The organism is Virgibacillus tibetensis (assembly GCF_036026595.1).
Taxonomy (GTDB): domain Bacteria; phylum Bacillota; class Bacilli; order Bacillales; family Amphibacillaceae; genus Virgibacillus_P; species Virgibacillus_P tibetensis.
In genome coordinates this window covers 1-57,088 of record NZ_JARZFX010000007.1, presented here as the reverse complement: position 1 = coordinate 57,088, position 57,088 = coordinate 1, and the positions used below count along the sequence as shown (strand labels likewise).

General features: G+C 37.4%; 65 protein-coding genes, 2 pseudogenes, 1 riboswitch and 2 other annotated features (1 of these 70 cut by a window edge). Of the genes and pseudogenes, 33 read left to right on the top strand and 34 right to left on the bottom strand.

Translation table 11 applies throughout. The annotated features are described in order from the left end of the window. On the bottom strand, positions 1-902 hold the 5' portion of the coding sequence (locus QGM71_RS13910; protein WP_327608174.1) for a DMT family transporter. It extends 70 nt beyond the left edge of the window; only the first 902 of its 972 coding nucleotides appear in the window; the start codon lies at positions 900-902; its stop codon lies off the left edge, out of view. Positions 903-1,094: 192 nt separating this feature from the next. On the opposite strand from QGM71_RS13910, the gene QGM71_RS13905 reads away from it, so the two are divergent. Beyond that, on the top strand, positions 1,095-1,634 hold the full coding sequence (locus tag QGM71_RS13905; protein ID WP_327608173.1) for an HD domain-containing protein: 540 nt from the start codon (positions 1,095-1,097) through the stop codon (positions 1,632-1,634). A 238-nt stretch (positions 1,635-1,872) separates the two neighbouring features. Here QGM71_RS13905 and QGM71_RS13900 read toward each other — a convergent pair whose 3' ends face one another. From QGM71_RS13900 to QGM71_RS13875, 6 genes and pseudogenes are all read right to left on the bottom strand, one after another. Next, positions 1,873-2,736 carry an aminoglycoside phosphotransferase family protein gene (locus tag QGM71_RS13900; RefSeq protein ID WP_327608172.1) on the bottom strand — a complete coding sequence of 288 codons (864 nt, stop codon included), beginning with the start codon at positions 2,734-2,736 and terminating at the stop codon, positions 1,873-1,875. Between the two features lie 181 nt (positions 2,737-2,917). After that, positions 2,918-3,361, bottom strand: a complete 444-nt coding sequence (locus QGM71_RS13895) for a class I SAM-dependent methyltransferase (protein ID WP_327608171.1) — start codon at positions 3,359-3,361, stop codon at positions 2,918-2,920. Continuing rightward, on the bottom strand, positions 3,340-3,555 hold the full coding sequence (locus QGM71_RS13890; RefSeq protein WP_327608170.1) for a methyltransferase domain-containing protein: 216 nt from the start codon (positions 3,553-3,555) through the stop codon (positions 3,340-3,342). Before QGM71_RS13890 ends, QGM71_RS13895 begins: the two co-directional genes overlap by 22 nt. A gap of 194 nt (positions 3,556-3,749) precedes the next feature. Further along, complete coding sequence (locus QGM71_RS13885; protein WP_327608169.1) at positions 3,750-4,565, bottom strand: hypothetical protein; 816 nt, start codon at positions 4,563-4,565, stop codon at positions 3,750-3,752. 396 nt (positions 4,566-4,961) lie between these two features. Further along, positions 4,962-5,969: a ribosome small subunit-dependent GTPase A gene (gene rsgA / locus QGM71_RS13880; protein ID WP_407703035.1), complete on the bottom strand. Its 1,008-nt coding sequence runs from the start codon at positions 5,967-5,969 to the stop codon at positions 4,962-4,964. A 396-nt stretch (positions 5,970-6,365) separates the two neighbouring features. Continuing rightward, positions 6,366-6,482: pseudogene (locus QGM71_RS13875) on the bottom strand (aldo/keto reductase); the annotation flags it as partial. 136 nt (positions 6,483-6,618) lie between these two features. Here QGM71_RS13875 and QGM71_RS13870 point away from each other — a divergent pair. After that, complete coding sequence (locus tag QGM71_RS13870; RefSeq protein ID WP_327608167.1) at positions 6,619-8,055, top strand: amidase family protein; 1,437 nt, start codon at positions 6,619-6,621, stop codon at positions 8,053-8,055. A gap of 756 nt (positions 8,056-8,811) precedes the next feature. Here QGM71_RS13870 and QGM71_RS13865 read toward each other — a convergent pair. Further along, positions 8,812-9,324 carry a GNAT family protein gene (locus tag QGM71_RS13865; protein WP_327608166.1) on the bottom strand — a complete coding sequence of 171 codons (513 nt, stop codon included), beginning with the start codon at positions 9,322-9,324 and terminating at the stop codon, positions 8,812-8,814. Between the two features lie 186 nt (positions 9,325-9,510). On the opposite strand from QGM71_RS13865, the gene QGM71_RS13860 reads away from it, so the two are divergent. After that, on the top strand, positions 9,511-11,289 hold the full coding sequence (locus QGM71_RS13860; RefSeq protein WP_327608165.1) for a methyl-accepting chemotaxis protein: 1,779 nt from the start codon (positions 9,511-9,513) through the stop codon (positions 11,287-11,289). A gap of 42 nt (positions 11,290-11,331) precedes the next feature. Here the strand turns inward: QGM71_RS13860 and QGM71_RS13855 are convergent, their stop codons facing one another. The 3 genes from QGM71_RS13855 to QGM71_RS13845 are packed head-to-tail and all read right to left on the bottom strand — an operon-like array spanning position 11,332 to position 13,246. After that, positions 11,332-11,898, bottom strand: coding sequence for a DNA-3-methyladenine glycosylase I (locus tag QGM71_RS13855; protein ID WP_327608164.1), 567 nt, complete (start codon positions 11,896-11,898; stop codon positions 11,332-11,334). Between the two features lie 3 nt (positions 11,899-11,901). Beyond that, positions 11,902-12,744: a sulfurtransferase gene (locus tag QGM71_RS13850; protein WP_327608163.1), complete on the bottom strand. Its 843-nt coding sequence runs from the start codon at positions 12,742-12,744 to the stop codon at positions 11,902-11,904. A 1-nt stretch (position 12,745) separates the two neighbouring features. Next, positions 12,746-13,246 carry a GNAT family N-acetyltransferase gene (locus QGM71_RS13845; protein WP_327608162.1) on the bottom strand — a complete coding sequence of 167 codons (501 nt, stop codon included), beginning with the start codon at positions 13,244-13,246 and terminating at the stop codon, positions 12,746-12,748. Positions 13,247-13,670: 424 nt separating this feature from the next. Here QGM71_RS13845 and pepT point away from each other — a divergent pair, with 424 nt between their 5' ends. Beyond that, positions 13,671-14,900, top strand: coding sequence for a peptidase T (pepT, locus tag QGM71_RS13840; RefSeq protein ID WP_327608161.1), 1,230 nt, complete (start codon positions 13,671-13,673; stop codon positions 14,898-14,900). Positions 14,901-14,938: 38 nt separating this feature from the next. Here pepT and QGM71_RS13835 read toward each other — a convergent pair whose 3' ends face one another. Continuing rightward, positions 14,939-16,120 carry an MFS transporter gene (locus QGM71_RS13835; protein WP_327608160.1) on the bottom strand — a complete coding sequence of 394 codons (1,182 nt, stop codon included), beginning with the start codon at positions 16,118-16,120 and terminating at the stop codon, positions 14,939-14,941. Positions 16,121-16,329: 209 nt separating this feature from the next. Between QGM71_RS13835 and QGM71_RS13830 the strand changes: the two genes are divergently transcribed. Both QGM71_RS13830 and QGM71_RS13825 read left to right on the top strand, forming a co-directional pair. Next, positions 16,330-17,376: a D-alanyl-D-alanine carboxypeptidase family protein gene (locus tag QGM71_RS13830; RefSeq protein ID WP_327608159.1), complete on the top strand. Its 1,047-nt coding sequence runs from the start codon at positions 16,330-16,332 to the stop codon at positions 17,374-17,376. A gap of 118 nt (positions 17,377-17,494) precedes the next feature. Then, positions 17,495-18,031 carry a hypothetical protein gene (locus tag QGM71_RS13825; RefSeq protein ID WP_327608158.1) on the top strand — a complete coding sequence of 179 codons (537 nt, stop codon included), beginning with the start codon at positions 17,495-17,497 and terminating at the stop codon, positions 18,029-18,031. Between the two features lie 65 nt (positions 18,032-18,096). Here the strand turns inward: QGM71_RS13825 and QGM71_RS13820 are convergent, their stop codons facing one another. The 6 genes from QGM71_RS13820 to QGM71_RS13795 form a co-directional block, all read right to left on the bottom strand. After that, entirely contained in the window at positions 18,097-18,552 is a 456-nt protein-coding gene (locus QGM71_RS13820) for an SRPBCC family protein (protein WP_327608157.1), read from the bottom strand. 130 nt (positions 18,553-18,682) lie between these two features. Continuing rightward, positions 18,683-19,222: an HD domain-containing protein gene (locus QGM71_RS13815; RefSeq protein WP_327608156.1), complete on the bottom strand. Its 540-nt coding sequence runs from the start codon at positions 19,220-19,222 to the stop codon at positions 18,683-18,685. Between the two features lie 180 nt (positions 19,223-19,402). Then, complete coding sequence (locus tag QGM71_RS13810; protein WP_327608155.1) at positions 19,403-19,855, bottom strand: DUF2269 family protein; 453 nt, start codon at positions 19,853-19,855, stop codon at positions 19,403-19,405. Positions 19,856-19,995: 140 nt separating this feature from the next. Next, on the bottom strand, positions 19,996-20,406 hold the full coding sequence (locus tag QGM71_RS13805) for a hypothetical protein (protein ID WP_327608154.1): 411 nt from the start codon (positions 20,404-20,406) through the stop codon (positions 19,996-19,998). Between the two features lie 181 nt (positions 20,407-20,587). After that, positions 20,588-21,040 (bottom strand): nucleoside deaminase, encoded by a 453-nt coding sequence (locus QGM71_RS13800; RefSeq protein ID WP_327608153.1) that lies wholly within the window; start codon positions 21,038-21,040, stop codon positions 20,588-20,590. Between the two features lie 440 nt (positions 21,041-21,480). After that, the gene (locus QGM71_RS13795; protein WP_327608152.1) at positions 21,481-22,524 is read right to left on the bottom strand and encodes a PTS transporter subunit IIC; all 1,044 of its coding nucleotides are present in this window, start codon (positions 22,522-22,524) and stop codon (positions 21,481-21,483) included. Positions 22,525-22,767: 243 nt separating this feature from the next. On the opposite strand from QGM71_RS13795, the gene QGM71_RS13790 reads away from it, so the two are divergent. Beyond that, a complete protein-coding gene (locus QGM71_RS13790; protein ID WP_327608151.1) occupies positions 22,768-23,328 on the top strand; it encodes a nitroreductase family protein in 561 nt (186 codons plus the stop codon). Positions 23,329-23,381: 53 nt separating this feature from the next. Here the strand turns inward: QGM71_RS13790 and ddlA are convergent, their stop codons facing one another. Further along, positions 23,382-24,476 carry a D-alanine--D-alanine ligase gene (gene ddlA, locus QGM71_RS13785; protein ID WP_327608150.1) on the bottom strand — a complete coding sequence of 365 codons (1,095 nt, stop codon included), beginning with the start codon at positions 24,474-24,476 and terminating at the stop codon, positions 23,382-23,384. 139 nt (positions 24,477-24,615) lie between these two features. After that, positions 24,616-24,862: a binding site (T-box leader), on the top strand. A gap of 39 nt (positions 24,863-24,901) precedes the next feature. After that, positions 24,902-25,323 (top strand) — a binding site (T-box leader). Positions 25,324-25,539: 216 nt separating this feature from the next. Between ddlA and trpE the strand changes: the two genes are divergently transcribed. From trpE to trpA, 7 genes are read left to right on the top strand one after another with little or no spacing between them, the layout of a single operon-like run. Beyond that, on the top strand, positions 25,540-26,940 hold the full coding sequence (gene trpE, locus QGM71_RS13780; protein ID WP_327608149.1) for an anthranilate synthase component I: 1,401 nt from the start codon (positions 25,540-25,542) through the stop codon (positions 26,938-26,940). Beyond that, on the top strand, positions 26,924-27,523 hold the full coding sequence (locus QGM71_RS13775) for an anthranilate synthase component II (protein ID WP_327608148.1): 600 nt from the start codon (positions 26,924-26,926) through the stop codon (positions 27,521-27,523). The genes trpE and QGM71_RS13775 overlap by 17 nt, the downstream gene beginning before the upstream one ends. Next, positions 27,507-28,532 (top strand): anthranilate phosphoribosyltransferase, encoded by a 1,026-nt coding sequence (trpD, locus tag QGM71_RS13770; protein WP_327608147.1) that lies wholly within the window; start codon positions 27,507-27,509, stop codon positions 28,530-28,532. Before QGM71_RS13775 ends, trpD begins: the two co-directional genes overlap by 17 nt. Further along, positions 28,533-29,318: an indole-3-glycerol phosphate synthase TrpC gene (gene trpC / locus QGM71_RS13765; RefSeq protein ID WP_327608146.1), complete on the top strand. Its 786-nt coding sequence runs from the start codon at positions 28,533-28,535 to the stop codon at positions 29,316-29,318. It abuts the gene before it with no gap. A 1-nt stretch (position 29,319) separates the two neighbouring features. Further along, positions 29,320-29,958, top strand: a complete 639-nt coding sequence (locus QGM71_RS13760) for a phosphoribosylanthranilate isomerase (RefSeq protein ID WP_327608145.1) — start codon at positions 29,320-29,322, stop codon at positions 29,956-29,958. Further along, positions 29,936-31,138 carry a tryptophan synthase subunit beta gene (gene trpB, locus QGM71_RS13755; protein ID WP_327608144.1) on the top strand — a complete coding sequence of 401 codons (1,203 nt, stop codon included), beginning with the start codon at positions 29,936-29,938 and terminating at the stop codon, positions 31,136-31,138. Before QGM71_RS13760 ends, trpB begins: the two co-directional genes overlap by 23 nt. Beyond that, on the top strand, positions 31,135-31,908 hold the full coding sequence (gene trpA / locus QGM71_RS13750) for a tryptophan synthase subunit alpha (protein ID WP_327608143.1): 774 nt from the start codon (positions 31,135-31,137) through the stop codon (positions 31,906-31,908). The genes trpB and trpA overlap by 4 nt, the downstream gene beginning before the upstream one ends. 92 nt (positions 31,909-32,000) lie before the next feature. Here the strand turns inward: trpA and QGM71_RS13745 are convergent, their stop codons facing one another. Further along, complete coding sequence (locus tag QGM71_RS13745; protein WP_327608142.1) at positions 32,001-32,192, bottom strand: SHOCT domain-containing protein; 192 nt, start codon at positions 32,190-32,192, stop codon at positions 32,001-32,003. Positions 32,193-32,302: 110 nt separating this feature from the next. Between QGM71_RS13745 and QGM71_RS13740 the strand changes: the two genes are divergently transcribed. Next, on the top strand, positions 32,303-32,896 hold the full coding sequence (locus QGM71_RS13740; protein WP_327608141.1) for a hypothetical protein: 594 nt from the start codon (positions 32,303-32,305) through the stop codon (positions 32,894-32,896). 134 nt (positions 32,897-33,030) lie between these two features. Then, the gene (locus tag QGM71_RS13735) at positions 33,031-33,480 is read left to right on the top strand and encodes an Hsp20/alpha crystallin family protein (RefSeq protein WP_327608140.1); all 450 of its coding nucleotides are present in this window, start codon (positions 33,031-33,033) and stop codon (positions 33,478-33,480) included. A 119-nt stretch (positions 33,481-33,599) separates the two neighbouring features. On the opposite strand, the gene QGM71_RS13730 is transcribed toward QGM71_RS13735, so the two are convergent. The 3 genes from QGM71_RS13730 to QGM71_RS13720 all read right to left on the bottom strand — a co-directional run bounded on the left by QGM71_RS13730 (position 33,600) and on the right by QGM71_RS13720 (position 35,230). Beyond that, complete coding sequence (locus QGM71_RS13730) at positions 33,600-34,046, bottom strand: GNAT family N-acetyltransferase (protein ID WP_327608139.1); 447 nt, start codon at positions 34,044-34,046, stop codon at positions 33,600-33,602. A 59-nt stretch (positions 34,047-34,105) separates the two neighbouring features. Beyond that, a complete protein-coding gene (locus QGM71_RS13725) occupies positions 34,106-34,816 on the bottom strand; it encodes a class I SAM-dependent methyltransferase (RefSeq protein WP_327608138.1) in 711 nt (236 codons plus the stop codon). A gap of 168 nt (positions 34,817-34,984) precedes the next feature. Continuing rightward, positions 34,985-35,230 carry a YppG family protein gene (locus tag QGM71_RS13720; RefSeq protein ID WP_327608137.1) on the bottom strand — a complete coding sequence of 82 codons (246 nt, stop codon included), beginning with the start codon at positions 35,228-35,230 and terminating at the stop codon, positions 34,985-34,987. A gap of 177 nt (positions 35,231-35,407) precedes the next feature. On the opposite strand from QGM71_RS13720, the gene QGM71_RS13715 reads away from it, so the two are divergent. After that, a complete protein-coding gene (locus QGM71_RS13715) occupies positions 35,408-36,190 on the top strand; it encodes a DUF2268 domain-containing protein (RefSeq protein ID WP_327608136.1) in 783 nt (260 codons plus the stop codon). 76 nt (positions 36,191-36,266) lie between these two features. On the opposite strand, the gene QGM71_RS13710 is transcribed toward QGM71_RS13715, so the two are convergent. After that, positions 36,267-36,539 (bottom strand): hypothetical protein, encoded by a 273-nt coding sequence (locus QGM71_RS13710; protein WP_327608135.1) that lies wholly within the window; start codon positions 36,537-36,539, stop codon positions 36,267-36,269. Between the two features lie 247 nt (positions 36,540-36,786). On the opposite strand from QGM71_RS13710, the gene QGM71_RS13705 reads away from it, so the two are divergent. After that, on the top strand, positions 36,787-36,903 hold the full coding sequence (locus QGM71_RS13705; RefSeq protein ID WP_327608134.1) for a YjcZ family sporulation protein: 117 nt from the start codon (positions 36,787-36,789) through the stop codon (positions 36,901-36,903). An 88-nt stretch (positions 36,904-36,991) separates the two neighbouring features. Then, positions 36,992-37,066, top strand: a pseudogene (locus tag QGM71_RS21845) (YjcZ family sporulation protein); the annotation flags it as partial. Between the two features lie 483 nt (positions 37,067-37,549). Here the strand turns inward: QGM71_RS21845 and QGM71_RS13695 are convergent. Together QGM71_RS13695 and QGM71_RS13690 are read right to left on the bottom strand one after the other, a co-directional pair. After that, positions 37,550-37,684, bottom strand: coding sequence for a hypothetical protein (locus QGM71_RS13695; RefSeq protein WP_327608132.1), 135 nt, complete (start codon positions 37,682-37,684; stop codon positions 37,550-37,552). A gap of 106 nt (positions 37,685-37,790) precedes the next feature. Further along, the gene (locus QGM71_RS13690; protein WP_327608131.1) at positions 37,791-38,393 is read right to left on the bottom strand and encodes a TetR/AcrR family transcriptional regulator; all 603 of its coding nucleotides are present in this window, start codon (positions 38,391-38,393) and stop codon (positions 37,791-37,793) included. A 506-nt stretch (positions 38,394-38,899) separates the two neighbouring features. Next, positions 38,900-39,006: riboswitch (TPP riboswitch) on the top strand. A gap of 101 nt (positions 39,007-39,107) precedes the next feature. On the opposite strand from QGM71_RS13690, the gene QGM71_RS13685 reads away from it, so the two are divergent. The 7 genes from QGM71_RS13685 to QGM71_RS13655 all read left to right on the top strand — a co-directional run bounded on the left by QGM71_RS13685 (position 39,108) and on the right by QGM71_RS13655 (position 45,112). Further along, the gene (locus QGM71_RS13685) at positions 39,108-39,707 is read left to right on the top strand and encodes a YkoF family thiamine/hydroxymethylpyrimidine-binding protein (protein ID WP_327608130.1); all 600 of its coding nucleotides are present in this window, start codon (positions 39,108-39,110) and stop codon (positions 39,705-39,707) included. Between the two features lies 1 nt (position 39,708). Next, positions 39,709-40,287, top strand: coding sequence for an ECF transporter S component (locus QGM71_RS13680; protein ID WP_327608129.1), 579 nt, complete (start codon positions 39,709-39,711; stop codon positions 40,285-40,287). Continuing rightward, positions 40,284-41,948, top strand: a complete 1,665-nt coding sequence (locus tag QGM71_RS13675) for an ABC transporter ATP-binding protein (protein ID WP_327608128.1) — start codon at positions 40,284-40,286, stop codon at positions 41,946-41,948. Before QGM71_RS13680 ends, QGM71_RS13675 begins: the two co-directional genes overlap by 4 nt. After that, positions 41,935-42,714: an energy-coupling factor transporter transmembrane component T family protein gene (locus QGM71_RS13670; protein ID WP_327608127.1), complete on the top strand. Its 780-nt coding sequence runs from the start codon at positions 41,935-41,937 to the stop codon at positions 42,712-42,714. The genes QGM71_RS13675 and QGM71_RS13670 overlap by 14 nt, the downstream gene beginning before the upstream one ends. A 57-nt stretch (positions 42,715-42,771) precedes the next feature. Further along, positions 42,772-43,608, top strand: coding sequence for a lipoate--protein ligase family protein (locus tag QGM71_RS13665; RefSeq protein ID WP_327608126.1), 837 nt, complete (start codon positions 42,772-42,774; stop codon positions 43,606-43,608). After that, the gene (lipA, locus tag QGM71_RS13660) at positions 43,608-44,552 is read left to right on the top strand and encodes a lipoyl synthase (protein WP_327608125.1); all 945 of its coding nucleotides are present in this window, start codon (positions 43,608-43,610) and stop codon (positions 44,550-44,552) included. Before QGM71_RS13665 ends, lipA begins: the two co-directional genes overlap by 1 nt. Before the next feature lie 134 nt (positions 44,553-44,686). Next, on the top strand, positions 44,687-45,112 hold the full coding sequence (locus tag QGM71_RS13655; RefSeq protein WP_327608124.1) for a cupredoxin domain-containing protein: 426 nt from the start codon (positions 44,687-44,689) through the stop codon (positions 45,110-45,112). 48 nt (positions 45,113-45,160) lie between these two features. Here the strand turns inward: QGM71_RS13655 and QGM71_RS13650 are convergent, their stop codons facing one another. From QGM71_RS13650 to QGM71_RS13640, 3 genes are read right to left on the bottom strand one after another with little or no spacing between them, the layout of a single operon-like run. Next, positions 45,161-45,829: a response regulator transcription factor gene (locus QGM71_RS13650; RefSeq protein WP_327608123.1), complete on the bottom strand. Its 669-nt coding sequence runs from the start codon at positions 45,827-45,829 to the stop codon at positions 45,161-45,163. A 24-nt stretch (positions 45,830-45,853) separates the two neighbouring features. After that, positions 45,854-47,752 (bottom strand): heavy metal translocating P-type ATPase, encoded by a 1,899-nt coding sequence (locus QGM71_RS13645; RefSeq protein WP_407703033.1) that lies wholly within the window; start codon positions 47,750-47,752, stop codon positions 45,854-45,856. A 50-nt stretch (positions 47,753-47,802) separates the two neighbouring features. Continuing rightward, on the bottom strand, positions 47,803-48,009 hold the full coding sequence (locus tag QGM71_RS13640; protein ID WP_327608121.1) for a heavy-metal-associated domain-containing protein: 207 nt from the start codon (positions 48,007-48,009) through the stop codon (positions 47,803-47,805). A 398-nt stretch (positions 48,010-48,407) separates the two neighbouring features. Between QGM71_RS13640 and QGM71_RS13635 the strand changes: the two genes are divergently transcribed. Then, positions 48,408-48,977, top strand: coding sequence for a CotY/CotZ family spore coat protein (locus QGM71_RS13635; protein ID WP_327608120.1), 570 nt, complete (start codon positions 48,408-48,410; stop codon positions 48,975-48,977). Positions 48,978-49,066: 89 nt separating this feature from the next. Here QGM71_RS13635 and QGM71_RS13630 read toward each other — a convergent pair whose 3' ends face one another. Continuing rightward, positions 49,067-49,282 carry a hypothetical protein gene (locus QGM71_RS13630; RefSeq protein ID WP_327608119.1) on the bottom strand — a complete coding sequence of 72 codons (216 nt, stop codon included), beginning with the start codon at positions 49,280-49,282 and terminating at the stop codon, positions 49,067-49,069. A gap of 130 nt (positions 49,283-49,412) precedes the next feature. Between QGM71_RS13630 and QGM71_RS13625 the strand changes: the two genes are divergently transcribed. After that, a complete protein-coding gene (locus tag QGM71_RS13625) occupies positions 49,413-49,751 on the top strand; it encodes a thioredoxin family protein (RefSeq protein WP_327608118.1) in 339 nt (112 codons plus the stop codon). A gap of 74 nt (positions 49,752-49,825) precedes the next feature. Here the strand turns inward: QGM71_RS13625 and QGM71_RS13620 are convergent, their stop codons facing one another. Genes QGM71_RS13620 through QGM71_RS13605 form a run of 4 tightly spaced genes read right to left on the bottom strand, consistent with a single transcriptional unit; the run spans position 49,826 to position 52,970 of the window. Next, the gene (locus QGM71_RS13620; RefSeq protein WP_327608117.1) at positions 49,826-51,052 is read right to left on the bottom strand and encodes a hypothetical protein; all 1,227 of its coding nucleotides are present in this window, start codon (positions 51,050-51,052) and stop codon (positions 49,826-49,828) included. Positions 51,053-51,067: 15 nt separating this feature from the next. After that, positions 51,068-51,898 (bottom strand): hypothetical protein, encoded by an 831-nt coding sequence (locus tag QGM71_RS13615; protein WP_327608116.1) that lies wholly within the window; start codon positions 51,896-51,898, stop codon positions 51,068-51,070. Further along, positions 51,895-52,584 carry an ABC transporter ATP-binding protein gene (locus QGM71_RS13610; protein ID WP_327608115.1) on the bottom strand — a complete coding sequence of 230 codons (690 nt, stop codon included), beginning with the start codon at positions 52,582-52,584 and terminating at the stop codon, positions 51,895-51,897. Before QGM71_RS13610 ends, QGM71_RS13615 begins: the two co-directional genes overlap by 4 nt. 11 nt (positions 52,585-52,595) lie before the next feature. Beyond that, positions 52,596-52,970 carry a GntR family transcriptional regulator gene (locus QGM71_RS13605; protein WP_327608114.1) on the bottom strand — a complete coding sequence of 125 codons (375 nt, stop codon included), beginning with the start codon at positions 52,968-52,970 and terminating at the stop codon, positions 52,596-52,598. Between the two features lie 220 nt (positions 52,971-53,190). Between QGM71_RS13605 and QGM71_RS13600 the strand changes: the two genes are divergently transcribed. From QGM71_RS13600 to QGM71_RS13580, 5 genes are all read left to right on the top strand, one after another. Further along, positions 53,191-53,961 (top strand): exodeoxyribonuclease III, encoded by a 771-nt coding sequence (locus tag QGM71_RS13600; protein ID WP_327608113.1) that lies wholly within the window; start codon positions 53,191-53,193, stop codon positions 53,959-53,961. Positions 53,962-54,037: 76 nt separating this feature from the next. Continuing rightward, on the top strand, positions 54,038-54,430 hold the full coding sequence (locus tag QGM71_RS13595; RefSeq protein WP_327608112.1) for a hypothetical protein: 393 nt from the start codon (positions 54,038-54,040) through the stop codon (positions 54,428-54,430). Between the two features lie 123 nt (positions 54,431-54,553). Continuing rightward, complete coding sequence (locus QGM71_RS13590) at positions 54,554-55,897, top strand: sodium-dependent transporter (RefSeq protein ID WP_327608111.1); 1,344 nt, start codon at positions 54,554-54,556, stop codon at positions 55,895-55,897. A gap of 234 nt (positions 55,898-56,131) precedes the next feature. Beyond that, positions 56,132-56,371, top strand: coding sequence for a hypothetical protein (locus QGM71_RS13585; protein WP_327608110.1), 240 nt, complete (start codon positions 56,132-56,134; stop codon positions 56,369-56,371). Further along, the gene (locus tag QGM71_RS13580; protein WP_327608109.1) at positions 56,355-56,939 is read left to right on the top strand and encodes a hypothetical protein; all 585 of its coding nucleotides are present in this window, start codon (positions 56,355-56,357) and stop codon (positions 56,937-56,939) included. The genes QGM71_RS13585 and QGM71_RS13580 overlap by 17 nt, the downstream gene beginning before the upstream one ends. Positions 56,940-57,088 lie beyond the last annotated feature (149 nt).

Below are 57,088 nucleotides of genomic sequence, written 5' to 3'. Positions count from 1 at the left end.
TGCTTTAAGTATTGATGAAACGTTACAAAATATACCCCTGTTATAACCATTATCATACCAATAATTTGCGTAAAAGTAATGGATGAACCGTAAAAGACCACAGCCAACAATGCAGTATTAATTGGCACTAAGTTCATGTAAATACCTGATTTGCTCGCACCGATCTGCTTAATACCATGGTTCCACAATATAAAACCTATTACAGAAGAGCAAATAATCATGAATAACATCTCTGCCCATGCCTGAGTTGACATGTACGGAATATTTCCCCAGCCTTTTTCAAAAAACAGGGATGCTATGACGAGAAAGAAACCTCCAAACAAGCTCGTAAATGTAGTAGTCACCAGAGGAGATACATCACGCATGGCTATTTTCCCAAGCAGACCATGTATAACCCAGCAAATCAGCCCACCAAGGAATAATAAGTCACCTTTATTAAATTCCATTCGCATGATCGTTTCAAGTGAACCTTCGGAAATTACGATGATAACACCAAGTAGGGATAGCACAAGACCTAAACCTAATTGCTTATTCCACACCTCACCTAAAAATAAAACTGCACCACAGGTTAGAAGCACAGGAGTTGTTGCTACAATTAAGGAGCCATTAATTGCAGATGTTATATCCAATGCAATAAAAAAGAACGCATTATAGCCGAGAATACCTGTTATAGCCATTAAAAGTATAGGAATCCATTGTTTTTTAATTGCTTTAACATCCAGATTCCCTTTTAATAAAACAAAAATTAAAAGAAGAAGACCTGCTGTTCCAAAGCGAAATGCAGCTGCAGTAATAGGCGGTACCTCAGTAATAACATGTTCTGCAGCTACGAACGCCCCTCCCCAAAATAGTGGCACAAGTAACAGCCAGAAGTAAATTGCACTCGATTGTTCACTTTTCATCTATACCCTTCTTTCAAATCAGCTATGTTAAGTAATACAACTAGAATAGATTTACTTATTAGTTTACTTGTTTGATTATTAAAATGAAAGGATTGCAAATTGCTATGTACAATTTTAGTGGGAATCCACCCGTGTTATAATTAAAATATAGTTTGAAAAGTGACTGATTTACATCACAAAGGAGGCTAAAATTTGAAAGAAAGAGCGAAAGACTTTGCAGAAAAGGCTCATGCCGGTCAAAAAAGGAAAAATTCGGATGCTCCCTATATAACTCATCCCATTCGAGTCGCCGAGCGATTAGAAAGAGCTGGCTTTAGTGATGGATTAGTTTGTGCAGGCTACTTGCATGATGTAGTTGAGGACACACCATATGACATCGAGGATATTGAAGCGGAGTTCGGCATAAGAGTCGGAACATTAGTTGCTGCCCACACGGAAGATAAATCGAAGTCCTGGCTAGAACGGAAACAGCATACAATTAATATGATAAAACATGCAGAGAACGATATTAAATATTTGATCGTAGCAGATAAATTAGATAACTTGCTTGGTATGGAGAAGGATATCGCAGATCAGGGAGATAAAGTCTGGGAAAACTTTAATGCCGGCATTGAAAAGCAGAAATGGTACAACAAGTCGATTGCAGAGAATATGTACATTGGAATGGATCGAGCAAAAATACCGGCCTATTTCCAGGAATTTGAGGATGCAGTGAAAAGAGTTTTCGGTTGATATTAACCTTTCAGAATATGGTTCATTTTATTGTAGCTTATCAAAATTACAAAAATAAATAACGTTTCAAGATTAATTTACCATTTATTTTTTCACATTTTTCTCTTAAATGGCTTATGGGAATTATGGAAAAAGGAGATTTAAAATTTTTCGGAACTATTTAAAATTGCATAACCCTAAGTAGAGATAATATAATTGTTTATTTTCGAAAGCGCATAGTTCAAAATCGCTCCCTATTTTAAAGTAACAGCTTTTTTAGTATTGCTAAATTTTCTTCAAGAAATAAAGCATTTTTTTCAATCCCACGACGTTTACACCACCCGATACTATTAAATGCATCTGTAAAACGATAAAAAGGCAATACAACATCTAAATCAATTAGAGGTCTGATACTGCTATAGCCTTCTTTATAGGCCTGATACAAGGTGAAATCGAAGCATAAAAAATCGCGATGCAGTTTGGTGAAATCGATTTCTGTTGAACCAAATCGTACGGATTCAAAATCTATTATTCCTGAAACTTTATTGCCATCAATAATGATATTTGCTGGACGAAAATCCATATGTATAAAGCTTGGTCCGTCTGGAGAAGGGAGTTGTTGTTTCATCTTTTCAAATTTCTCAATAGCTTGTATGTATAAACCCACATCCAAAACATCTCTTACATCCTCAGCAAAACTATAAAATTGATGTTCAATAAACTTAGACCAGTTCGGAAATTCATTTTGTATGCTAGTTAACGCTTTCACAACTGGCGGCTGAATTGAATGTATCGATGCGTGAATAACCCCAACTTGATACGCTACTGTTGGTGAAACCTCAGTTGTTAACGGTTGTCCCTTTAATTCGGATAATAAAAAAGCACCAGGACAATCCTCATCACCAGTCCAATAATCTAATATCTCGGGAATGGCAACGCTTCCTTTTAAAAGTTCATAGGCTTCTAACTCCCGCTGAAACTTCAATTTTGTATAAGGGATCTTCAAAAAATTATTATCACCATTAAGCAAATTACATTTATAGACTGTTGAACTATGGGAATCTTCAACCTCATTAATTGATAATAGCTGTAACCCAAATTGTTCTATAACACGATTTAACATCAAATTTACCTCCCCTTTTATAATAATGCTCCCTGGTTTAAATACGCTTTTTGACAATATCAAATTACAGATTTTCTTGTTCTACTAACCTGCCCCCTATAGTTTAATAACTCTCGCTTTAATTAATACCTTACTCTTACCCCAGCCCCGGTCAACTAAGAGTGTTCCCTAGCAGAAATATTTAGATTTGATTTACTATCTTTGTAAATGCAACAACTTTATATTCAAGTCTCGTTTTATTGACATTATTACCTTGTTCTCCAAAATAGAAGCTTAGAAGTTTTTTTGCTTCTTCAACAGTATTAAAAATAAATTCTGTATTTATTATATCGTATTTAAATCCTCGCTCTTCCCATTGAGACACAGAGCTCGAAATCTTATGTGGTGAGAAAGAACAAAATTCATCTTCCCCATAATTATCTACTATAATAATACGCCCTTTATCTTTAACAACTCTTTCAACTTCATTTAAACCATCATCAATATCAGTAATACCATCAAAAAAGAATGCCCAAGTGGAATACATCGCATCAAAAGTATTTGAATGAAAAGGTATCGACTGAGCAACACCATTAGACCAAATCAAATCTTTACTTAGGTCAATCATCTTTTCATCTGGTTCCATAGGACACGCATCAGCTTTTCTGCTGTATACCCATTTCCTGCCCCAACGTCTAAGACAGCACCATTAGGTAAAAACGAATCCAGGTATTTAATGACCTTGCCGTCTCTATCCATACATCTTCTTTCAATTTCAAACAAATCAGGTTTTAGCCCACCATAAAAAGGAATTATTTTTGAAGATTTATCAATTTTCATTGTTAGCCTCCTAATAGCTATTTATATTTTAGAGACCAAATTACGTAGCTTAACCAATATGATTCACCCCAAATCCCTTCAAATACATTACATTTTATTATTTTTTCAAAATATTGAGTTGGATTAAATCGTTTTTCATAATTTCCCCGTTAATTGAACAAGGATGTAATCTTTTAAGAAACGCACTATGTAGCTTAATTAGATATCCAAATCCAATCTGACCAATGTTTGCCTAGTACATTACTTTTAATCAATTGATGATGCGTATATTCCGCATAAAGAGAAAGGTCAACTTGACTTTTCAAAATATACATTCCTGAAATTCCTGATAAATAAAACATATCTCCATTCCTCTTTTTTCTCACTTCGAATTCTAACGGCTCATTTCCATAACTTGTTTCTTCATTAGATACAAACTCTTCATATACTTCTCCTTTTGTTGAAATGTAACGAAGTTTAGCATATCCAAAAAAGGGATACCAGTTATTGTATTTTAAATTAAATTGGTCTTGTGATTGGAGAAGCATTGGTTTTTCTATATCCACCGTATAATGAAGTTTGGTGTAAAAAGTTTTACCTCCGCCATTTTCTTCATCTTTATAAATGGTTTCAACTGGATTTACATTGATATTAACAATATCTCCTTCATTATCTTCACTATGGGAATTTATTTCACTTAATACTAAATCATCTGGGTTTATTGAATTATTATCATACATTTCTAATTGAAAAATCCAATCGCTTAAAGTTAAAGATTCCAGATCTATTTCCTGAATCGTTTTAATTTCCCTCTCACTGAATCCGAGTTGTTCAAGTAAGTTTATATCTTTACTTTTCAAACTCTCAAAGTCTTTTTTTTCTGTAACTTCAATAGACTCCCTATTATTATCAAGTATTTTGCCGTAAGACACATAGTGAAAGGCTATAAAAAAGGAAAATATAATAATGATTGATAATATTAGCACACTAATTATTTTTTTATAATTAAATGTCTTTAAGATAAAAGCCACCACTTTCTAATCGATATTTATTTGTTAACTTTTTTAAAAATCCTGCGAATAAACGAGCATTTACGAGTGAATTGAAACTATCTAAGGGAGTTTAGTACCTTTCACAGAGTCACTTTTACTATAATTTTAACATGTGTAATCATATACCTTTATTACCAACTACAAATCCACATACTAAATCACAGAAAATCACGCACTGGAAATAATTATTTCAACTATTGTGAATCACCTTGTTGTTTAATCTATAATTTACATAATGAAATGTACTAATGCCTGATTAAGACAACAAAAAGTCTCATGGTATTTCAATATTGAAATACCATGAGATTTAACTTGCGACTTGTATGATTGCACCTCTAAATATACTCTTTAAACCAATAAAGAGGCTTTTGTCACTTATCTTATATTACGTTTCTTATATTTGCTTTTCTGGTCTTTAAAAACCCGCTTCCACCTGTTCTTTTCTACTAATTGTGCCTTTTGATCCTGCTTTCTTTTCTCATAAGCGAGCTCCCGTTGAAGTTTTATATAACTATGGAAACGATCTTCTGATAGCTTACCGGCTTCAATAGCCTCTTTTATGCTACACCCTGGTTCAGTGTCATGCTGGCAATCGATAAAACGACATCCCTCTACTAATAATCCAACATCTTGGAAAGTCGATTCAATTGCAGATTCACCTTCCCACAGTTGCAATTCTCTCATACCAGGTGTATCAATTAATAAAGCACCATTTGGCAACAAAAACATTTCACGATATGTGGTGGTATGACGACCCTTGCTATCATCCTCCCTGACATCTTTGGTATGTTGCACATCTTTTCCAAGCAATACGTTTACTAACGTAGATTTTCCAACGCCAGATGAGCCAAGTAGTGCTCCTGTTCTTTTTGGAGGTAAGAATTCCAGAAGGTCACGAATACCATCTCTCGTTACGCTACTAATGGCAACGATAGGAACACCTATCGCAACTTTTTCTACCTGTGAAATAATCTCAGTCACTTTATCTAGTGAGCATTCATCTTTTTTTGTTAACACAACAACAGGCGTTGCACCACTTTCATAAGTGGATAAGATATATCGCTCAATACGTCTGATACTTAGGTCATTATTCATTGAATTAACGATGAAAACAGTATCTATATTAGCAGCCACTAGTTGGGCCTCTGTTTTCACTCCTGCGGCTTGACGTACGAACTGACTTTTACGTGGCAATACACGTTTAATAACTGCTTTTCGCTCACCTGATAACTTCTGGACTTCTACCCAATCACCAACTGCCGGAAAATCGAATGAATCAATTGCTTCATTTAAAAATTTCCCACTTAGATGAGCTATGAATTCCAAGTTTCCATCAGAAATTCGAAAACTATTTTTCTGCACCGTTATTACACGTGCAATCATTTGTTTTTCAATATCCTGGACAGAATAATCCCATCCCAGTTCTTCAAGCTTATTCAATAATATTTTCCTCCTTAATAGTGGAGGAAAGGTCAAACTACGCCGACAGTCCCTCCATTTTGTTCCTAATGTTTTTTTGGTTAACTAGAATTTGTTTAGTTACAGTCATAAAACATCACTCCTTTCAAAATGGTTGAACAAGATTATTATTATTCTACTAGAGAACACAAAATATTGCTACTCTTTTTCGAAAGGCTATGCAATCAAGCTTTAATTACTATTTGAAGTGTGAATGAATTTGCTCGAACTTATATTTTCAAAAAGGAATAAATCTCTTGTCTAATATTAACTTTTGGAAGATAATAATTTCATAATTCTTAATTTTAAGGAGGCCTCACGGTAACCTACCTCAAGTGCTTTTTCTACTGCGAGAGTTACTTCTTCATCTGATACCTGCCATACGCCAAAGACCAGCTGCGGCATACGAAGGCAATTATTTAGTGTGATATATTGCATTGACCACTCTCTTTCTTGTTAATGTCAATTTAGTTTAGAATAGGTATTCACCCATAATAAAATATACCGCTACAGGAATAACCGTTTCATAGTAGAATATATAAAAGACAACCCTAAAAAAGAGTGGAGGTTTACCATGCTAAATAAAGCATTTAATCTAAGCGAAGCTACAATCACTGAAATGCAGCACGCACTAGAAACAGGTGAAATAACATCCAGAAAACTTACTATCATGTATTTGGATCAAATAGCCAAATACAACAGCAGCGGTCCAAACATCAATGCAATTTTAGAAATAAATCCAGATGCACTGCACATTGCTGAAGCCAGAGATGTTGAACGAAATCAAACAGGGATTCGCGGTCCTCTACATGGGATTCCAGTTTTAATCAAAGATAACATTAATACAGCTGATAAAATGCATACTACTGCCGGCTCTTCAGCACTAGCAAGTCATTATGCGCAGGAAGATGCTTTTGTTACAAAAAAGCTTCGTGAAGCCGGCGCTATCATATTAGGAAAGACTAATTTAACCGAGTGGGCAAATTTCATGACAAAGAATATGCCGAATGGTTACAGTTCGCATGGCGGGCAAGTGTTAAACCCTTATGGACCTGGAAGATTTGATGTAGGGGGCTCCAGTGCGGGATCAGGCGCGGGTATTGCTGCAAACTTTGCTGCTATTGCGCTGGGCACCGAAACAAGTGGATCTATCCTTAGCCCTGCCAGCAGAAATTCTCTTGTCGGAATTAAACCGACAGTTGGGCTGATCAGCCGAACAGGAATTATACCAATAGCAAACAGTCAGGATACGGCGGGGCCAATGGCTAAAACTATAGAAGATGCTGTACTGGCACTAGGAGTCCTTACAGGAACGGATGAAGAGGATCCAGCTACTGCATTAACTGGAGAGATAACTACTAATTACACACCATACTTAAATAAGGAAGGGCTTAAAAATGCCAGAATAGGCGTAGTCCAAAATTATTTATCCGCATTTGATAAAAATGAATTACTTCTATTTAACCAAGCTTTAACGGACATGGAAAATTCAGGTGCATTATTGTTTGACATAGAAGAGTTGCCATCTGAACTCCCAAAATCCAGTGTAATGTTTCATGAATTTAAAAGTGGATTAAATGCATATTTAGGAAAATCAAATAGTTCAATACGCTCACTTTTAGATGTGATTACCTACAATCAAACTCACCCTAAGGAAACATTAAAGTATGGTCAAACAGTTTTACTAGAATCAGAGGCTAAAAGTGGAGCTTTAACTGAACCTGAATACATTACAGACAGGTTAGCTGACCTTAGAACCTCCCAGATTTCAGGAATCGATTCGGTAATAGAAAAGTATAATGTAGATGCATTATTATTTATAAATTATGCTGGATGTGACATAGCCGCGAGAGCCGGATATCCATCAATTACGGTACCTGCGGGGTACACAAAGGACGGTATGCCAGTTAGTGTAACATTCACCGGAACTGCGTTTACGGAACCCAAACTGATTGAACTCGCTTATGCATACGAGCAAGTTACTTTGCACCGTAAACCACCACGATTGTAATAATTATTTCTCAACTATCCAGTTTTCATGAACACCCATGAAAACTGGATAAAAAAGCTTTTTTTAAAGCTGGAGCGGTACCTGAACCTCCGATTACTCGTTACCGACTTACAACTTTTCTATATAAGAAGAAGTAACTTGTTACTGGAATAGCTAACCGCTCCGGAAATACACTTCGCTTTCCGCGGGCTTGCGCTGGAGTCTTCGTATATTTCCTGCGCTGGCCATTGTGCAATGTTATAAAAAATTCATATAATGCTTATATTTTTTTGACTTTCGCTACGGTCAGTCCACTCCTGCGGGCACCAAAGCCTTGTGTAGGGACGAGTAATTACAGATAGTTTTCGATGCGGCGAGTAATCGCAGTCCCAGTCCCTGATAAAGACCCTGCAGTAAAGCTTCGGCAATATTAAATCTCACGAAGAAAATGCGGATGTTTTTCGAGGAGTCTTACATTTTCTGCCGCTGGAAAATCAAGAAATCTTTATCAGCGTAGGCAGAATACGCAGACTCCTATGGGAACAGCACGTGTCCGAAGACCCCGGAAGAAGCGTTCTTTGCTTCTGAGGAGGCTGAGGCCGTGCCCATGGAAAGCGAAGTGTTCTGCCGGAGCGAATCGAGGCGCTCAACCATCATCAGAAAGATAAAAAATGTCATGAATTTAAATTTTCATTACGTCGTCTTTTATATCAATAGCGACAAACTATACGAATAGAACCTAAAAAAATGACCATTTCAAATTAAGAAACAGCCTCATTATCCTTCATTCCAAATTATCTCTCCACATTGCTCCTGATGATCAACTTTCACATCAAAATTATGCTTACTGTAAAAATGCTTTAGTCGATTTACATGATCAAAGTCTCTTTCCACAATATCGCCAGTAATATATTGAACGTTTTCTTCCCGTGCAATCTCTTTTAAATGCTTCATTAAAACAGATCCATACCCCTTATTTTCCTTACCTTTAATATCTGCGATGTGAATTGTATGATCATTTTTATATTCCGCTTGAATTGCAGAATCCCAATCTCCCCGAAAAGGTTTTGTGCATTCATGAAGCATTATCTGACACGTCGCGCTGTCTTTGTTTGCATATATAACAACCCACTGATCGTCTCCAGCTTGGTCAATGCTGATAACCTCGGATTTTTTTGCTATTTCTTTTATATTATTTTGCAAACGAAAAAGCTGGATCTCTAATGTATCCAATTCTTCCTTCAATTCGCTTTTTCCTTTTGTCGTTTCTAAAAAAGCTGAATATACCATTTAATTCACCTACCAGATTTTAAATTGTGTCGTTTCCCACACACAATTTGCTATTTTACAAGATATAACTACTCTTTTGCAAGTGTTAGAAAATTCTATTTCGAAAAGTCCAAATAGTACTTTATGTTTAGTTACCATTGGCCGATATAATAAGAAATGAATTTTTTTACTGGTTGGGGGATAAGGATGAGTAAATCAAAAATGAGGTTAAAACCTAAAATGGAAAGAAATAAATTTTCCAGTAATCATCTATTCAAAGGTAAGCTGTTTAATTTGAAAAATGTCAGAATTGGCCGTAAATATATGTCTGTATTTTTCCTTACAGCGCTGTTATTTTTGATAGCAGGCTCAATGGTTTTCATGGTGTTACAAGAGGGCAAAGAGGATATCGAAGCAATTGATGAAAATAGCTCACTTGTTAATGAAATGGCAAAGTTAGCAACGATCATTCAAGCAAAGGATGTTCAGTCTGCTGATTTTCTTCTTACTAGAAATAAGAAATTCATTGATCTGTTTGTCGATTTTCAGAATGAATTCGATGCGATATCCGAAAAACTGGATCCAATGATGAGAACGGAAGAGCAAACCGAGCTCTTTAATCAGATTCAAAGAAACAACAAAATAATTGATGATGCATTTTTAGATAGAATGGTAGCTGCTGTGGAAGATCGGCAGGATGTTATGGCCAACTCATTACGCGACTACTCATCCCGTCTCAGGAATGAAACAATTGAGCAGGTTGATGAATTAATGGGATTAATAAGCAGTGAACAGGCTGCTTCCGTTCAAGCTGCCAAGAACAGCCTGGATACAAGCATTCTGATCCTGTCTATTACTAATGTTCTAGCCGTATTATTTGGCTTTACACTGATGTTTATTATAAGCAGGAGTATCACCTCCAACTTAAAGAAGGTTGTTGGTATAACCGCTGAAGTTGCTAATGGAAATCTTAATGTAGAGTCTATGGACTACAAAGGAAAAGATGAGATTGGTCAATTAGCCGGATCCGTTAATCAAATGAAAAACAATATCCAAAACATCTTGTTAAAAGTCGCTTCAGCCTCCAGCTCAGTCTCTACAAGAAGTGAAGAATTAACACAATCAGCTAATGAGGTTAAAGAAGGAAATGAGCAAATTGCAGTAACGATGGAGGAGCTTTCTACAGGTGCTGAAACACAAGCAAACAGCGCCTCCGACTTATCTGAAAAAATGAATGATTTTGTTCATAAGGTTCGTTTATCAGAACAAAATGGTCAAGAAATTACTGCGACATCCAATAACGTGCTTTCCCTGACAACTGAGGGAGCCTCCCTAATGGAAAAATCTGTGGCCCAAATGAAACAGATCGATTCAATTGTCGCTGATGCGGTAAATAAAGTTCAAGGACTGGATAAGCAATCTGATGAAATATCTAAACTAGTTCTAGTCATTAAGAACATTGCTGATCAAACAAATCTATTATCATTAAATGCAGCAATTGAAGCTGCAAGAGCAGGTGAACATGGAAAAGGCTTTGCAGTCGTAGCAGATGAGGTAAGGAAGCTTTCTGAACAGGTATCATCCTCAGTTGGTGAAATTACTACCATTGTCCGTAATATCCAGTCAGAAACCGATCAGGTAGTCGACTCACTAAATACAGGTTATAACGAAGTAAAGGAAGGAACGACTCAAATAGAGGAAACAGGTCAAAACTTTTCATCTATAAATACATCTGTTAATGATATGGTAACTAAATTTTCATCTATTTCTACAAACCTACAAGACATTGCCGGAAATAGCATAGATATGAACAACTTAATTGAAGATGTAGCCTCAGTTTCGGAGGAATCTGCTGCAGGCGTTGAACAAGCTGCCGCTTCAGCACAACAAACATCAAGCTCTATGGAAGAAGTCTCTTACAGTGCAGAGGAACTGGCAAAACTCGCCGAACAACTTAATGAAGAGCTGAAAGTATTTAAGTTATAGGAATGAAAATGGTGTTCCACTAAATGTGGAACACCATTTATTTTAACGCTTCTCTTTATGCAAGAAACAGTTCCTTGTGTGATCATTCACCATACCAGTCGCCTGCATAAATGCATAACAGATCGTAGGGCCAATAAACTTAAATCCTCTTTTTTTCAAATCCTTACTCATCTTCTCCGACTCTTTAGTGGTCGCGGGAACCTCATCATGACTTTTCCAGTCATTATCAATTGTTTCCCCACCAACAAATTGCCAAATGTAATTATCGAAGCTACCAAACTCCTCTTGAACCTTTAAAAAGGCTTGCGCGTTTGTCACAACTGAACGCACTTTAAGTTTATTGCGTATAATTCCTTCATTTTGTAAAAGGCTTTCAATTTTATTATCACTATACTGACTGATAACCTTGGCATTAAAGAAATCAAAGGCTTCACGATAATTCTCTCTGCGCTTTAAAATCGTAATCCAGCTCAACCCTGCTTGAGCTCCTTCCAAACAAAGCATTTCAAATAGCTCCCGGTCGTTATGTGTCGGTTTTCCCCATTCTTGATCATGATATTCTATATAGAGTGGGTCATTTGTTACCCATTCACAACGCTGCTCATCCATCTCTTATTCTTCCTTTTTCTCTATTTCATTATCATCATAGGAAATCCAGTCACTGAAACTACCAGGATACAGCTTCACATTTTTATAGCCCGCAGATTTTAATGCAAGTACATTTGGGCATGCCGATACACCGGAACCGCATGATACAATAATTTCTTGGTCTTTAGAGAGTGAGGCAAAATGTTCTTCAAGCGCTTCTTTCTTTTTCCAATTCCCTTTTTCATTTAAAACGTCTTTCCAAAAATAGTTTTTCGCGCCAGGTATATGGCCGGCCTTACCATACAGAGGCTCCACCATACCTAAGTACCGGTCTATGCCACGGGAATCAATTAATACCGTCGATTTATCCTTAAGCTTTTCCTTTAATTCCTCTATATCTACTGTTTGGTTTTCGCGAAATACCGGTTGAAATTTTCTTGCTTTCAGTCCAGGGATTTCATCTGTTACTTCATTTCCTTCAGCCACCCACCGTTCATAGCCACCTTCTAACAAGTAAACCTTTTCATGCCCCATAGAATCAAGCAGCCACCATAATCTTGCAGCAAACATGTCATTTGCCTGATCATAAATAACAACTGTAGTCTCATGATCAATACCAATCTTTCCTATTTTCGCTGCAAACTGGCGAGTATCCGGCAATGGATGGTTTCCGCCATGCTTTTCGGGTTTACCTGATAGATCTTTATTTAAATCCATATACACTGCACCCGGAAGATGATTATGTAAATACGCTTTTCTTCCTGCATCTGGATCATTTAATTGAAATCGGACATCTACTATAACCGTATTACCCTGATTGTTCTCCAATCTGCTTTTTAATCGATTAACACTGATTAAATAAGACATTTTATCCCTCCAGTAATTTACTCATATAATACTCGTTTACATACCTGCCGTTTGTGTACAGCGAGTTTTCTTTCATACCTTCTTTTTTAAAACCCATTTTTTCGTATAATCTTATTCCCGGCAAGTTTTCTGTAATTACTGTTAATTCTAACCGATGTATTCCATGATTCATAGCCCAATGTTCGAGTTTACCAAACATAGATGTGCCAATTCCCTTCCCATGATATTCCGATATTATACCGATTACGATGTATGCTGAATGCTTATTTTTCCTTGCTTGGCCACCGACCGCAATAAGATAACCGATGAGTTGATTACTTTCCTCTGCCACAAAAACAACTGAATTATTCTGCTTCGATAAGGTATCTATCATGTTCTGCTGTCTATCAGGATTAAATTCCCGTTCACCGGCTTCATAAAGCATATATGCACTTTCGCTTTCCACTCTTTGTATTAATGAAGCCAGGTTTTCTGCATCATCTAGTTTAGCTTGCCTAATCACTCACGCACACTTCCTTTTTTTCTTATTTACTATTCGATTAATTAAAGCTCAATTCGTGCACCTAGAAAACTTGTAGCTGGCCCTGCGATAACAGTATTTCAATGAGGCATTGTTGCTTTCCGCTCCGGGTACAAGTGAGTCTGAGTAGATGTCGCACTTGTACCCGGAGTGGTGAAAGCGTAGTGTATTTTCCGTAGCGGCCATTCTCAATAGTTTAAAATTCTAATTTCATTGTGTCGTCTTTTATTTCAAATACGATGATGAAGAGCAGTATATCTCCATCCTTACTAAGTCAATCAAGGCTGATTTCTCAATTTCACTCTCCGAAAGTTGAGTTAATAGTAATTCCTCTTATCAAATAACTTATCGATACGATATAATTATAAATATATACCAATTATTACACATAGGAGATGAATATAAAATGAAAGAAGAACTTATTCAGCGTTTTACTACCTACGCAAAAATCGACACACAATCAAATGAAAAGAGCGAAACAACCCCTTCTACACCAGGACAGTTTGAACTGGCAAACCTGTTAGTCGAGGAATTGAAAAGTATCGGAATGGAAGATGTAACTGTTGATGATCAGGCATATGTAATGGCCACATTACCTGCAAATACAGATAAAGACATACCAACCATTGGCTTTTTGGCACATTTAGATACTGCTACTGATTTTACCGGGAAAAATGTGAATCCACAAATTGTAGAAAATTTTGACGGTGGAGACATTATTCTTAACGAAAAATTAAATGTGGTCCTATCTTCAAAAGAGTTCCCAGAGCTGCAAAGCTATAAAGGCCATACCCTACTAACCACAGACGGAACTACATTGCTGGGTGCTGACAATAAAGCTGGAATCACCGAAATTATGACAGCAATGGCTCACCTCATTAAAAATCCTGACATTAAACATGGAAGAATTCGGGTAGCTTTTACACCTGACGAAGAAATTGGACGCGGACCACATAAATTTGATGTGAAAAGATTCGATGCTTCCTATGCCTACACAGTAGATGGTGGCCCTTTAGGTGAATTACAGTATGAAAGCTTTAATGCTGCTGCAGCGCAGGTTATTTTTAAAGGTAATAGTGTTCACCCCGGCACAGCTAAAAACAAAATGATTAATTCTGGAAAGATGGCTGCTGAATTTATTAGTAAGTTTCCGGAATCAGAGGCCCCTGAACACACTGAGAAATATGAAGGATTTTATCATTTGATTGCAGTGAACGGGGATGTTGAGCAAACGGAAGCAACATATATTATTCGAGACTTTGACATAGATAATTTTAACCATCGAAAAGAAACCATCAAGAACTTTGCAAACGAAATGAAGGAAAAATATGGAGACAATAAAATAGAGCTAAAGATAGAAGACCAATATTACAATATGAGGGAAAAGATCGAGCCAGTTAAAAAAATAGTGGACATAGCACATCAAGCGATGAAAAACCTGGACATCGAACCAATCGTACAGCCTGTCCGTGGTGGAACAGATGGATCCCAACTTTCCTATATGGGATTACCTACACCGAATATTTTTACTGGAGGAGAGAATTTCCACGGTAAGTTTGAATATATCTCAGTAGATAATATGGAAAAAGCAACGAATGTAATTGTAGAAATTTGCAAGTTGTACGGTGATAATTAATAAGCTAAAACCAGATTCATTCGTATATGAATCTGGTTTTAGCTTATTTTAATAAAAAATGCTGCAACTAATGCTATGCCCAATAACGAAGCCAGCGCTGTGAATGTCACAAAGTAACTTCCAAAACTCATTAAAGAAATACCAATTACAGGTCCCAGGGTAGCTCCGATAAATAGAATAAATGCATAGAAAGATGCTGCTACTCCTCGTTGCTTTCCGCCCAACTCGCCAACTAGCATCATAATTACAGGAAAGGTCAAGGAAATACCTGCAACGAATACGACACTGACTAAAACGATAATACTAAATTGAGCAGTGGTTCCCATAAAGAATAACCCACCGACAGCCAGGCTAAGACTTATTTTCAGAACAAAAAGCAATCCGAATCGCTTAACAAACACACCTGCAAATGGTGAAAGCAGCATACCAATTATACCTGCAGATCGTACAAGAAGAATTTTCTCCTCTGATAAATAAAATGGGGAACTTCCTAAATAATCTCCCAGCACGGTATACATTCCAATAAAGGTTAGAAGAAGCATAATGGTAATAAGGTAACATAAGACGAAATTCCTTTGATTGAAAATAACTCCTACAGCATCTAGGTAATTTTTTATTCCAAAAGTGTTCTCTCTGTTATTACTTTTAGAAGGTAAGATTATACTCACTGCAATCATGGTAATAAGATAAATGCTTCCAAAAAACAAAAACACCACTTGCCAATCAAACGTTTGATTTATAATTCCAGCAATCAGTTGTCCAAAGATACCCGCGACTACAAAACCAAAGCTAATAAAGCCTATCACCGTAACCAATTTCTGTTTCGGAAACACATCGAATACATACGCTAAGGCTGTTGGAGCAAAAGTTGCTGCAACGAATCCCTGAACTCCTCGAAGTGTGACCAACAGGAGAAAGTTATCCGTAAATCCAATTAAGACAGTTACTACTGTAAGCAATCCTAATCCAACTACAATAATCTGTTTCCGTCCATACCGTTCGGCAAGAGGGCCGAACATAAGGAATCCAACTGCATAAAAAAAAGAAAATATACTACTGGTCCATGCACCCATCGCTTGTGTAATATGAAAATAATTAGAAAAAGTGTCAACCAAAGGTGTAGTCACATAAACACTCGAAACAACAATTAATGCACACCAAAAAAGCAACAATGTAATCAGAGCATACTTTTCACTCTGTGCAGCAATTGCGTTACCCATCTGAATTCTCCTTCCCAGTCACTCATACTATGAATATGGAAAATTAGGCTCAGACGTGCAAGTGAATATTTTTCAAAGAAAACTAAAGAAAACTATTGCTCTCCTGAGCCACACTATGAGAAAATGGGAATTACTTTGCAAAATAATAAATAAGAATGCCAGGCATTTGTGATATAATTTGTACGATATTCCTACAGGGAGCGATCACCATGATTAAAAATAGCTTACTTATTGTCATAGCGGTTTTATCTGTATTATTTTTTGTTACAGCCTGCACCACAGATAATCAACAAGAAATAGAGCCAGAGGAAAAATCAGACAATAATGAGTCAGGGAAACAATCAGATGTAATTAAGCAAGAACCTGAGGAAGAAAAATTACAATTGCCTAAGGCCAGTTTACAAAAAAAGGACCATGGCGAACAGGTTCAATTGCTTCAAAAAGCTTTAAATGAAATTGGTTATGAATTAACTGTAAATGGAGATTATGACGAAACAACAACCTGGGCAATAACAGATTTCCAATTACAGGATGAAAATTTACTTGCAACCGGGGTTTATAATGAAGAGACAAACGTAGCAGTAGAGAAATTCTTTTCTGATGGTGAAAATGAATTCAAACCAGGTAAAGGACTTCCCTATACAGTTGAAAATACTACAACAGATAGTGGAACCGAAGTTTTAGTAAACCCATATGATCAACTAGCTTTAGTAAATAAAAAATACGGCCTTCCCAAAGACTATATTCCAGATGATCTGGTTATTCCAAATGTACGGTTTTCATTTACAGAAGACCTGCCCAAAAAACAACTTCGCAAAATAGCTGCTGACGCTTTAGAGGAGATGTTTAATGCAGCTGATAAAAAAGGATTGAATTTATTTGCTCAATCTGGTTATCGTTCTTATGAACGACAAGACGCCATTTTTGCTTCGAATGCTAGTCAGCATGGTGAGGATGCAGCCAATCAGTTTAGTGCGAGGCCTGGTGAGAGTGAACATCAGACCGGTCTATCGATGGATGTAACTAGTCCTGAAGTAAATAATAAATTGATCACTGCATTCGGGGATACCGCTGAAGGAAAATGGGTTAAAGAGAACGCTGCTGAATTTGGATTTATTATACGTTATCCAGAAGGAAAAGAAGAAATTACAAAATATCAATATGAACCTTGGCATTTACGCTATGTCGGTAAAAAAGCTGCCACAACTATTATGAATGAAGGTTTAACATTAGAAGAATATCTGGAAACTGATTGAACATTGCAGAAGCTGTTAATTGTAAAGCAACTCTGCAATGTTTTAACTTGTTATTGTTGTGGGTATCTTTTACTTATATGAAATGGATTATTTTATAGTAAGTGTTGAGGTGTGTAGATTGTTTGGATTAAATGATTTCTTTTCATTAGTTATATCAGTATTTATCATTCTTCCGGTCGTATCTATAATAAGGGAATTAGGATATTACTTAACCAGCAAGGCTTTTGGGGCAAAAGATGCAAGCATAACAATTGGGTCAGGTCCTCATCTCTTTCAATTTTCTATATTTCAAATAAGAAGATTTTATTTTATGTACAGCTGGTGTACCTATGATTCACTCAAAAGAGATACTAAATGGGCACATGTCATTATTTATTCTTCGCCTATGCTTGCTAACATACTCGTTGCATTATTTATTAATGCGTTGTTAGCTAACGATTTACTTGGGATGGAAACTTTCTGGAACCGTTTTGTCTTTTATGCATTTTATTTTGTATTATTTGATGCGATTCCGATGTATTATCCTGATGGACAGCCGAGCAATGGAAGAGTAGTCTATGATTTAATCCGATATGGAAGAAGAAGCGGCTTCGATCGAAGTGATCCGCAAATGGAGACATATGATGAGAATTCATACAATGCCGAAGATAGATGAAATAGATTAAGAGGCTTTGCCAACACTTCCTCTCATACAAAAAAAATAACTGAGGCATGCCAGCCTTAGTTATTTTTTTGGTTTTCGGCAACATTCTTAACACGTTCAACAAACTGAACCACTATTTTATTACTCGCCAGTAACATAAATAATTTCAAGAAAATTTTTAATGGTTTATTTGTCGTAGTATAGCGAAAATACGTCTCATCTTCATTAATCCTGTCTAGTTCATACAAGGCAGTAATCTCAAACATATTCCCAAGAGTGAAGCCCACTTTTAATTCTTTATGGTCTGGCTTGTCCATATGAATAAGTGTTTCTACATCATATTCACTTATCCGCTTTCCCTCCTGGTACTTCTGTCGGTAAATACTGCCAATACCGTCGTCAGTTACTTTAATTGGCTTGTTTTCAATCACATTTGGCATAATCTTTTGCATATCTTCCAAAGAGCCATTGAGTAAATTCCAAACTTGCTCGATTGATGCATTAATTTCTGTATCGTGGGACCATTTTTTCATTATACATACCCGCCTAACATAATAGTTAGTACTAGTTTAACATAACAGGCACACCATTTAATTACGTTCGTTTATAGGAGATTTAATTATAGTGGTTGGGGAGAAAAATTAGGGTAGAGAGGGGGTAAAACTAGACATGCTCTTTTGAACTCTTTTCCCCCTTTTCTTCTCTGTCAATTTGTATATCTAATGCGCGGATGCGCTCTAAGGCTATATGTTGGTCTATCTTCTTGTAATGATGATTCCCATCAGCTTCTTCATCTGCTTCATCAGCAAGATGGACCACCTGTTGTAATGGCTTTAAATGAAGTTCACCTTCTGGTAAATAAGAGTCTGTATGAAGTAGAATTGCCACTGCTATTTCTTTTGCTGCGTGACGATCCTCTCCTATTCGTATCAGCAATTTATGAGCACGACTTGCACCTTTAATCGCGTGAATGTCGTTTTCTCTATAAAGCTCATAATCCCATTCACCATCGCGATACCATGTATAATGCCCGACATCATGCAGAAGAGCTGCTTTTGTAGCATGATCGGTATTGACATTGTATTTTTTGGCAAAGATATATGCATATTCTGCAACAGCGATTGCATGGGCGATTCCCGAGCGCTGAAGGTACTTTTGGGTAATCGGATGTTCAAATACCTGTTCTAATGTTATTTTCCTCACTACGCTACTCTCCTTTCTTAAATGAGTTAACTGAATATATCACTATTCCTTATCCTTTGCAATATATAGTTACCTGTTTAGCCCCCTGTTAAACAAAAAGTTGCAATGGTTGTTTATGATTGATTTTGATTTAAAGAGTAAAAACGAACACATCACTGTTGATGTGCTCGTTTCTTATAGTTAAAAGGGTTTTAGTATCATTAACGCGATAACAATCAAGAATATACTATTTTCGATACGCTCATAAAAAAACAATTTCTTTGATAGGAGTAAGTACTCTGCTGGTATTTCATCCCCTTTATGGTTATGCAAAATGGCCTTAATCGGTTTGGATCTGGGCGAGAGCACGATTGGACCAAATGCCAATGCGATTAGAAATAGAGCCAAACTTGTGATATACCATCCTTCAGTAAAAAGATATGTATGTATAAATCCCATCCATAATCCTGTAATCAGTAATAAAGTCCCTCCTACCATTACAAAAATATGAAGTCGGTTTCGTATAGCGAAAGCATGTTTCAGTTCCGCCATCGTGGACGCTTTTGTGACTATGTAGATCATTATAAAGCCTGGTCCCATACCCAATATGGCTGAAAAAATATGAATAAAAACGAGTAATTCGTAAAACGTCACGGTTGTAACCTCCAGCTGGTAAAATTCATTGCAACTCTATCATACAATACTCCTCTAGTCTGCTGGCTGTGACCTTGCACACTTCAATTATAAAGTTTTCAACAAAATTGTGACCTCATTCACCCAACTGTATACCGCGGTTATGCCTTTGCCTTCTTGACAGGCTTTTTCATACAAAAGAAAACGATTGCTATACTCGTTGCAGCAAAGAAACCAAGATTATTTGCTACCACTTCAAACAGAGTAAGAGAAGTGTCAGCATATACCCCTGCCAGCAACACTGCATTCGCATTTATTAGAATGATAATTGTGGTCAGACTCCTGCTGAACTTCCCTATCAAAAAATCATAAAACAAATTAATCAGAAAGAAAAATGCTACAAAGTAAACAATCAAATAGATAACTGAAAGAATAATGCCTTGTATTAAAATACTTGTTACTTCATTGTCGGTTATAATGATTCCTTCTACTAAGGAAAGCAAAAAAATTACTGCTGCACCGGCAAAAGAAGCAATCATTATTTCCGGCGTATAATATAATTTTCGAAACATTATTGATCCCCCATAATCTCTTTTTCTTATTTTTCGTATTCTGTACAGAATTTATCGCAGCATTTCAATTCTTATACTTTCTGCCTGAGATACGTATGCCAGCTTAGTAAACAAAGAAGGAGAATAGTATGACTAGTCCCTAGTGCCGGGATTAAAACCCAGCCTGCCTTTAAAGCAAAAGCTAGTTACGTTCTCCCCATATTTTCATTGGGTTGGGCTGCCCCTCTTGTAAAGGCATCCGAACCATCTGCAATTTCCTCTCCTGCTTAACTTTTCTTAAATCTTCATAGATTTCTCGGGATTTACCTAATCCCGCTTCAGCAGTCTCCTCAATGGTTGCACAATAATACACTTCTTTTAATCCGGCAAAATACATTGCAGTCAAACACATCGGGCATGGCTCGCCACTGGCATACATGGAAAATTCCGACAGATCATTAGTCTGATAATCTTTTTGTGCCTTACGCATTGCTAATAATTCTGCATGTCCACTTATGTCATATTCCAAGTGCAGCTCATTAACACCTTCAGATACAGCCACATTCCCTTTAACCAGCACAGCCCCAAAAGGCTGGCCGCCCTGCTTCACATTATCAACAGCTAATTCTACTGCACGACTCATAAATTCATTCATTTTATAACCTCCTATGACCTCATACTCTGCCGATTGTAACTGCAATCCGTAAAAACAGTGTTTTATTCCACCCCTATAATTTTCTGCGTCGAAATCTTCTCCTCTTTTATAGTACATTTAAAGTTGCGATTTTTATTTACTTCTATTAAAGCTAAGGAGCACGCACTTTCTGAGCCATGCCTAATTATATCCTCACCAGTAATAATTTTATCTGTTACAGGGCTAAACTCTACATGTTTTGAATGCACTAAGTTGGCGCAACTATCGCTTGTGGAAAAATTTCGCATTTCTACACCCATTTACTGAATAATCTTACTATGATTCTACTACTATAGTCTACCATCCAGCAGGATGACAGTAAATATTCCCGAATGGCAAAAGAGCTGTCTATTTTGATTTAACTAACTAAGTTTACACAGGATGATTCAATTCCCCATCTGTTACTCGTAGGTAATTTTCATATCACCAGGCTTTATCCAACCTTTTTTTCTAAACCATTCAGACAGTATCAACGTTATTAATGCGGGTGCAATAAAATGCAGTATTAAAATACTCCAAAAAACATCCATAGAAAAACCCATTGATTCGAAAGTCATAATTTGACCAACAAACCCACTGGTTCCCATACCTGCGCCCGATGGATTACTGGTTAACCCTAACCAGACCGTGGCGAAGGGAGCGAGTATAGCACCTGCGATTGTGGGTGGCAAAATAATAATTGGTTTCTTTATAACATTGGCGATCTGTAGCATGGATGTACCTAAACCTTGAGCTATAAATCCACCAAAGCCATTTTCTCTGTAACTTGCTGTTGCGAAACCTATCATTTGTGCTGCACAGCCAATTGTTGCAGCACCCGCAGCTAGTCCGTCCAGTGAAAGCATGATTGCAATTGCCGCACTGGAAAGTGGTGCAGTTAGTGCAAGCCCCATTAGAACTGCTACTAAAATACCCATAATAAAGGGTTGCTGTGCGGTCGACCAATTAATCACTTCACCGAATCCTATCATAAATTGATTAATTGGAGGACCAACAAAAGTTCCTGTCAAAAATCCTGCTAGTATCGTTACAAATGGCGTCACAATAATATCTACCCTTGTTTCTTTATATACTAACTTACCAAATTCTGTTGCAAGCAATGCTGTTACATAACTCCCGGCCGGTCCCCCTAAATCTGCCCCAAAGGCTCCAGCAAATAAGGCTGAGAACAATACTAATGGGGGTGCTTTTAATCCGTATGCAATTGCAACACCTATCGCACCACCCATAATCTTAGGATCCATTGCAAAGCTGCCCATTTCAACCAGGGCTAAAACTGCTCCAGCATTTTCCCCTATTAATTTCCCTAATTGCTCCCCAGCCGTTTTAATAATAAGTCCAATGATTAAGGATGAAAACAAACCCAGTGCCATGTAGCTTAATGCCGTAATCAAGTACGATTTGATTGAAATTGAAACTCCCTTTTTTTCTAAGAACGCTTTCACTTTTTCCCCCTTCTGTGAATTAATTCACATAAATGGATATGATTTCCCATACATTTAATACCCTATCTATTATTACGTTAAATAATTCATATGGCAAGAGATTTATCCATCTTATATTTATGTGTATTTATCGGCAGCTAATACCGCTATAGTTGATTTTCCTTATCTTATCAGCTACAATTTAATTGAAAACAATTATCAATTATATACATATTCGCAATGGTGAACTGGGAGGCTTATTAAATGAGAGAAACACAGAACCAATCACAGCTAGCAGAGATAATCCGCGAAAGGCGTGCTGTTAAAAAAGGCTATAATGATAGAGAAGTAACAGAGGAAGCTGTTATTGAATTGTTAAATGACGCAATCTGGGCACCAACTCACGGCATGCGCCAGCCATGGCGTTTTATTTTTGTCAGTGCCGACAAGAAAGCAGACTTTGCTAAAAAAGTAGCTTCCACATATCCTGAAGAAAAACAGGAAAACCGTGAAGCATTTCTTAATGAAGCAAATGCTTATCTAATCGTACTTATGGCAGAGCCTGATACACAAAAATTATGGGATGAAAACTTCGGTGCTACTGCGGCAATGATTCAAAATTTCTGGCTTTTGGCTTGGGAAAAGCAGCTAGGTGTCGTTTGGAGAACAAACCCACATGTTTATGACCCAAAAGTAAAAGAAATTTTAGGTGTTGGGGAAAACGAAAAGCTCGTTGGGTTCCTTCATTTAGGCTATTTCGATGAAAAGCCAATTAAAAAAGATCGAATACCTGTATTGGAGAAATTCAGCAGATTTAATGGCTAAGCAAATAACACTAGCGGCTTGCAGCAGCTAGTGTTATTTTTTTCTTTTTAATTTTATACTGAACTTTTCAGTGAAAGGTCAGCCTGATGACGTTCTATTGCGAGTTCCAACAGCCTATTAATTAATTCTGAGTAAGAAATTCCACTTATTTCCCACAGCTTTGGATACATGCTTATCTTTGTAAATCCAGGAAGGGTGTTTACTTCGTTTACATAAATATCTCCGTTTTTGGTTAAGAAAAAGTCCACTCTGGCCAAACCTTCACATTGCAAGGTTTCAAAGGCGTCTATTGCCACCTGCTGCATCTTTTTTGTAACTTCATCGGATACATCTGCTGGAATAGACAGTTCTGCTCCCTTTTCATCAATATACTTTGACTCATAGGAATAAAATTCTGTTCGCGGTAAAATTTCTCCGAGCTTTGAAGCAATAGGATCCGCATTTCCCAGGACAGAACATTCTATCTCGCGACCAACAATAGTTTCTTCAATAACGACTTTATGGTCATAGTGAAACGCCGATTCAATCGCTTCATGAAATTCGTCTTCTGTTGAAACCTTACTTACTCCTACAGAAGATCCTTGATTAGCCGGCTTGATAAACATAGGAGTACCCAGCAACTCTACAGCTTCCTGAAAGTTTATTTTACTTTTCTTTGCTCTAGTATATGTTAAGCCCTTGGCTACTTTTATACCCGCTCCTTTTAAGAGGCGTTTAGCAATATCCTTATCCATACAAACAGCAGAACCAAGCACACTTGGACCTACAAAAGGAAGATTCACCAAGCGCATCATCCCTTGAAGACTCCCGTCCTCTCCTAATGTCCCATGTACAATTGGAAAAACTACGTCCAGCTGATCCAGCCCAAGAGCGTCCGTTGCATGAATAAGCTGATTATTAACTTCTCCCGGAACAATTGCTATTGCATCATCGGATTTATTTAATTGAATGAGTTTGGGATCTTCTGCATGAAGCAGATAAGATGATTGATCATTTAAATGCCATTTTCCTTCTTTGTCGATTCCAATTAAAACTACGTCATAATTATTTTTATCTATTGCATCCACAATATTTTTAGCTGATTGAAGTGAAACTTCGTGCTCAGCTGATTTCCCACCAAATATAATTCCAACCTTTTTCTTAGCCATCGTTATACATCCCTTCTACAAACCTATATTATATAAAATAACATAAAACAGCTCGTAGCAAACAGAATTTAAAATAATCAATAAATAACCATTGACTTTTGCATTAAAATCTTTTAGTATTAATTTCAATAACTTAATCGACTTAGCAATGAAGAAGAAGAGTAATCTATTTGGATCGCTTCAGAGAGCTGGTGGTTGCTGCAAACCAGTGTGAGACTTTAGATGAATGGGCTTCCGAGCTTCCAAACCGAACCATTTATGCAGTAGGCTTTGGCGAACATGTCTCATCGTTATACGAGACGAATATTAAGCAGAAATGCTTGATATTGCTAAAGTGAGCTGTTTTTCAGCTAATAAAGGTGGTACCACGGTCCCTCGTCCTTTTCGGATGAGGGGCCTTTTTGTATTCTCAAAAAACTTCATATATAAAATCGTTGAGTAAGAAGAGTAGGCATGTTTGCAGCGTAACAGAGAGCTGGTGTTGGTGGGATTCCAGTACGTGAATAAATGCTGAATGGACTTACAAGAGATTTCCTGAAAAAGCAAAAGCATAAACGACCGATAGGGTAAGGCCGGCTAAAAACGGCACGCCCTATCAGTTGAGCGCAAAGCTCGCCTTAAGTCGTCCTTCCTTTAGAATCGTAAGGAGGAGAAGGAAGACTGTTAGTCGGTGGTCGCTGTAGCTGGATGTTAGTAGGGAAAAACGGGTTCCGCCGTTATACGGATAGGATATCGAGTGTGATGAAAGTGCAAAGCTTTTCTGCAGCCTCCGTATCTGAAGAAGATGAAAAGAAATGGCCTGTTTCTTTTCAAAAGAGGTGGCACCGCGGTCACAATCGTCCTCTATAAACACATGTTTTATGTGTTTATAGAGGACTTTTTTTATTTTCAAAGTTCATTACTATCAACTGTGTCTCAATTTATATCATGCAAAGAAGAAAATGCTTTCGATGGAGTGAGTTAATCGCAAAACGCTTCTCTGAAATACGACTTGCTTTTGTACCGAGTAATCGCAGGTAAAGGTAGATAAAGGTACAGTCCCAAATTAGAAAGGGGAATATTTATGAAAGAAAAATTATCGTATAAATCGATTAAATTAAACGCCGATACGCTAACGCCGGTAGGTATTTTCCACCGGCTTACCGGAACCAAAAAATTTCTACTGGAAAGCTCCTTTCAACATGAAAGAAAAGGTAAGTACTCTTTTATTGGTTCAAATCCTTATCAGGAAATTATTGGACATGGACACACTACAACCGTCAAAGATCCTATTAATGAGACAGTAGAAACATATCATCAAGAAGCATTAGCTTATCTTAAGGAAAACTTACCCAGAATTAATACAGACCTTCCCCTTCCTTTTTATGGAGGAGCCATAGGATATATCGGCTATGACGCTATCCGTCAATTTGAAGATATTGGGGAAACACTGCCGGATGAAATAAACATGCCGGATATCCACTTTATGGTCTACAACGAAGTAATTGTTTATGACCACAAAAACGAGGTAGTTACTATTATTGTATTGAACCCCGCACAGGTAGCGGAAGAGGTAATAGATGAACGGTTACAGCAGTTGCAGAATGCTTTAACAGCACAGGCAGCAGATCATACAGTAAGTGAACTTAAGAACGTTAACTTTGAACCTGAAATGACGGAGGAGGTATTTAAACAAAAAGTAGAAACAGCAAAAAAACACATTCAACAAGGGGATATCTTTCAAGTAGTTTTATCACAAAGAATGAAAGCAAAAATGGATGGAGATCCATTCTCATTCTATCGTAAGCTCAGAAAGGCAAATTCTTCGCCCTACATGTTTTACATTGACTTTGAGGACTATCTTGTATTAGGAGCATCACCTGAAAGTCTGGTCCAAACTACAGGCCGTGAAATTGTAACAAACCCAATTGCAGGTACACGGGCTCGAGGTAAAACACTGGAGGAAGACAGATTACTAATGAAGGAGCTCCTAGCAGATGAAAAAGAAATTGCAGAACACCGGATGTTGGTAGACCTCAGCAGAAATGATCTTGGCCGTGTTTGCGAAATTGGCAGCATAACTATTCCAACCTATATGAAAGTAGAGAAGTACCAGCATGTGATGCATATTGTTTCTGAAGTGCACGGAAAATTAAGATCGGATTTCACAAGCTTAGATGCACTTATAGCATGTCTCCCAGCTGGCACAGTTTCTGGGGCACCAAAAATACGTGCCATGCAGATTATTAATGACTTAGAGGAAAAGAAACGCGGTGTTTATGCTGGTGGCATAGGTTATATCAATTTTAATCACGATTTAAATATAGCATTGACGATCAGGTCACTTGTTATTAAAGAATCAGTAGCCTACTTACAGGCTGGGGCAGGAATCGTCCATGATTCGGTTCCTGAAAAGGAATTTGCAGAGACATTGCATAAAGCTAAATCGTTAACGGAGGTGAATTATTTTGATTTTATTAATTGATAACTACGATTCGTTTACCTATAACATCTACCAGTATATCTCAGAGGAAAATATACAAGTGGAAGTTGTAAGAAATAACCAAATAAGCCTAGAGGCAATTAAATTGAAGAAACCCGAGGCCATTATTATCTCGCCGGGACCGGGAATACCTGATCAGGCAGGAATCTGTCTGGAGGTCGTTAAAACGTTTTATAAAAAAATACCAATCTTGGGAATATGTTTAGGACAGCAAGTTATTGCTGCTGCATTGGGCGCCAAAATAGTGGCTGCAGATACTATAAAACATGGTAAAACATCATTAATTACTCATAATGGATCCAGTCCTTTTGACTACATGACGCAACCGCTTGAGGTCATGCGCTACCATTCATTAGTTATTGATAAGGAAACCTTGCCTGAGCAGCTGGAAATTACTGCAACATCATTAGATGACAATGAAATTATGGCAATTAAGCATCATTATTACCCATTGTATGGCATGCAATTCCATCCTGAATCAATCGGAACGGCAAGCGGAAAACAGCTCATTCAAAACTTTTTACAGGAAATAAGAAAGGAGTCTACTTATGAAACAATATCTTGAAAAACTGATCAATCATGAAAATCTGACTGTACCAGAAATGAAAGAAGCTACAAGGTGCTGTTTTACTGAAACTATTACAGAAACTGAAATAGCAGCATTCCTAACCGCTCTTCGTACAAAAGGAGAAACTCCAGATGAGGTTGCTGGAATTGTGGAAGTGATTCGGTCCCAGTCAGCTTTTAGCACTAGTCATATGCCGAACGTAATGGATAATTGCGGTACAGGAGGCGATAAATCTTATAGTTTTAACATTAGTACTACTGCAGCCTTTGTCATTGCTGGTGCAGGAATACCAGTCGCGAAACATGGTAACCGCAGTATTTCAAGTAAAACAGGCAGTGCTGATGTGTTAGAACATTTAGGTGTTTCCCTGGCATTTTCCAAAGAGCAGATAGAAGAGATGCTACATGAAAATGAAATAGCTTTTCTATTCGCACCACATGTTCACGCAGCGCTGAAACCTTTTACAAAGGTCCGAAAAGATTTAGGTCTGCCGACTATCTTTAATGCCATCGGGCCGTTAACAAATCCAATTTCATTAGATACCCAGTTAATCGGTGTTTATCGCCGGGATATGCTACAAATGATGGCTGAATCACTGCACAAATTAGGCAGGCGCCGTGCTGTCGTTGTTAATGGTGCAGGATCTATGGATGAGGCGTCTCTTGCAGGCAAAAATCACCTCATAATCCTTGAAGAAGGAAAGCTCACCCCGTTCACGTTTTTACCAGAAGAGGTAGGCTTACCGACTTATTCAAATGAAAAGATCCGAGGCGGGGATGCAAAAGCCAATGCAAAAATCACGAGAGATGTGCTAAGCGGAAAGACAGGCCCTTATCTCGACACCGTTCTTTTAAACGCAGGGTTAGGTTTATTTGCAAGTGGTACAGCAAAATCCATTGAGGCAGGAATCGATATGGCAAGAGAAAGTATTATTTCCGGAGCAGCAAAAGAGAGATTACAGCGGCTAATTGAATTCAGTAAAAACATTCCGAGCGAGGTGATTTAAGTGTCCATATTAGATAAGATTTTAGTCCAAAAGAAAAAAGAGGTAACAAACTTATTAAATCAAACGTTTGAACAACCGGATGATAGAGAGTACAGATCTTTTAAAAAAAGAGTTGCAGCTTCAAATAAGATGAGTGTAATTTCAGAAATTAAGCGCTCCTCCCCATCAAAGGGAGCAATTGATATGGATGTTGATCCTGTTAAGCAAGCAAAACAGTACGAGGCTCTTGGAGCTGCTGCTATCTCTGTTTTAACAGATGAAGTTTTTTTTAACGGTTCTATGGAAGATCTTAAGGCTGTACGCGCTGCAGTAGATTTACCTATTTTGTGCAAGGATTTTATAATTGACCCTGTTCAAATTGATCAAGCAAAGGAAGCTGGTGCCACTATAATTTTATTAATCGTAGCTGCTTTAACACAGGAGCAGTTACGGAGTCTATATAACTATGCTATTGAAGCAGATTTGGAAGTCCTTTGTGAGGTTCATAATGCACAAGAAATGACGGCAGCTGTTAATCTCGACGCTGAACTGATAGGAATTAATAACCGAAACTTAAAAACATTTGATGTCGACCTTCAAACAACTGAAGATCTCACATCTATGGTTACAAATCCACAAGCAATTATTATCAGTGAAAGTGGCATTAAAACACAGTCTGACGTCGTGCGTGTTCGAAATGCAGGGTCGAACGCTATCTTAGTTGGGGAAACATTAATGCGTTCTGAAGATCTGGCAGCCACTTTTCGTGAACTGCAAATTCCAATACCAGTGAAAGGAGTGGAATAGTATGCTTGTTAAGATTTGTGGAATAAAAACAAAACAAGCAGCACAGACAGCTGCAAATGCTGGGGCTGATCTTATCGGCTTCGTCTTTGCGCCAAGCAAACGTCGAATTTCCCCAAGTGATGCAGCGATTATAGCCAAGTCGCTACCTGCATCGTCAAAGACCGTTGGCGTTTTCGTAAATGAATCTGTCGAAAGAATGATGGAGATCGCCAATCTGGTTGGCCTGGATTACATCCAATTACATGGCGATGAACCTGCTGCTATTGCGCAACAGCTTGATTATAAAATTATTAAAGCATTCCCTGTTCAACAAGATAATTTATCAGAAATTAAAGCATACCCTTGTGATTTTTACTTACTGGACAGTCCAGCCGGAGTTAACCGTGGTGGAAATGGTACGACATTTGATTGGCATTTAACTCGTAATCTGTCACTTGACCCAGCAAAAATTATCTTGGCTGGTGGACTCACAGTAGAAAACGTAAACCAGGCCAGTAAATTGGTTAACCCTGCCGGAGTTGACGTTTCAAGTGGTGTAGAGGTTAACGGTGAAAAAGACCTTGTAAAGATCAAAGAATTTATTGAATCTGCCAAGAAATCAAGAAAGGATGAGACAATTGAAAACCTACACAATGCCTGATGTACATGGGAGATACGGAACATTTGGTGGGAGATTTGTACCCGAGTTACTCATGCCAGCTTTACTGGAATTAGAAGAAGTATATGAAGAAGCTATGAAGGATCCAAGTTTTACTAAAGAACTAAATTATTACCTAAAACAGTATGTTGGTCGAAAAACGCCGCTTTACTACGCTGAAAATCTTACCAAGGAAGTCGGCGGTCCTCAGATTTATTTGAAACGGGAGGATTTAAATCATACAGGGGCACACAAGATTAATAATACCATTGGCCAAGCACTGTTAACACTTCGAATGGGCAAGAAGAAAGTAGTTGCTGAAACAGGAGCTGGTCAGCATGGCGTTGCTACTGCAACTGTGTGCGCATTACTAGGGCTCGATTGTGTTGTATTTATGGGTGAAGAGGATATTCGCCGCCAAAAACTTAATGTTTTTCGTATGGAACTCTTAGGCGCTGAAGTGCGCAGTGTTTCTCAAGGCAGTGGAACATTAAAAGATGCTGTAAATGAAGCATTGCGTTACTGGGTTAGCCATGTAAAAGATACCCATTATATATTAGGGTCTGTTGTTGGACCACATCCTTTCCCGAAAATTGTTCGTGATTTACAGTCTGTTATAGGGGAGGAAACAAAAGAGCAACTAGTTGATCAGACCGGTCAATTACCCGATGCAATTATTGCCTGTGTTGGTGGTGGCAGTAATGCAATGGGAATGTTTTACCCTTTTATTCAGGACGAAAGTGTACAGTTGTTTGGTGTAGAAGCTGGAGGTGCGGGTTTGGACACCAATAAGCATGCAGCTACATTAACGAGTGGAAGTGTCGGTGTTCTACATGGTACGATGACCCACTTATTACAGGACACACACGGTCAGGTTGAAGAAGCCTTTTCTATCTCAGCTGGCTTGGATTACCCGGGAGTAGGACCCGAACACAGTCATTTGCACGAAACTTCTCGAGTCAAATACACATCAATAACAGACCAGGAGGCACTTGAGGCGTTTCAATTCTTATCAAAATCTGAAGGAATCATACCAGCACTTGAGAGTGCACATGCAGTAGCGTATGCTCTAAAACTCGGAAAAGAAATGAGTAAAGATCAATCATTGGTGATTTGCCTGTCTGGACGGGGAGACAAAGACGTCGAGCAAGTAAAGGACGCATTGGGGGGAACAACGACATGAGTAAAGAAAAATTAGAGATGAGGCTCAGGGAAAAATCAGCCGCAAATGAGAAGCTATTTATTCCATATATTATGGCAGGCGACGGTGGATTGGACATATTGGAAGAACGCATTAATTTTCTGGAGGAATGCGGTGCTTCAGCAATCGAGCTTGGTATCCCCTTTTCTGATCCAGTAGCAGATGGCCCAACTATTCAAGAAGCAGGACTGCGAGCACTAGGAAGTGGAACGACGCTAACTGCCGTACTCAACACACTACAAGATTTTAGAGAAAAGCGTTCTGTTCCTATAATATTGATGACCTATTTAAATCCAATATTCGTGTATGGAATAGAGAAGTTTGCTATAGATTGCAAGAAATCCGGTGTTGATGGTGTAATTATTCCTGACTTACCATTAGAAGAGGAAAACATCGTTGTAGATTTCCTGAAAGAAAATGCTATTGCATTTATTCGCCTTGCAGCAATGACAAGTCCAAAAAGCCGTTTAATTGAACTGGCTGCTAAATCAGAAGGCTTTTTATATGCGGTTTCAGTCACAGGAACTACCGGTGTCCGTGCCGTTCATGACAAAGAGGTGAAGGCCTATTTAGAGATGCTGAGGGATAATAGTCCCGTTCCCGTATTAGCAGGATTCGGTGTTTCAACTATCGAACAAGCTCAGGAGCTGGGCAGCCACAGTGATGGGGTTATCGTCGGAAGTAAGATCGTTGATTTACTTCATAATGGGGACTTAGCTCAGATCAGGGCTCTGATTCAGGGAAGTATATAAATACGAGGAAAATCATGCCACTGCGATTTGCAGTGGCATGTATAATAATAAGAAAATTTCAGTTTCATTTGAACCTACCTACGCATAATAATTTATTCTCCTTGTTGATTCTTTCGTGCTTCCTCGAACTCTTTTTGTGTAATTTCTCCTTTGTCCCGTCGCTCACGCAAAATATCGAGTGAACTTTTTTGGGGATTGCTTTTTGCTCGAAAACGAATGAGTATCCAAACGAGTGCGATTACAATAACAAGAGTTACGCCCAACCTGATGTACCATTCTGTCAACACTGCATCCACCACCCTTCTACTGTTACAATCTCCTAATTTGAATTTCTTAAACCATTGTATATGCATGTTCAACCGGTCTTCTTAAACCCTGCAGGGGTATATCATATTTGCAAATAAAAGCGAATACTATACTAGTGGACAAACTAAAAGCGAACGGAGTTGAGACGATGACACTTTCTATGATCCTCATTGTTAGTATAGGCCTTGTTCAGATGATAACTATCATTTTCTTCATTACCTATTATCGAAAATGGGTACCCAGGATGAATGGGATGATGGTATCTATGGCGCTTGGGATGACGGCAGGGATCCTCTTTGGTACGATCCTTGGTGCAATCCTACATGGCGATTTAGTAACATCAACAATATATTCTATTCTGATTGGCGTAGTAATAGGTTTTATTGCAGGCCTCCCACTGGGATTACTGGCCATACTTGATGGAGTGCTTGCTGGATTAATGGGTGGAATGATGGGGGCAATGCTTGGAGATATGGTGGCAATGGCCAGTCCCGATGTGATGATTAAGCTATTGTCCTTTTTTGTAACAATGATTTTACTGCTTGTTCTATATGCCACCGAGAGCTCTATTCGTAAGCTTTCGAATGATTCCATGATATCTTTTTTCAACTATCCATATTTAACTATTTTCCTTATTGCCCTTGTTTTTATTGGTTTAAAGCAGTTGGGACCAGTAGTATGAATTAGAACCCACCTACCTGAAAGACAGTAAATATCATGTAATAAAGGGCAAAAGCCTATTTTAAATCTTTCTCTGGCACTCTTTCACCGATTAGCATACTTTATTAGTACTACGAAAATCGAGGTGAAGGCAAAGTGAGTTCAAACAAAGATAAATTACCAAAACAGTCAGATGAGACTCCCTTTAATGACATTATGAAAAATCTTGATTCTTTCTTTAATGAATCAGTTAAAAATTTCAATTCTTTATTCAATCAAAGTACTTTTGATGTAGATGTCTATGAAACCAAGTCTAATGTCATCATTGAGGCAAAATTACCAGGATACAAAAGAGATCAGATTAAATTAGAGATCATTGGCAATCAAATAAAAATTTATGTAGAGAATACTAAACTTGAGGAATTCAGAAATGACCAAAGGAAATACCGTAGCAATGGCAGATCTTTTCAGAGTATGGAACGTTCTATCCCGCTTTCTTTTACCATTTCTGAAAAGGATACAAGAGCTTCCTATAAAAATGGAATTTTAAAAATTACCACCCCTAAAATGCATGCAGATAGAAGGTTCATCGATATTGAAGATTAATTTACTACTATACATTGCAATAAACCGTTTCCCTGAACAGGAAACGGTTATTTTCGTTATTCTATTTACTATTAATATGCGTTTCTTTTTATTAAAGGCCTGTCTGCAGTCTATAGTAATTAGTTACACCACAACTTTTTTTCCATCAATGTAGAAACATCCTCAAACCCTAATTTATGATAAAGAGATTTCACTTTGTTTCCTGCAAATACATTTAGTTGAACTTTGTTATAGCCTTCCTTTTTCAATCGTTTGAAAACCTCTTCACATAATTTCTCTGCCAATCCTTTTCGTCGATATCTTTCAAAAATATAAATTTCTGGAATAAAACCAACTATTTCATCAATATAATAATCAAACCTGCTTCCTACACCAATCCATCCCTGTATACTATTTTTTTCTGTAATAACAAGGTAATATCCGCCAGCTGCCAAAAACGGCGTAATAATTTCATGTGCTTTTTCTTCTTTTGGTTCCACATGCCCCATCGTTGCTTCCTCTAATACTATCAAGGCATGGTTAACTATTTGTTGTGTCTCCCCTGCAGTTGCTTTTCTAATGATCACCTAGTTAGCCTCTCCTTTAAAATCAAAAATAGTAAACAAAAGAGCATCTAAAGCTAGCTCTAACAACATCTAAAGACACGGAAACCCAGGATATCTTTGTTCGCCTTTGTTAAGTATTCATGTTTTTCGAGTAGTTCAAAATACATCTCATCTATATCTTCAGAGAGTGAAAAATCAGGAGCATTTTGTAAATCGTCTACATCAATCTGCTTTGTGTATTTTTTTATACTAATTTCTTTAAAACCAGCTTTTTGAAAGCAAGTATCCCATTCAGGTTCAGTTAGTAACTGAGTAAAACCGTAGAAGTTATTGAGTGAGTCTATTTCTTCTTTAGCAAGTGAAGTATTAAGCACCATTTCAACTGCCAGCATGATTCCCCCTGGTTTTAGTACTCTTTTTATTTCTTGAAGCGTTAAGGATGCATTTGTAAAAGAGACTACAGATTCTGATAATACCATATCAAAATGATTATCATTAAAAGGAAGCTTTTCAGCATTTCCCTTTATTACTTCGATGGGTAAACCTGCAGATGTAAACCTCTTTTTCGCTTTATCCACCATGACTTCATTATTATCGAGGGAAGTAACATAGCTTGAATATGTTTTTGCAATATAGGCAGATGTTTGACCAGTTCCACAACCAACATCGAGAATTGACATTGATTCATCAATTAATTCCTCTTCTAACATTTCCTTTGTAAGCTGTAGCCCCCCTGGATGTGCACCACCTACACCAAGTTGCGCTAAACATTCTAGATAGGAATATTTCAAAACGATCCCGCCTTTTTTTAAATAGTTTAATATACTATGCCAGGGGAATGTCAGTTGTTCACTTATTTAAATACAGACAGCTTGTAGAATTGTTTGCTTCTACAAGCTGAAAACACCTTTCATATCTAAAGAAATCATTTCTATTGCTTAACAATGGCGTTAGTGATATTACCTGCCAATAAATCTTGTTATAAAAGGGCCTGCTTTCGAAATCAGTGGGCTGACCTGATTGTATATACCGTGCATTTGCTGTGCAGTCGCTGATATTTTCTCGAAATCCAGTCGCCCTTCTGGAGTTTGAAACTGAGATAAAAGGCCTGGTCTGGATTGAGGTTGAGGTTGTGGCCCCATAAACGGCCGCCTCGGAACAGGCTGATATGGCGGCATTGGTCGCCGAGGTCTCTCAGGAAACATAATTATTACACCTCCCCTGTATACTGTTGCTATATATATTATTCACAAGAAATTTATATGAGAAGGTTCCTGCCCCACATACAGGACTTTTTCAAGAAGCAGGTAAGGCAGCTCTGTAACAGTTCTATGATATTAACATAGATTATTCAATAATATACATCAGTTAGGAGTGTTGATATGAGTGTCATTCGAACAGATAGATGGTTATTAGAATCATATGATAGTCCAACTCAATTGTGTAAAAAGTTGACTTCTTATTTTAATGAAGGAACAGATTTAGAAATTCACCAGCACCTAACTAGTCATGGGATGTATCGTCGTCCTTTTCAAAATGGCGAAAAGGCTGTTAATGATTTAAAGGGATCATGGGATATTGTAAGAAAGGAGGAAAAATTGCTGAAGAAAGAATGGGATGGCCCGAATATCCCCATTTTTATTTTTCCAGCAGATAATAGTAATCAAAAATTAAAACGTGATTTTAACGGCAAATCAGGGCTGGCCTTCAAAGATAAACTATTTTTATTTATTTCAGAGAGTAATGCAGAAAAAGAAATAAAGGCATTATTTACCCATGAATATAACCATGTTTGCCGCTTGTCCAAATTTGATAAAAACGAAGAAGACTATGTATTATTAGACACCATCATATTGGAGGGGCTAGCTGAAAATGCAGTGCGTGAGTTTGTTGGGGAAGATTTTTTAGCTAACTGGACAACGTATTACTCAGTGAAAGAGCTGAATAAATTATGGAATAACCTAGTATTACCAAACAAAGAAACTCTGAATTTCGAACGTGCCCATCAGGATATTTTATATGGATTACGATTTGCACCTAAAATGGCAGGCTATTGTGCTGGCTATTACATAGTTAAAAAATATATGGAAGCCAATGACTTAACTTCTAAGGATCTTTTAAATAAGGATTCCCGTATTATTGCTCAAATTAAGAAGTTTAATTAAAAGCATTTTAAACTAATCTAAAAAAACAGACAACAAAAATATTGCCTGTTTTTACATTTGAATTTCTTGAATTTATTTAAATGAAGAAAAACGGAAGTAAAGCCAATGTAACGATAGAGCCTAAAACAATACCCGCTCCAAAACCAAATCTAGGTCGTCTAAATCTACCGTAGCCATAACCACCGTAACCATAACCACCTAATCCTCTTCCACCAAGAGGCTGCAAGTATACTCTGTGACCGTCTACATGCTGAATTATGCCTCTATGAGTTCTCCCATCACGTGTTTTTATTACAACAGCTCTGCCTTTGTACCGCTGACATAGTCCATGATAATGTGCAACTGACATTCTTTCACCCCCATATCCTAGTGAACCATAGGACATTATATGTAGGGTAGTTGCTTTCGTAAATGACAAATGCATTAGGGTATACGTGGATTTTGTATATCCGCAGAGGTCTTAACCGTTTTTTCACCCATACTAACGTGAGTTTGAATTTCTTATCGCCCATTTAAGTGCAATATGGGATAATAACCATCCCAATTCTGTAACGTCTACATATATTACTAACAAAAGATCTTGGAGGTGTTAATTGATGAGTGGAGCTGTTGCAGGAGCAGGTGTAGGCTATGGCGGAGGATTTGCCTTCGTTGTAGTATTGTTTATCCTACTAATTATTGTAGGTGCATCTTTCGGTGGATACGGATATTAAAAAAATAAATAGTTAACTAATTAATGTTAGGAGGGTTTTTATGCATGCTTGTGGTGGATATGGCTATGGTGCGCCAGTTGCAGGAGTAGGCTATGGCGGAGGATTTGCTTTGATTGTTGTTTTATTTATCCTTCTCATAATTGTAGGTGCAGCTTGGTTTTAATCTGAATGTAAACTAATTTAAACTAATCATAACTCAAGGCTGTCGAAAAGTGACAGCCTTGAGTTATGGTCTTTATACAATTTATTTTTAAAAAAATGATTGTTAAGTAGTTCACTCCTAATAAAACATAACAATTAAAATAGTATATAACGGGCAATGGTCTAAGCAGCAAGCTTATCCAATACATAGTATTTAGTATCCACGTAAACAGCTCAAGCTACTATTTACCTCCCTTACGTGAATCTTCATTCTAGAGGCTATTCCAACGAATGTTGGTGCAGCCTCTTCGTTATTAGTAGGAATAAATAACAAAAGCGCAAGGTGCCCGGCTAGGGACGTACGGACTGCGCCCGCTCACCCGCAGGTGGGTTGACGTTGTCGCTCAGGAGCGGCCCAGCGGATCGTTCTTCACCGCCAGAAGTTATAAAGGAGATTTTCCATTAAAAAAACGACTTGAAAGTCGTTTTTTTCAATTTTACTTATTTACCTTGCAGAGCGAATATAGTCATAATTCAATACGATCTTTTCTCTTTGCAACTGTTCTTCATTTTTTTGAAAATAATAATCTCTGTTTTTCAAATTAGTTGGTTTTGAATTCTTACCTTTTGAGTTTAGCATCTTTAACCTCATTATCTCTCACACTCCTTTTAAAATGACTAGTCAGTTTATTTTTTATTGTTATGCAGTGATATCTATTATAATAATAAGCCCAGCCAATATTGGTTTAAATTAAATAAGAAAGCATCGTCTTTTCCATTTCTCTAATCCGTTCTTCTAACTTCTCTTCACCGTAACCAATAGTTGCGTGTAACCATATACCATCATGTAATGCCCAGAACATTTCTGAAGCTTTTTCGGGGTCAATTTCTTTATTAATTTCGCCCGCTTGTTGCCCATCAACAATTATCTGCTGAGTCATTCCAAACATAACATCAAACCGGTCTTTCAACACCTTTTGCATTTCCGGTGATTCCTTAGAATATAACCAAAATTCGATATGAACACGCATCATCTTTTTCTTATCCAGGTTGTATGGAATATCTGTATTAATCCAGTATTTTAGTTTCTCCAGCGGACTCTTAATGTCATTTAGTCTGATTTGCAGTCTTTCCATTGCAACCGTTCTTTGTTGTTGTAGAAGATTAATAAAGATTTCCTCTTTACTATTAAAATAATTATAAACGGATCCCTTGCTCAGTTTCGAGTAGCTTACAATATCATCTACAGTAGATGCATAATATCCCTTTGCAGAAAAGCACTCCAACGCAGCTTGAAGTAAAGTTATTCTTCTTTCTTCCTTCGCCTCATCTGAAATTCTTGGAGCCATTCTACACACCTACTTTAGATAAATTTAAAACTGACTGAATAGTTTATATAAATTGTATCTCATTTTGACACAATTAGCAAGTGAATTGTTCCCTCTACTTTTTGGCTCTTTTCATATAGTTTGTTGCTATTTATATAAAGTACGACGTAGCTAGTTACTGTCATAGCTAACCGTTCAGAAAATACACTTCGGTTAAAGGGGTGAACACGGGATAAAGCTGAACAAGCGCGGAATAAAGTAAGCCGAACGCTGGAATAAGTGGAACGATCGCTGAATAAAGGCAGGCGCAGCGGTCATGCCAAAACGGTCGAATCGTACACGTGCCAGATTGGGCGTTTTTGACGCCTCCCCCCCGAGTCTCCGTGTAATTCCTCCACATGTATTGTGCTTTGTTATAACATTAACTATTGCCTTAGTAAATATTCGCTATAGGTATGTTAAATCCAATAAATGACTTTACATTATATTTACACATGTTAAGATAGATTTAGAAAACTGCATAGTAACTTTAGCACTGGGGGAGCTGTAAATACGGCTGAGAAGAACTGTTTTGTTCTGACCCTTTGAACCCGAACTGGATAATACTAGCGTGGGGAAGTGCGGTCGACGTGTATATGTCTTACGTTTATTAATTATTGACAAAGCATACAACCAGACTGCATTCCCCAGGGATGCAGTCTTTTTTATTGCCATTATAGAGGAGGAGATTTTTGTATGATTAAACAAGCTTGTACAAAAAGTGATATTGCGGGGGTTAGTTTTTCTATATACCCTATGAGTGACAATTTTGTCGATATTATTAAGGATTCGTTAGAAGAAGTTGATACATCCAAGGTTCATTTAAAAACAGATGACGTGACAACGACAGTACGTGGGAAGCTTGTCCATATTTTTGATGTAACAAAAGCTATTTTTATGTATGCAGCTAACACAGGAGAGCATGTAGCATTTCAAGCAACATACTCTTTAGGTTGTCCTGGTGATTCAACAGGAGATGCATATATGGCTGAGGATGAAAATCCACAAAACATGGAGAAAATTAAAGATATCAAGCAATTTGCTGGTTCTAAATTTTCCCTCTACCCTTTAGGTGGTGGTGATTATATGGATGTAATTTATGAACAGATCGATGCAATGAAAAAGCATGTCACCGTCTCCCCATCCCATTATTCTACTCGACTGGATGGGGAGGCAGTTGCAATATTCAATGGGTTGGAACAGGTTTTTAAAGCAACTGTTGAGGGTGGATCGAGTCATACTGTTATGACTGTTTCCATATCAGCTAATAGTCCTTCACACAAAGGAGTAAATTAATTTGAGTACTTGGCGCTTCAAAGAAATTGTTGTAATGGCAGCATTATCTGTCGTTTTTGCAGTAGTTTATTTAGCCTTTTTCCCTGTTGGAAAGGTCCTCGTCGGCTTTTTTGGACCAATAGGCTATGACCTTATTTTCGGTATATGGTTTATTGTTTCGATTATTGTAGCTTATATCATTAGAAAGCCTGGTGCTGCATTCTTATCTGAAACAATTGCAGCTATGGTGGAAGTATTAATCGGAAGTACTGCTGGCCCCATGTTAATTGTAGCCGGAATGGTACAAGGGATTGGTGCCGAAGCTGCTTTTGCTGCTACACGCTGGAAGAATTATTCCACCTGGGTTCTAATGGCAGCAGGTGTCGGCTCTGCGGTAACCAGTTTTATTTATGGCTATTTTATGAGTGGTTACGTTGCATTATCTACTGGGTATGTAATAGCGATGTTTATTACACGCGTTATTAGTGGTGCTTTAATCGCAGGTTTATTAGGTAAGGCCTTAAGTGATGGGTTAGCTAAAACCGGTGTACTGTCCAGTTTCGCATTAGGAAAAGAATATAGAAAGAAGAATGCAGCATGACACCCTTTTTAAAAATCGAGCAGCTTAGTTTACGATTTGAAACCCATCTCAATGAAGACACACTATCGAACATAAGCTTCGAGATGGAACACGGGGAGAGCATATTACTTCTTGGACCAAGTGGTTGTGGTAAAAGCACATTGACATCCTGTTTAAATGGACTTTATCCGCGTGAATTGGATGGAGAGATGAATGGACTTGTTTTTATTAATGGTAAAAAGACTACTGACTATAACCCTGGTGAACTAAGTCAATCTGTTGGGGTGGTTTTTCAGGACCCTGAAACGCAATTTTGTATGCAAACTGTTGAAGATGAAGTAGCTTTTGGCCTGGAGAATATACGTATTCCCAATGAACTGATGGAGGATAAAGTGGATGAATCTTTAATGCTAGTAGATATGCTTCCATATAAAAAACTTCCAATAGCTACTTTGTCTGGCGGACAGAAGCAAAAACTTGCACTAGCTTGTATTCTTGCGTTGGAACCATCCTTACTCATTTTAGATGAACCAACCGCTAATTTGGATCCCGTTGCTACAAAAGATTTAATTCTAACTATTCAACGTTTAAAAAAGAAAACCAATTGTGCCCTTTTAATTATTGAGCATCAATTAGATGGCTGGACAGAATTAACTGAGAGATGTGTACTGCTGAACAGCCGAGGAGAGGTTTTTTACGATGGATCCTTGCGAAAAGCAATTAAAGATAAGTTTCATGAACTTGAATCGGAAGGTATTTGGATCCCTAAAGTAACACAGTATCTAATAAACCATTTAGACGACGGGTTAGCAACTGTACCACTTACGTTAGATGATTTTTCAAAACAGGCCCACTTATGGATACCGACAGAATGGGAAGCGTATACGCAAAATAACTATGCAACATCAGAAGTTTTTGCAGAGGCTTCCGATATTTCCTGGTTCAGTAAAAAACAGCAAATCATCCGCAATATTTCGCTAAATGTCTATCAGGGAGAATTTATAGCCATAGTGGGTGCCAATGGCAGTGGAAAAACATCCTTACTACGCATACTTGCAGGGATTCAGAAACCGACATCTGGAATCATTAAGGTGAAGGGAAAATCACTGAAAAACTGGAAGGAATCTAATTTACGGGATGAAATTGGCTTTGTATTTCAAAATCCGGAGCATCAATTCATTACAAATACTGTTTTTGATGAAGTTGCTTTTAGTCCGCGTATTAAAGGAATTCCTGAAAAAAAATTAACTGTAAGTGTTAATGCAATCTTGGAAGTTTGCGGGCTCATTAGATTGACTAATGAACACCCCTACTCGCTTAGTCAAGGTCAGAAACGAAGATTAAGTGTAGCAACCATGATTATTGATAACCAGCATATGCTTTTACTGGATGAGCCCACTTTTGGACAGGACGCACATTCAAATATGGAACTAATGAAACTTTTACAAGACCGGTACGATCGTGGGACGACTATTGCAATGATTACTCATGATATGGAGATTGTTAATCAGTATGCAACTAGGGTAATTGTAATGGATAATGGACAGCTCGTCGCTGATTGCACACCTGATCAGCTATGGGGTATGCCTGCTGATAAGTTAGAACAATGGCAGCTGCAATTGCCTTTACCCATTCAATTAAAAAGAATCTATGAAAAGGAAGTCCAATATGTTTCTACATGACCTTAATCCCAGTATAAAAGCCTTAACTATCATGCTGCTTGTTGTTTTACTAGCACTTATTTTCGATCCAATAACACCACTTCTTTTTATGATCTGTACTATAGCTCTTACTTTTCTTGGTGGTAAAGTCGATTGGAAGAAGTACATGTTGTATTTCATACCTTTTTCGATACTTGCATTCGGAATGTTTTGGACTACACTCGTTTTCGCTGATACACCTAATAATCCGAACGAAGTTATTGCTGTCTTTACAATGGAATTTCCTAAAGAATCATTCTTAACAGCTCTCGCTTTATCTCTACGAGTGATGAGTGTTGCATCACTCTCTTTATTGTTTATTTTCACAACAAATATTGTTGATTTTATTTTAAGTCTTATACAACAGCTGAAGTTGCCACCAAAAATTGCGTACGGTGTACTAGCAGGCTATCGATTTTTACCAATGATGAAGGATGAATTATCAATCATACACGCTGCTCACCGTATACGCGGAGTGAATCAAGCTCTAACATGGAAGGATAGATTTCATCAATACAAACGTTATGCTATTCCGCTACTTGCAAGTGCTATTCGAAAGGCAGAAAGAACCGCGGTCGCGATGGAATCAAAGGGCTTTACAGGGGATAAAAATCGATCATTTTACCGGCGTTTAGTAATTGCTAAAAAGGACTGGGCTTTTCCAGTAATCCTGTTAGTAACGTTTGGTTTTGCTGTATATACATCTATAGAATTGGGCTATTTCAAATGGTACAGTGATGAACTATAAAGTTGTTTTTGCAGTACTTGTATGACTCTATAATCTAATTTAAAGGGAGCGGTTTATATGACAGATGAATGGGGTTTTTTGGACACTGGATTTCATGATGCTGCTACTAATATGGCATTGGATGAGGCATTACTTAATTGGCACCGGGAGGGCAGGATTCCTCCCACACTACGGTTTTATCGATGGTCTTCCCCCAGTCTTTCCGTTGGCCATTTTCAAAAGACAGAAGGTAAAATTGATCTTCAAGCGTTGGAAGCTCATAACGGCCAATTTGTAAGACGTTTGACTGGTGGTAGCGCAGTACTTCATGATGATGAACTAACATACAGTATTGTCATTTCCGAACAGCATCCAGGCATACCCAGGTCCATTCGGGAAGCTTATCATGTTTTATCAAGGGGTATTTTAGAAGGCTACAAAAACCTTGGTATTCAGGCAACCTATGCTATTCCAAGTGGAAAACCAGATAAAAATGAAACCGCTGTCTGCTTTGAAAAAACTGCTTTCTATGAGTTGACAGTTGACGACAAGAAGATATCCGGCAACGCCCAAACAAGAAGGAATGGGGTCTTACTGCAGCACGGATCAATTCCACTTCATATTAATGATGAAATGCTCTTTGACCTGTTTATCTTCCCATCTGAAAAAATAAAACAGAGAAAACGCAAGGAATTTTTTCAAAAGGCATCGACAATTAACCAACTAACCGGCAGGCCAGTTCCATTTGACGAAGTAAAAACAGCTTTCCGCAAAGGATTTGAGAATGGTTTAGATGTAACTCTTCAACCTATATCACTAACTCCGGACCAGTGGGAAGAAGTATATGAGTTAGCGAGTTCAAAATACGCGCAACCTATGCAAACTGGAAAGATCAAAGAAGGGATTGATGGGTAATGACAAAACAACAGGAATACATAAGAAAGCCTGAATGGCTGAAAACAAAAATTAATACAAATAAAAGCTTTAACGGATTAAAGAAATTAATGCGTGAGAAAAATTTAAACACCGTATGTGAAGAAGCGAGGTGCCCCAATATTCATGAATGCTGGAGTGAGCGAAAAACTGCTACATTCATGATTTTAGGCGATACATGTACACGGGGTTGCCGCTTTTGTGCAGTAAAAACCGGCCTTCCAAATGAGTTAGATTGGGGAGAGCCTGAGAGAGTTGCTGAATCCGTCGCCATTATGGGGTTAAAGCATGCTGTAGTTACAGCAGTTGCCCGTGACGATTTAGAGGATGGAGGTGCTGCAGTTTTTGCAGAAACAGTTCGGGCCATTCGTAGAGCAAACCCTGGCTGCACAATTGAAATTCTACCTTCAGATATGAAAGGTGATTACAAGAGTTTACACACATTAATGGACAGCAAACCAGATATCTTCAATCACAATATCGAAACCGTAAGACGTTTGACCAAGCGTGTACGGGCACGGGCAATGTATGACAGATCACTGCAGCTGTTGCAGCGTGTTAAGGAAATTGCTCCAACTACACCTACTAAATCCAGCATTATGGTCGGATTGGGTGAGACAAAAGATGAAATTATTCAAGCAATGGATGATCTATTAGCACATAATGTTGATATCATGACGATCGGTCAATACTTGCAGCCAACAAAGAAACATCTTTTAGTTGAACGGTACTACCATCCAGATGAATTTGCTGAGTTAAAAGAAATTGCAATTAATAAAGGGTTTACTCATTGTGAGTCCGGTCCACTTGTACGTTCGTCCTATCACGCAGATGAACAAGTAAGCCAAACTTCTGCACAACGAAGAATAAAGTATATGAAGGAATTTGAGAACCAAGAGAATACAACGGTTGATTTTAATTTCTGATGTTTTCGCCCGTGCTGATTGATGTTCTGTATTGTTCATTAATTTGGCACTAATTCTCTATAAAAAATGGACATTTATTATCTATAATTACTATTGTAAAGGTGTTAATTATAAGATAATAGGAGGAAATTATTATGAAAAAAAGTTTATTAGCTACACTATTTCTAGGATTTATTTTAGTTCTTGCAGCTTGTGGCAGTGATAATAGTTCAGCAAATGAGACTGACGATACAAGCGGGGCTGATGAGGTTGCAGAAGAAACAGAAGATACAGGAGCCTCTGCTGAGGAAACTACCCCTGATAATAATGTAACTGTCATAGCAACAGACTTTGACTTAGATCAAGATGTATATACAGTGAAGGCTGGCGAAGAAGTTAAAATTACACTTATTAATGAAGAAGGTCATCACGGAATTTCGATTGACGAATTTGGCGTTAACCTTCAGGGTGAAGGTGAAGCAACCTTCAAACCTGAAGAGCCGGGCGAATACACGATTTATTGCAATATATTCTGTGGTGAAGGTCATGCTCTGATGACAGCAACATTAGTTGTAGTATAACCAATTAGAAACAGACTCAAGTACGAGTCTGTTTCTTCTTCATTCCCATTAGCTTACCCACTGGTAACCTACACCCCAAACAGTTTTGAAATGCTCATCAATTGGATAGCCTTCATGACGAATCTTTTCCCTCATATTTCTAACATGTGAATCAATGGTTCTTCCTTCCGTATGTGAGTTAAATCCCCAAATTAATTCAATTAACTGCTCTCTGGCGAAAACTTGGTTTTTATGCCTCATTAAATGGCCAATGATGGAAAACTCTTTCGGTGTTAATTTAATTGGTTTGTTATTGTAAGTAAGCTTATAGCAAGCCTCATTCCACTTTAAACCATTTGCCTCTATGATAGGTTTCTGATTACTTTTACATAATACAACTTGCATTCTTACTAGTAGGTCGGTTGCACTTAAGGGGAGCGTAATATAGTCATCTGCTCCTGATTGCAGCCCACCAATAATTGCATCTCTTTGCTCGCAGGCTGCAATCAGGATAACAGGTACGTTTGAAATACGTTTGATTTCATTGCAGAATTCGAATTCTTTTCTGTCGCCTGTACTAATATCCATTAAAACAATATCGTATCTATGCTCCTTTAAAGAAAACAAAGCTTCGCATGCTCTCTTTTCTTTATGACATTGATAATGATGCGGCTTCAAGTATGTTACCAACAAGTCAAACATTGATTTCTTCTGATTTATTATAAGAACTTCCTTCATACAAACCACCTTTACTCCAATAAATTAGTTTACTTCAGGAATTATTTCTTCAAACTCCTTACCAGAATTCTGTTTACACTGCTTATACCGTACTAATCGTATTGCGTTCAGAATAACTAGTAGAACACTTAATTCATGGATGAGCATACCCGATGCTAAGAATATTTTTCCTAAAAGTACTCCTGCCAACAATAATGCTACAGTTCCTACAGCGAAGAGCATGTTTTGCTTCATATTGCTTACTGTTGCTTTAGCTAATTCATAAGCATAAGGAATTTTGCTTAACTTATCAGCCATTAACACGACATCGGCAGTTTCCATTGCGGCGTCTGTACAAGCTGCCCCCATCGCAAGTCCAACATCTGCTAATGCAATTGCGGGTGCATCATTGATACCGTCACCAACCATGGCCACTTTATAACCTTCTGCTTTCAATCGTTTGATGTGATTTACTTTATCCTCAGGTAACATCTCAGCAAATACGTGATCTATTCCAAGCTGTGCTGCTACCTTCTCTGCAGTATGTTTATTGTCACCTGTAAGCATCACTGTTTGCTTAATTCCAGCAGCTTTTAATTTTTTTATCGTATCTGCTGCTTCTGAGCGAACCTGATCAGCTATTGATATAATGCCGGCAAGTTTATGATCTACTCCAATAAATATTGCTGTGTTGCCTCTTTTTTCTTCTTGAATTGCATAATCTTCAGCATGTTGTGGAAGGTTTATTTTGCTTTTACTTACTAACTTCCGATTACCGATAACTACTGATTTTCCTTCAACCTTTGCATACAGTCCATGCCCTTTCTCAACAATAAAATCAACCGGTTTGTTCGTTAATGTAAGTCCTTGTTTTTCTGCTTCGTTAACGATTGTTCTCCCCAGATGATGCTCGGAAATAATTTCAGCTTCAGCTGTTATTTTTAATAATACTTTTTCGTCCATTCCAAATGCCTTTATTCCAGTTACCTCTGGCTTTCCTTTTGTCAGCGTACCTGTCTTATCAAAGACAAGAACATCAATCTTTGCAAGGTTTTCCATTACTTCGCCGCCCTTGATTAATGTTCCATTCTTCGCTCCATTCCCAATTCCAGCAACTAGAGAAACTGGCGCAGAAATGACAAGTGCTCCTGGACATGCGATAACTAAGAAAGTTATGGCCAACTCAACACGTTGAGTTAAGACGAAGACGAGAATCGAGAGGACAATAACCCCTGGTGTATAAATCGTTGCAAACCGTTCGAGAAATTTCTGTGTTTTTGCTTTTGCTTCTTGGGCCTCTTCTACTAATTCAATGATTTTCGCAAAAGCAGTATCGTCGCCAATCTTTTCCGCTTCCACTTCAATGTAACCATTATCAATCATAGTTCCACTAAAAACCTGGTCTTTGATCTTCTTACTTGCAGGAACTGACTCCCCTGTTATTGTGGCCTCATTAATAAAGGCCCGACCGGAAACAATCTTGCCATCAATCGCAACTTTTTCGCCTGATTGAATGAGTATGTGGTCCCCTTTTTCTATTTCTTCAACTGGTATTATTGCACGTTCACCGTTTTTAAGTACAGTTGCTTCTAGTGGTGCCATGTCCATTAGTGTTCTTAGTGATGAGCGTGTTTTTTCCAATGTTCGTATTTCTAAATAAGCACCGAATAAAAATAGAAATGTAACTGCTGCAGACTCAACATATTCACCAATTATTAAAGCACCAATAACTGCAATTGTTACCAATAATTCTATACTGAACGCCTTCATTAATACTGATTGAATTGCTTTTTTAGCGATTGAATAACCAGATGTAACTGTTGCTGCAATTAATACTGCACTTTTCCAAAAATCCAGCCCTAACCAATGAAGCACAAAGGCCGCTACTAATAATATTCCTGAAACAATAACAATATGGACCTTTTTAATTTTACCCACTTTCATTACTCCTTTCGGTTGGCAGGAACTGCCTCCTATTGGAGGCAGTCCCTGATCTATATAACTGGATAACCCAATTTATCAATAGTTGACTTTAATTCGTCTGATGTTACTTTATCTTGATCAAATGTGGCTTTTACTTTACTTGAATTAAACATGACCTTTACTTCTTCTACACCCGACATTTTTCCTAACTTGCCTTCGATTTTTTTAATACATGATGGGCAGCTAAGTGGCTCTAATTGAAATTTAATTGTTTTCATTTATAATCTCTCCCTTGTTTTGTTCTATCTCTAGTATAGGTGGGATTTACAATCGGTTCCTTGACGTACGTCAAAAAAAAATCTTATGCTGCATATGCCAGCATAAGATTTAATTGAACTTAATTTTAAATTAGAAAGGTAATTTAAAATTATTTAGTGTACAGGTATTAAATTTTTTATGGGTGGTGTAAATCCTTACAAGACTTGTATAGATTTATAGTATATCTATATGTATTTTTAAACGGATGGTAACGGCAGGTACCCTGAACTAGTAGTACATTTAATTTCTTACAGGACAACTTGCTCATCTTTGACTAGAAATAGACTATTAAACAATCCATAACAAACAATCCACATAAGCTATATTGTCAAATAAAATTTAAAAGGAGAGAGATTTAATGAGTTGTAAAAGTGTACTAGGAGACAAAGATTTTGATAACTGTGTTTGTGATATTGTAAGAGATATCGTTGATGCACAAGATGAAGTAAATAATAATGATGATTGTTGTACTACCAGCTGTGAGGATTCAATTCGCCAGCTCCTTTCACCAACCGGAAATGGTAATGGTAATGGTCCCACATCCATTCCGTTCATTCTATATTGTAAAGGTGACTGCGACCCTTTTATTGGTAGTGGAGTAATTCAAAAGCCAATAGGACAATCAGGCAACGTTGCCTTTAGATGTGTGGAATCCCCTATCTTCCGTGCCAAGAAATTTGTAAATGACGATAAAGACTGCTGTGTTAAACTTGAACTATTGTTGCCTGTTACGGAAGGCGGAGCAACACCAGGTCCAGGCGGAGATACTGTATGTGATTTCTTCCCAGGTGCCTCTATACGAGACCTTCAAGCAACTGGCGTTTGCTTAACAGTAGATTTAGATTGTTTCTGTGGTATTACTTGTTTAGAACCAGTGACACCATTACCAGCAAGTAACTTATCACATCAAACTCATCAAACTAAATAAAGCTGCTTGATTAGTAGTGTGGAAGGTAAAAAACTTACTTCTAGAGAAAAACTCCTAAGTATAAAATTACTTAGGAGTTTTTCTTATAATTAATCTTCATCTTTTTTGACTTTGTATTTCCTTTCACTCTGTGACGCGTCTTTCGATTTATGCTTTTTCTTCTCTTCCTTTTTTTCAATTTTTAAATCTTCCATTGGGATATCATCGGCAAACTTTTGGTTTTCCATTTCATCCAAAGGGGTTCTTTTCTCTTCATTCCATTGGCTTCTATTCTTATTTTCTGGATTCTTATTGTTGGTACTCATTTTATCACACCCTAACTTCGTCGTTTTAATTTGTTTATCCTTTTTAGGCTGCGAGTAAACATGATTGCCTCGGGAAATTCCATTAGATATGATATAACCACTACAACTACAAGAAAGGTGTGGCAACAGTATGAAAAAATTTGAAGAATTAACAACCATTTCTATGGTTGACCAATTTATCAAGGAACACCAGTTAGCTTTTCTGTACATTTCCCGTCCTAATTGCAGCGTTTGTCATGGATTATTACCACAGGTTAGACATCTATTAGAGAACTATCCAAAGATCCAAACCGCTCATATCAATACTAAGCAAATCGAACAAATTGCTGGTCACCTTTCAATCTTTACAGTACCAGTTCTGTTACTTTTCGTTAATGGGAAGGAATATATAAGGGAAGCACGGATTGTTCATATGGATCTTTTTGAAGAGAAGGTTACTAAACTATACCAAAATGTGGTTGATAGCTAAACTAGCTAGGCAACCATATTTTATTAGTATTAACCTGCTTTAAGGCTTCATATTGTTTTTCTGCTGCCTCCTCATTATTTCTCTACTATCATCTGATGAATATATAAGCTATAATTCCTATTCGATTGTTGCTTTTCCAGTTCAATAAATCCTTCGTATAATAATTTTCCGGATTCCAGGTCAATTACACTAATATTCGACTCCCTGTCTGGCGCTTTATTGGAACTGCTTATATATACTTTTCCATCTTTCACCTTAATTAGATCTTCTTCTATATCCACAATTGGCCTTGTTATTTCTAATCGCTGGCTGCTCTCTTCTTTTTGGCGATCCATGTTGAATGCGATTACTTCAAATCCCGTCTCGGTCCCTATGCTAAAGTAGATTATAGAGCCATCTACTGACGCTTTATAATTCGCTTGGCTGATTTCCTCTGGTAATTCAAACTGTATATGTTTACCCGTTTCCATGTGATAAGCACTTATTTCACTGCCGGCTTTTTCCTGATAGTAATTGCCTTCTTTCTCTTGTACATCTTTCCAGTGATTTATATTATAAACAATATACTTACTGCTACTTAAATTGTGGGTCTCATCAAGAAACTCTACCGCCGACCACGCTCCTCCAACATACGACTCCGAAGATGTTATCAAAACATCATCGCCAACTACCTTCTGCCCGCCAATGTCTAAACTATATAAATGCATTTCTGTATTATCTGAATTAGTTTCGTAACTATAATTACGCGTGATTACTTTCATCTCTCCATTTACAATCTGCACATCCTCTACGTAAACATATCTGTATCTTTCTTTTTCTGGTAAATCAACAGTAAACTTCGTTGTACTATTAGATTTTTTATCAAGTACCTCCACTTTAATTTCAAAATCCCTATTCCCTGAACCAAATGGACCTGCTGCTACATTCGCATAACCAATCATGGACTCATCATCATAAAGCATTGATAAATCTCTATCCTTCCCACGCATGAAGTTCCGATGTTCTTCTCGAAGACGAGTGATTCTGGATGGTTGATTAACTCCCCCCAGGCGTTCCAGAAATGATAGTTCATTGTAATATACTGTTTCATCAGAAGTAATATGAAGATTTCCATCCTGCATCCCTTCATCATGATAACTGCCTTGAAGCTTAATGTTTTCCACTTCTTCTTCATCACCGCTAATTTTTTGAAACACAAATCTGGGGTAATTACTTAATGCTACAGCAGATTGAATATAAAAAGTTCCGATAGCAAGAACAATCACTGAAACAATTGAAATTAACTTCCAATATCGAATCATTGCCGCTCCCTCCCTTTATACAGTTATTTTTTTATTTAATAAGTAATGACTAACCCATACTGCCAACCCTATAACAAATAATCCTAGTATAATTTCTAGTAGTAATAGTTCCACAGGATAAAAGTATCCAACTTCGTAGATTCCCTCCAACAAGAGTGGGAGTATAAATAGAGCAATTGAGAATGTACTATATAGAATTGCTGCAAAAACACCCTTTATGCGGAAGCTCCGTTCGAATAAAACAGCTGTAAATAACAAGAATACAGCCATAAACCCAATACCATAATGTAATAGAAATTCAATAAAAGTAGGTGGAAACAGAATAAATAAAAACTTAGAACTCTCAATCATACCGTCAATAGACATATCCAATCTGAAATTCTTCGGGACGATCCACTTTAATAGCGTACTTTCTATTGGTAATAAAATTAATTGAATGGAGACTAATCCCAACACCATTAAAAAGATGGATGTTGCTTTCGCAAGATAGATATTTATACGTGCAGTCGGTAGCATGAGTAAACGGTAAATAAATGTGTTCTTACCAAACCAGTCACGATACCATATAAGAAAAATATAAAAAATCAGTGCTGCAATACTTAATGCAATTGGCCCCATAAACCACGATGTTCTTGTAATATTGGAGAAACTCATTGGTCCATACATTTCCAGGAATTGCGCTTGAGGCATCAGGTCTTCATATATAGCTATGTTTGCCTCCTTTAAATAACGGTTTGCAATTACAATAACACCTGTAATCTGGGAGACGACTGTTATACCTATTAAAACAAAGTAGATTTTAATAAAACGACCTAATTCAAAATTAACCAGCTTAAGGTAGTTCATCCCCTATACACCTCCCTCATCACATCTACCACAGATTTTCCTTCATTCTCTCGTATCTCTTCCGTTCTAAATTCTTTTAAGGTAACTCCATTATCAAGTAAAACTACTTTATCAATTAAATGTTCAATATCATTAATTTCATGTGTCGTAATAATAACACCGCGGTCTTCAATTAAGTGACTTGTAAAAACTTCAGCTATTTGCTCGCGACTGAAAATATCAATACCAGAGAATGGCTCATCCATCAATAAATAGTCAACATCCAATGCCAATCCCAGTAATAAGTTAGCCTTGGCGGCGTTACCCTTGGAAAGAGTTGATATACGATCACTCTCATTTAATTTGAAAAAACCAAGTAAGTCATTTGCTCGTTCCTGATTCCAATTCTTATAGAAGTCCTGCATAAACTGCATCGCCTCAGCTATTGTCATTTGTGGCAGCATTGTAATCGCATCAGGGATAAAGGTGATTTTTTCATAACTGCCTTTATGAATTTTTTCACCGTCAATCAATATGTCACCCTCTTTAATAGGTGTAAGTGCCATTATTGCATTTAATATAGTAGTTTTACCGACTCCATTTATTCCAATAAGACACGTTATTTCCCCCTTGTTCGCTGTGAAGGAAACTCTATTTAAGACTTTTTTTCGTCCAAACTTCTTCGTGATCCCTTTTACTTCAATCATGCCTAACCCTCCTATTCTTTACTTTCATTTGCATACTTTTCTTTAATTAGCCCTACTATTTCATCAACCGGAACATTTATTGGACGGATGGATGCAATAAAAGTATCCACAGCTTGTAAAATAAGTTCCTCTCTTACAGCTCCAAGGATTTTTTCATCCTTAGTTATCTTACTTGGCAGATTACGCTCAGTGTAGATCAAGCCTTGTTCCTCCATTTCTTTATATGCCCGTTGAGCTGTATTCGGATTAATCTTTAATTGGTTTGCTAATTCACGTCGTGATGGAATCTCCTGTCCAGGCTCAAGCATGCCAGTTGCAATTTGCTCTTTAAAATGTCGGACCACTTGAACATAGACAGGATCTCGGTTATTGAGATTCACCTTCATACCAACAACTCCTATATTTTTTCTTCGTTGTATTTATTGATTTACTTGTATTAAGGGGTTAATACACCTTTAAGATGTATTATATGCTTAATACACTTTTTATGTCAATCTATATTTTTATATATTCGTACAGTATTGAACGCATTCCTCTTGCTTAATCACTATTTATGCTAGAATAAATACATGAAAACTTTTAAAAAAGGGAGACATCAATTTATATATGAAACTAGTATCTTGGAATGTTAATGGAATTCGGGCATGCGTCCGTAAAGGTTTTTTAGATTATTTTCATGAAGTGGATGCTGATATTTTCTGCCTTCAGGAAACGAAATTACAAGAAGGTCAAATACAATTAGAGTTAGATGGCTATTATCAATATTGGAATTACGCTATTAAAAAAGGATACTCTGGTACAGCGGTATTCACGAAGGTTAAACCACTATCGGTCAGCTACGGACTAGGAGAAGAAAATGAACAGGATGAGGGGCGAATTATTACGCTTGAATTTGAAAAGTTCTATTTAGTGAATGTGTATACGCCTAATTCAAAAAGAGATTTAACTAGACTCGAATACAGACTTGAGTGGGAGGATGAGCTATACAGTTACTTGAAATCACTTGATGCAGACAAGCCCGTTGTATATTGTGGTGATTTAAATGTTGCACACCAGGAAATTGACTTGAAGAACTATAAAACCAATCGTGGTAACTCAGGTTTCACAGAAGAAGAGCGTGGTAAAATGAGCCGTATAGTAGGTACCGGCTTTATTGACACACTACGTCACTTTCACCCTGATACGGAAGGAATATACACCTGGTGGTCGTACATGAAAACTATCAGAGAACGAAATGTCGGATGGAGAATCGACTATTTCATTGTCTCAGAAAGATTGGTAGATTTGCTGAAAGATTCACAGGTCCATTCACAAATACTCAGAAGCGACCATTGCCCTATTATGCTGGAAATAGACTCACCTGATAAACTCGTGTAATCAGGTGTTCATACTGTGTTCATATTAATTACTTATACTTAAAATAATATAATTGAAACTAAAGGAGAGGGAATTGTTGACTAACTATAGTAAAATCTTACTTCGACTTTCAGCAGTATTTGCACTTATAGGCGTTTACCTGGGATCACATATGGCAGGCGCAGGTGGATATGAGTTTCGTACATTACATGCTCACATATTAGTTGTAGGCTGGCTAAGCTTATTCGCATGGGCTGTCTATTATAAGATTTTCACACCTTCGAGTAAAAAACTAGCTGCCCTGCACGTATGGACAGCAATTATCGGATCGATTGGTTTAACAAGTGGAATGTGGCTCTATTATTTAAAACCTTTTGATTTTGGAGATACCTTCATTACAGTTTACTTTATTGTTGGAGGAACAATATTATTAATCAGCTTTTTATTTTTTGCTATATTAACGTTTATGAAGACGGAAGAAGAGAAATAATGAAATTAGGATGCTATCACTGTTGAGAAATAGATCAACACGTGATAGCATCTTTTTGTTATCATTTTTTTCGTTTAGCAGTAAATCACAGCTGATCATTCACCCGAGAAGGAGTAGTACATCATGAAAAAACAAGATCAATGGACATCGAAAACAGGATTTATACTTGCAGCGGCCGGATCAGCAATTGGGTTGGGGGCGATATGGAAATTTCCATATATGGCAGGCACAAATGGAGGCGGGATTTTCTTTCTTCTCTTTGTTCTATTTACCATACTAATTGCAGCACCCATTCTGCTTGCTGAGTTTTTTATTGGGAGGAAAGCACAATCAAATGCTATTTCAGCTTTTAAAAAGTTAGCACCTCATACATTATGGGGAACAACAGGATATCTCGGAATAATTGTTTCCTTAATTATTTTATCCTTTTATAGTGTTATTGGTGGCTGGATCCTTTCTTATTTAGCAAGAAGCCTAAATGGGTATTTCATCAATAAAGTCCAATCCGATTATGTACACATTTTCGACTCTATTATTGAAAATCCAGTAGAAGTATTAGGAATGCAGCTTCTGTTTATGCTTATTACAATGGCGATAATCCAAGGTGGGATCCAAAAGGGAATTGAGAGAGCAAGCACATGGATGATGCCTGCATTATTGGTCTTTTTCGTCTTACTGGCATTTCGCTCACTCACGCTGCCTGGTGCAATGGAGGGTGTATCTTTTCTATTAAAACCAGATATTAGCAGTCTTACCGGACAAACAGTTTTACTTGCATTAGGTCAATCTTTTTTCGCTTTGAGTATCGGGATATCCGTCATGGTTACCTACGCATCCTATCTTCCTGAGACGGAAAATATGCCGAAATCGGCAGCAACAATCTCTGCATTAAATATTTTCATCTCTTTGTTGGCTGGTCTAGTTATCTTTCCAGCAGTATTTGCATTGGGTTACACGCCTGATCAAGGTCCTGGACTAATATTTGTTATTTTACCAGCAGTTTTCCATGAGTTGGTGTTCGGTGGAATCCTCTTTACCGTCTTTCTCATTCTATTACTATTTGCGACATTAACTTCTGCATTTTCCCTATTGGAAAATATAGTTGCTGCCTTTATGAAAGGGAGACAGGATAAACGGCGCAGATACACATTGATAGCTGGTTCGCTTGTTTTTGTTATTGGAATTCCAAGTGCCCTTTCATTTGGGTTTTTGAGCGATATACATATTATGGAGAAATCTATTTTCGATTTTGCAGATTATATAACGAGCAATATAGGTATGCCGCTGGGTGCTTTATTAATTTCACTCTTTGTTGGATATAAGATTCCAAAAGATCTTGTGTTTAACGAGTTAGTGCAAGGATCCCCTAAGATAGCGTTCGTATTTAAGGGATGGTACTTCTTGATCCGTTATATTGTACCGTTTGCAATTATACTAATTTTTTTACAATCATTTGAGATAATATAGGACCCGTAAAAAGCATCCTCAAGGCTATAGATAAACTATTCATTGAGGTAACTAACAGATTATGATAAAGCACGCAAAAGGATAATCACCGAACCTGGACTAATTTCCAGGTATTTATTTTTTTCTAAAAGAAAATAGCTTATGCCTTTATGATGCACTTATTTCTATGTTTATGGATATAATAGATATAATAATGTAAAATTTAGATAAGTAAAACTTTGAAGGTGGTGCTATATGCGCTCTGTGAAGATAACCCAAATAGAGGGAAATATTCAAAGCCGACGTCAAAAGGTCAATGCCCAACTAAGAACAGATCGTAATAATAGACAGAGAATTAGGAGGAATAGACCCAGGTCACTCGACGAACGGAATGCATTAACGAAAATCACTAAAGCAAGTGTAGAAAGAGCAAAGCGCGAAGGTAAAATGAAAATGATTGGAAAGCGAAGGATGTACTATGATCCAGCTGAATGAACTGAAAAGGGAATTCACAAAACTTATTCACTTACCGATGCATGAAAGGATGCTGGAATTATGCGGATTATTAACAGCGTATTTTCAAAATGATAATATTAACCCTATAATAGTTGGCGGATTTTCTGTAGAGATTTACACACGAAATAACTATACTACTTATGATATTGATTTGATAACTGATGGAAGAGAGAAATTCAATAGCCTTTTAACGAATGAATTGGGCTTTAAAAAAGAAGGCCGTAGTTGGTACCATGAGGAACTGGAATTAGCAATTGAGATACCTTCTAACTTTTTAGAAGGAAATATAGAGAAAGTAATGCGTGTTGAATTAGAAAGCGGAAGGTGTATATCTGTTATAGGAATAGAAGATATAATAATCCATCGATTAGAATCGGCTATTGCTACACACCCCGATCACCCGGATTGGACAGACGATTTCGAATGGGCTGAAAGAATGTTTGAAATTCATAAATCTGATACAAATATAATGGATACAGATTATTTGTTAAAAGCATCTTCTGAAGCACGTGTAGAGAATATCATTAGAAAATGGATGAAAAAATAGAGAGCAGTTATTTGTTGTTAAGTACAAATACCGCTCTCTATTTTTATTACAGCATTTAAAGCGAGAAAGCCCACTTCTTCAGATGTGTGATGAATCGCTTTTGTTTGAAATTAAAAAGAAATTTCAAGGCAAACTGACGTTCGGTTTGG

Bases quoted from the DNA above. Each gene is read 5' to 3' on its own strand.
- QGM71_RS13600 (WP_327608113.1), top strand. From the start codon at position 53,191: ATGAAACTAGTATCTTGGAATGTTAATGGAATTCGGGCATGCGTCCGT.
- QGM71_RS13580 (WP_327608109.1), top strand. From the start codon at position 56,355: ATGATCCAGCTGAATGAACTGAAAAGGGAATTCACAAAACTTATTCAC.
- QGM71_RS13605 (WP_327608114.1), bottom strand. From the start codon at position 52,970: ATGAAGGTGAATCTCAATAACCGAGATCCTGTCTATGTTCAAGTGGTC.
- QGM71_RS13630 (WP_327608119.1), bottom strand. From the start codon at position 49,282: ATGAGTACCAACAATAAGAATCCAGAAAATAAGAATAGAAGCCAATGG.
- QGM71_RS13870 (WP_327608167.1), top strand. From the start codon at position 6,619: ATGCTAAATAAAGCATTTAATCTAAGCGAAGCTACAATCACTGAAATG.
- ddlA (WP_327608150.1), bottom strand. From the start codon at position 24,476: ATGGCTAAGAAAAAGGTTGGAATTATATTTGGTGGGAAATCAGCTGAG.
- trpA (WP_327608143.1), top strand. From the start codon at position 31,135: ATGAGTAAAGAAAAATTAGAGATGAGGCTCAGGGAAAAATCAGCCGCA.
- QGM71_RS13710 (WP_327608135.1), bottom strand. From the start codon at position 36,539: ATGTCAGTTGCACATTATCATGGACTATGTCAGCGGTACAAAGGCAGA.
- QGM71_RS13695 (WP_327608132.1), bottom strand. From the start codon at position 37,684: ATGCTAAACTCAAAAGGTAAGAATTCAAAACCAACTAATTTGAAAAAC.
- pepT (WP_327608161.1), top strand. From the start codon at position 13,671: ATGAAAGAAGAACTTATTCAGCGTTTTACTACCTACGCAAAAATCGAC.
- QGM71_RS13615 (WP_327608116.1), bottom strand. From the start codon at position 51,898: ATGAACTACCTTAAGCTGGTTAATTTTGAATTAGGTCGTTTTATTAAA.
- QGM71_RS13895 (WP_327608171.1), bottom strand. From the start codon at position 3,361: ATGGAACCAGATGAAAAGATGATTGACCTAAGTAAAGATTTGATTTGG.
- QGM71_RS13790 (WP_327608151.1), top strand. From the start codon at position 22,768: ATGAGAGAAACACAGAACCAATCACAGCTAGCAGAGATAATCCGCGAA.
- QGM71_RS13690 (WP_327608131.1), bottom strand. From the start codon at position 38,393: ATGGCTCCAAGAATTTCAGATGAGGCGAAGGAAGAAAGAAGAATAACT.
- QGM71_RS13860 (WP_327608165.1), top strand. From the start codon at position 9,511: ATGAGTAAATCAAAAATGAGGTTAAAACCTAAAATGGAAAGAAATAAA.
- QGM71_RS13670 (WP_327608127.1), top strand. From the start codon at position 41,935: ATGTTTCTACATGACCTTAATCCCAGTATAAAAGCCTTAACTATCATG.
- QGM71_RS13640 (WP_327608121.1), bottom strand. From the start codon at position 48,009: ATGAAAACAATTAAATTTCAATTAGAGCCACTTAGCTGCCCATCATGT.
- trpD (WP_327608147.1), top strand. From the start codon at position 27,507: ATGAAACAATATCTTGAAAAACTGATCAATCATGAAAATCTGACTGTA.
- QGM71_RS13585 (WP_327608110.1), top strand. From the start codon at position 56,132: ATGCGCTCTGTGAAGATAACCCAAATAGAGGGAAATATTCAAAGCCGA.
- QGM71_RS13890 (WP_327608170.1), bottom strand. From the start codon at position 3,555: ATGAAAATTGATAAATCTTCAAAAATAATTCCTTTTTATGGTGGGCTA.
- lipA (WP_327608125.1), top strand. From the start codon at position 43,608: ATGACAAAACAACAGGAATACATAAGAAAGCCTGAATGGCTGAAAACA.
- QGM71_RS13835 (WP_327608160.1), bottom strand. From the start codon at position 16,120: ATGGGTAACGCAATTGCTGCACAGAGTGAAAAGTATGCTCTGATTACA.
- QGM71_RS13620 (WP_327608117.1), bottom strand. From the start codon at position 51,052: ATGATTCGATATTGGAAGTTAATTTCAATTGTTTCAGTGATTGTTCTT.
- QGM71_RS13655 (WP_327608124.1), top strand. From the start codon at position 44,687: ATGAAAAAAAGTTTATTAGCTACACTATTTCTAGGATTTATTTTAGTT.
- QGM71_RS13625 (WP_327608118.1), top strand. From the start codon at position 49,413: ATGAAAAAATTTGAAGAATTAACAACCATTTCTATGGTTGACCAATTT.
- QGM71_RS13900 (WP_327608172.1), bottom strand. From the start codon at position 2,736: ATGTTAAATCGTGTTATAGAACAATTTGGGTTACAGCTATTATCAATT.
- QGM71_RS13760 (WP_327608145.1), top strand. From the start codon at position 29,320: ATGCTTGTTAAGATTTGTGGAATAAAAACAAAACAAGCAGCACAGACA.
- QGM71_RS13650 (WP_327608123.1), bottom strand. From the start codon at position 45,829: ATGAAGGAAGTTCTTATAATAAATCAGAAGAAATCAATGTTTGACTTG.
- QGM71_RS13665 (WP_327608126.1), top strand. From the start codon at position 42,772: ATGACAGATGAATGGGGTTTTTTGGACACTGGATTTCATGATGCTGCT.
- QGM71_RS13610 (WP_327608115.1), bottom strand. From the start codon at position 52,584: ATGATTGAAGTAAAAGGGATCACGAAGAAGTTTGGACGAAAAAAAGTC.
- QGM71_RS13830 (WP_327608159.1), top strand. From the start codon at position 16,330: ATGATTAAAAATAGCTTACTTATTGTCATAGCGGTTTTATCTGTATTA.
- QGM71_RS13800 (WP_327608153.1), bottom strand. From the start codon at position 21,040: ATGAATGAATTTATGAGTCGTGCAGTAGAATTAGCTGTTGATAATGTG.
- trpE (WP_327608149.1), top strand. From the start codon at position 25,540: ATGAAAGAAAAATTATCGTATAAATCGATTAAATTAAACGCCGATACG.
- QGM71_RS13850 (WP_327608163.1), bottom strand. From the start codon at position 12,744: ATGTCTTATTTAATCAGTGTTAATCGATTAAAAAGCAGATTGGAGAAC.
- QGM71_RS13865 (WP_327608166.1), bottom strand. From the start codon at position 9,324: ATGGTATATTCAGCTTTTTTAGAAACGACAAAAGGAAAAAGCGAATTG.
- QGM71_RS13805 (WP_327608154.1), bottom strand. From the start codon at position 20,406: ATGTTTCGAAAATTATATTATACGCCGGAAATAATGATTGCTTCTTTT.
- QGM71_RS13705 (WP_327608134.1), top strand. From the start codon at position 36,787: ATGAGTGGAGCTGTTGCAGGAGCAGGTGTAGGCTATGGCGGAGGATTT.
- QGM71_RS13820 (WP_327608157.1), bottom strand. From the start codon at position 18,552: ATGAAAAAATGGTCCCACGATACAGAAATTAATGCATCAATCGAGCAA.
- QGM71_RS13645 (WP_407703033.1), bottom strand. From the start codon at position 47,752: ATGAAAGTGGGTAAAATTAAAAAGGTCCATATTGTTATTGTTTCAGGA.
- QGM71_RS13715 (WP_327608136.1), top strand. From the start codon at position 35,408: ATGAGTGTCATTCGAACAGATAGATGGTTATTAGAATCATATGATAGT.
- QGM71_RS13590 (WP_327608111.1), top strand. From the start codon at position 54,554: ATGAAAAAACAAGATCAATGGACATCGAAAACAGGATTTATACTTGCA.
- QGM71_RS13675 (WP_327608128.1), top strand. From the start codon at position 40,284: ATGACACCCTTTTTAAAAATCGAGCAGCTTAGTTTACGATTTGAAACC.
- QGM71_RS13685 (WP_327608130.1), top strand. From the start codon at position 39,108: ATGATTAAACAAGCTTGTACAAAAAGTGATATTGCGGGGGTTAGTTTT.
- QGM71_RS13635 (WP_327608120.1), top strand. From the start codon at position 48,408: ATGAGTTGTAAAAGTGTACTAGGAGACAAAGATTTTGATAACTGTGTT.
- QGM71_RS13855 (WP_327608164.1), bottom strand. From the start codon at position 11,898: ATGGATGAGCAGCGTTGTGAATGGGTAACAAATGACCCACTCTATATA.
- rsgA (WP_407703035.1), bottom strand. From the start codon at position 5,969: ATGATTGCACGTGTAATAACGGTGCAGAAAAATAGTTTTCGAATTTCT.
- QGM71_RS13720 (WP_327608137.1), bottom strand. From the start codon at position 35,230: ATGTTTCCTGAGAGACCTCGGCGACCAATGCCGCCATATCAGCCTGTT.